This is a genomic window from Sphingopyxis sp. H115 (assembly GCF_001468465.1).
Lineage (GTDB): Bacteria > Pseudomonadota > Alphaproteobacteria > Sphingomonadales > Sphingomonadaceae > Sphingopyxis.
Genome location: NZ_LNSA01000021.1, coordinates 1 through 56,249 on the forward strand (window position 1 = coordinate 1; position 56,249 = coordinate 56,249).

Annotated in this window: 56 protein-coding genes and 1 tRNA gene (1 of these 57 running past the window's edge); 20 read left to right on the forward strand and 37 right to left on the reverse strand. The window is 63.0% G+C overall.

Translation table 11 applies throughout. The features are described 5' to 3' along the window. The coding region (locus ATE71_RS14665) for an MFS transporter (RefSeq protein WP_152998796.1) at positions 1-896 on the forward strand (896 nt) is incomplete at its 5' end. A gap of 125 nt (positions 897-1,021) precedes the next feature. Here the strand turns inward: ATE71_RS14665 and ATE71_RS22220 are convergent. The 4 genes from ATE71_RS22220 to ATE71_RS14675 form a co-directional block, all read right to left on the reverse strand. Beyond that, the gene (locus tag ATE71_RS22220) at positions 1,022-1,501 is read right to left on the reverse strand and encodes a hypothetical protein (protein ID WP_152998797.1); all 480 of its coding nucleotides are present in this window, start codon (positions 1,499-1,501) and stop codon (positions 1,022-1,024) included. A 202-nt stretch (positions 1,502-1,703) separates the two neighbouring features. Then, the gene (locus ATE71_RS22225) at positions 1,704-2,153 is read right to left on the reverse strand and encodes a hypothetical protein (protein WP_152998798.1); all 450 of its coding nucleotides are present in this window, start codon (positions 2,151-2,153) and stop codon (positions 1,704-1,706) included. 234 nt (positions 2,154-2,387) lie between these two features. Continuing rightward, positions 2,388-3,854 carry a hypothetical protein gene (locus tag ATE71_RS14670; protein WP_058804119.1) on the reverse strand — a complete coding sequence of 489 codons (1,467 nt, stop codon included), beginning with the start codon at positions 3,852-3,854 and terminating at the stop codon, positions 2,388-2,390. Beyond that, positions 3,823-4,875 (reverse strand): hypothetical protein, encoded by a 1,053-nt coding sequence (locus ATE71_RS14675; RefSeq protein WP_058804120.1) that lies wholly within the window; start codon positions 4,873-4,875, stop codon positions 3,823-3,825. The genes ATE71_RS14670 and ATE71_RS14675 overlap by 32 nt, the downstream gene beginning before the upstream one ends. A 127-nt stretch (positions 4,876-5,002) precedes the next feature. Here ATE71_RS14675 and ATE71_RS22230 point away from each other — a divergent pair, with 127 nt between their 5' ends. Next, positions 5,003-5,617 (forward strand): hypothetical protein, encoded by a 615-nt coding sequence (locus tag ATE71_RS22230; protein ID WP_152998799.1) that lies wholly within the window; start codon positions 5,003-5,005, stop codon positions 5,615-5,617. Between the two features lie 229 nt (positions 5,618-5,846). On the opposite strand, the gene ATE71_RS14685 is transcribed toward ATE71_RS22230, so the two are convergent. The 6 genes from ATE71_RS14685 to ATE71_RS14705 all read right to left on the reverse strand — a co-directional run bounded on the left by ATE71_RS14685 (position 5,847) and on the right by ATE71_RS14705 (position 11,177). Beyond that, positions 5,847-6,788 carry a NotI family restriction endonuclease gene (locus ATE71_RS14685; RefSeq protein ID WP_235588033.1) on the reverse strand — a complete coding sequence of 314 codons (942 nt, stop codon included), beginning with the start codon at positions 6,786-6,788 and terminating at the stop codon, positions 5,847-5,849. Further along, positions 6,778-7,941, reverse strand: a complete 1,164-nt coding sequence (locus tag ATE71_RS14690; RefSeq protein ID WP_058804123.1) for a DNA cytosine methyltransferase — start codon at positions 7,939-7,941, stop codon at positions 6,778-6,780. The genes ATE71_RS14685 and ATE71_RS14690 overlap by 11 nt, the downstream gene beginning before the upstream one ends. After that, complete coding sequence (locus ATE71_RS23170; protein WP_152998800.1) at positions 7,938-8,249, reverse strand: CopG family transcriptional regulator; 312 nt, start codon at positions 8,247-8,249, stop codon at positions 7,938-7,940. Before ATE71_RS23170 ends, ATE71_RS14690 begins: the two co-directional genes overlap by 4 nt. A gap of 336 nt (positions 8,250-8,585) precedes the next feature. Then, positions 8,586-9,434, reverse strand: a complete 849-nt coding sequence (locus ATE71_RS14695) for a hypothetical protein (protein WP_058804124.1) — start codon at positions 9,432-9,434, stop codon at positions 8,586-8,588. 87 nt (positions 9,435-9,521) lie between these two features. Beyond that, positions 9,522-10,022, reverse strand: a complete 501-nt coding sequence (locus tag ATE71_RS14700; RefSeq protein ID WP_058804125.1) for a hypothetical protein — start codon at positions 10,020-10,022, stop codon at positions 9,522-9,524. A gap of 273 nt (positions 10,023-10,295) precedes the next feature. Then, complete coding sequence (locus ATE71_RS14705) at positions 10,296-11,177, reverse strand: 3'-5' exonuclease (protein ID WP_058804126.1); 882 nt, start codon at positions 11,175-11,177, stop codon at positions 10,296-10,298. 191 nt (positions 11,178-11,368) lie between these two features. On the opposite strand from ATE71_RS14705, the gene ATE71_RS22240 reads away from it, so the two are divergent. Both ATE71_RS22240 and ATE71_RS21775 read left to right on the forward strand, forming a co-directional pair. Then, positions 11,369-11,677 carry a hypothetical protein gene (locus ATE71_RS22240; RefSeq protein ID WP_152998801.1) on the forward strand — a complete coding sequence of 103 codons (309 nt, stop codon included), beginning with the start codon at positions 11,369-11,371 and terminating at the stop codon, positions 11,675-11,677. Between the two features lie 114 nt (positions 11,678-11,791). Then, a complete protein-coding gene (locus ATE71_RS21775) occupies positions 11,792-12,544 on the forward strand; it encodes a GGDEF domain-containing protein (RefSeq protein ID WP_082665223.1) in 753 nt (250 codons plus the stop codon). 90 nt (positions 12,545-12,634) lie between these two features. On the opposite strand, the gene ATE71_RS14715 is transcribed toward ATE71_RS21775, so the two are convergent. Then, entirely contained in the window at positions 12,635-15,130 is a 2,496-nt protein-coding gene (locus ATE71_RS14715) for a MobA/MobL family protein (protein WP_160328045.1), read from the reverse strand. Positions 15,131-15,397: 267 nt separating this feature from the next. On the opposite strand from ATE71_RS14715, the gene ATE71_RS14720 reads away from it, so the two are divergent. From ATE71_RS14720 to ATE71_RS14730, 3 genes are all read left to right on the forward strand, one after another. Then, positions 15,398-16,012, forward strand: a complete 615-nt coding sequence (locus ATE71_RS14720; RefSeq protein WP_082665224.1) for a hypothetical protein — start codon at positions 15,398-15,400, stop codon at positions 16,010-16,012. Then, complete coding sequence (locus ATE71_RS14725) at positions 16,009-16,293, forward strand: hypothetical protein (protein ID WP_058804129.1); 285 nt, start codon at positions 16,009-16,011, stop codon at positions 16,291-16,293. Before ATE71_RS14720 ends, ATE71_RS14725 begins: the two co-directional genes overlap by 4 nt. A gap of 121 nt (positions 16,294-16,414) precedes the next feature. Further along, entirely contained in the window at positions 16,415-18,112 is a 1,698-nt protein-coding gene (locus ATE71_RS14730; protein ID WP_160328046.1) for a hypothetical protein, read from the forward strand. Positions 18,113-18,447: 335 nt separating this feature from the next. On the opposite strand, the gene ATE71_RS14735 is transcribed toward ATE71_RS14730, so the two are convergent. Next, the gene (locus tag ATE71_RS14735; RefSeq protein ID WP_058804131.1) at positions 18,448-18,687 is read right to left on the reverse strand and encodes a hypothetical protein; all 240 of its coding nucleotides are present in this window, start codon (positions 18,685-18,687) and stop codon (positions 18,448-18,450) included. 601 nt (positions 18,688-19,288) lie between these two features. Here ATE71_RS14735 and ATE71_RS23175 point away from each other — a divergent pair. Beyond that, positions 19,289-20,932, forward strand: a complete 1,644-nt coding sequence (locus ATE71_RS23175; RefSeq protein WP_414892972.1) for a recombinase family protein — start codon at positions 19,289-19,291, stop codon at positions 20,930-20,932. On the opposite strand, the gene ATE71_RS14740 is transcribed toward ATE71_RS23175, so the two are convergent. The 4 genes from ATE71_RS14740 to ATE71_RS14755 all read right to left on the reverse strand — a co-directional run bounded on the left by ATE71_RS14740 (position 20,891) and on the right by ATE71_RS14755 (position 22,757). Further along, a tRNA-Arg gene (locus tag ATE71_RS14740) sits at positions 20,891-20,967 on the reverse strand. The two genes, ATE71_RS23175 and ATE71_RS14740, sit on opposite strands and share 42 nt — an antisense overlap. 189 nt (positions 20,968-21,156) lie before the next feature. Further along, a complete protein-coding gene (locus ATE71_RS14745) occupies positions 21,157-21,627 on the reverse strand; it encodes a DUF1178 family protein (RefSeq protein ID WP_058804132.1) in 471 nt (156 codons plus the stop codon). Position 21,628: 1 nt separating this feature from the next. Beyond that, positions 21,629-21,889 carry a glutaredoxin 3 gene (grxC, locus tag ATE71_RS14750; RefSeq protein ID WP_058804133.1) on the reverse strand — a complete coding sequence of 87 codons (261 nt, stop codon included), beginning with the start codon at positions 21,887-21,889 and terminating at the stop codon, positions 21,629-21,631. A gap of 4 nt (positions 21,890-21,893) precedes the next feature. Then, positions 21,894-22,757, reverse strand: coding sequence for a double zinc ribbon domain-containing protein (locus ATE71_RS14755; RefSeq protein WP_414892953.1), 864 nt, complete (start codon positions 22,755-22,757; stop codon positions 21,894-21,896). A gap of 102 nt (positions 22,758-22,859) precedes the next feature. Here ATE71_RS14755 and ATE71_RS14760 point away from each other — a divergent pair, with 102 nt between their 5' ends. Continuing rightward, complete coding sequence (locus ATE71_RS14760) at positions 22,860-23,651, forward strand: class I SAM-dependent methyltransferase (protein ID WP_235588035.1); 792 nt, start codon at positions 22,860-22,862, stop codon at positions 23,649-23,651. On the opposite strand, the gene ATE71_RS14765 is transcribed toward ATE71_RS14760, so the two are convergent. Beyond that, positions 23,648-24,076, reverse strand: a complete 429-nt coding sequence (locus ATE71_RS14765; RefSeq protein ID WP_058804134.1) for a (deoxy)nucleoside triphosphate pyrophosphohydrolase — start codon at positions 24,074-24,076, stop codon at positions 23,648-23,650. The two genes, ATE71_RS14760 and ATE71_RS14765, sit on opposite strands and share 4 nt — an antisense overlap. Positions 24,077-24,142: 66 nt before the next feature. Between ATE71_RS14765 and ATE71_RS21790 the strand changes: the two genes are divergently transcribed. Both ATE71_RS21790 and ATE71_RS14770 read left to right on the forward strand, forming a co-directional pair. Then, on the forward strand, positions 24,143-24,313 hold the full coding sequence (locus tag ATE71_RS21790; protein ID WP_082665225.1) for a Flp family type IVb pilin: 171 nt from the start codon (positions 24,143-24,145) through the stop codon (positions 24,311-24,313). Between the two features lie 147 nt (positions 24,314-24,460). Continuing rightward, positions 24,461-24,628, forward strand: a complete 168-nt coding sequence (locus ATE71_RS14770) for a Flp family type IVb pilin (RefSeq protein ID WP_058804135.1) — start codon at positions 24,461-24,463, stop codon at positions 24,626-24,628. An 84-nt stretch (positions 24,629-24,712) separates the two neighbouring features. Here ATE71_RS14770 and ATE71_RS14775 read toward each other — a convergent pair whose 3' ends face one another. From ATE71_RS14775 to ATE71_RS14795, 5 genes are all read right to left on the reverse strand, one after another. Further along, positions 24,713-26,212 carry a M48 family metalloprotease gene (locus ATE71_RS14775; protein WP_152998803.1) on the reverse strand — a complete coding sequence of 500 codons (1,500 nt, stop codon included), beginning with the start codon at positions 26,210-26,212 and terminating at the stop codon, positions 24,713-24,715. 134 nt (positions 26,213-26,346) lie between these two features. Continuing rightward, on the reverse strand, positions 26,347-27,294 hold the full coding sequence (locus ATE71_RS14780; RefSeq protein WP_058804136.1) for an acetyl-CoA carboxylase carboxyltransferase subunit alpha: 948 nt from the start codon (positions 27,292-27,294) through the stop codon (positions 26,347-26,349). A gap of 9 nt (positions 27,295-27,303) precedes the next feature. Continuing rightward, complete coding sequence (locus tag ATE71_RS14785) at positions 27,304-28,215, reverse strand: tyrosine recombinase (protein WP_058804184.1); 912 nt, start codon at positions 28,213-28,215, stop codon at positions 27,304-27,306. Beyond that, positions 28,208-30,028: a hypothetical protein gene (locus ATE71_RS14790; RefSeq protein WP_058804137.1), complete on the reverse strand. Its 1,821-nt coding sequence runs from the start codon at positions 30,026-30,028 to the stop codon at positions 28,208-28,210. The genes ATE71_RS14785 and ATE71_RS14790 overlap by 8 nt, the downstream gene beginning before the upstream one ends. After that, positions 30,025-30,252, reverse strand: a complete 228-nt coding sequence (locus ATE71_RS14795; RefSeq protein WP_152998804.1) for a hypothetical protein — start codon at positions 30,250-30,252, stop codon at positions 30,025-30,027. Before ATE71_RS14795 ends, ATE71_RS14790 begins: the two co-directional genes overlap by 4 nt. A 43-nt stretch (positions 30,253-30,295) precedes the next feature. Between ATE71_RS14795 and ATE71_RS14800 the strand changes: the two genes are divergently transcribed. Further along, positions 30,296-30,874, forward strand: coding sequence for a shikimate kinase (locus tag ATE71_RS14800; protein WP_058804139.1), 579 nt, complete (start codon positions 30,296-30,298; stop codon positions 30,872-30,874). Continuing rightward, positions 30,862-31,956 (forward strand): 3-dehydroquinate synthase, encoded by a 1,095-nt coding sequence (gene aroB / locus ATE71_RS14805; RefSeq protein WP_058804140.1) that lies wholly within the window; start codon positions 30,862-30,864, stop codon positions 31,954-31,956. Before ATE71_RS14800 ends, aroB begins: the two co-directional genes overlap by 13 nt. A 15-nt stretch (positions 31,957-31,971) precedes the next feature. Here aroB and ATE71_RS14810 read toward each other — a convergent pair whose 3' ends face one another. Genes ATE71_RS14810 through radA form a run of 4 tightly spaced genes read right to left on the reverse strand, consistent with a single transcriptional unit; the run spans position 31,972 to position 36,224 of the window. Beyond that, positions 31,972-33,870 (reverse strand): cation:proton antiporter, encoded by a 1,899-nt coding sequence (locus ATE71_RS14810; protein WP_058804141.1) that lies wholly within the window; start codon positions 33,868-33,870, stop codon positions 31,972-31,974. Further along, the gene (locus ATE71_RS14815) at positions 33,867-34,295 is read right to left on the reverse strand and encodes an iron-sulfur cluster assembly scaffold protein (RefSeq protein ID WP_058804142.1); all 429 of its coding nucleotides are present in this window, start codon (positions 34,293-34,295) and stop codon (positions 33,867-33,869) included. Before ATE71_RS14815 ends, ATE71_RS14810 begins: the two co-directional genes overlap by 4 nt. Then, the gene (locus tag ATE71_RS14820) at positions 34,292-34,852 is read right to left on the reverse strand and encodes a CvpA family protein (protein WP_082665226.1); all 561 of its coding nucleotides are present in this window, start codon (positions 34,850-34,852) and stop codon (positions 34,292-34,294) included. The genes ATE71_RS14815 and ATE71_RS14820 overlap by 4 nt, the downstream gene beginning before the upstream one ends. A gap of 10 nt (positions 34,853-34,862) precedes the next feature. Further along, positions 34,863-36,224: a DNA repair protein RadA gene (radA, locus tag ATE71_RS14825; protein ID WP_058804143.1), complete on the reverse strand. Its 1,362-nt coding sequence runs from the start codon at positions 36,222-36,224 to the stop codon at positions 34,863-34,865. Between the two features lie 236 nt (positions 36,225-36,460). Here radA and fsa point away from each other — a divergent pair, with 236 nt between their 5' ends. The 3 genes from fsa (at position 36,461) to ATE71_RS14840 (ending at position 39,603) form a co-directional block, all read left to right on the forward strand. Then, a complete protein-coding gene (fsa, locus tag ATE71_RS14830; protein WP_058804144.1) occupies positions 36,461-37,111 on the forward strand; it encodes a fructose-6-phosphate aldolase in 651 nt (216 codons plus the stop codon). Positions 37,112-37,307: 196 nt separating this feature from the next. Continuing rightward, a complete protein-coding gene (locus ATE71_RS14835; RefSeq protein ID WP_058804145.1) occupies positions 37,308-38,102 on the forward strand; it encodes a crotonase/enoyl-CoA hydratase family protein in 795 nt (264 codons plus the stop codon). Between the two features lies 1 nt (position 38,103). Then, the gene (locus tag ATE71_RS14840; RefSeq protein WP_058804146.1) at positions 38,104-39,603 is read left to right on the forward strand and encodes an acetyl-CoA acetyltransferase; all 1,500 of its coding nucleotides are present in this window, start codon (positions 38,104-38,106) and stop codon (positions 39,601-39,603) included. A 10-nt stretch (positions 39,604-39,613) separates the two neighbouring features. Here ATE71_RS14840 and ATE71_RS14845 read toward each other — a convergent pair whose 3' ends face one another. After that, positions 39,614-40,501 carry a LysR substrate-binding domain-containing protein gene (locus tag ATE71_RS14845; protein WP_058804147.1) on the reverse strand — a complete coding sequence of 296 codons (888 nt, stop codon included), beginning with the start codon at positions 40,499-40,501 and terminating at the stop codon, positions 39,614-39,616. 131 nt (positions 40,502-40,632) lie between these two features. Here ATE71_RS14845 and ATE71_RS14850 point away from each other — a divergent pair, with 131 nt between their 5' ends. Together ATE71_RS14850 and ATE71_RS14855 are read left to right on the forward strand one after the other, a co-directional pair. Further along, positions 40,633-41,031, forward strand: a complete 399-nt coding sequence (locus tag ATE71_RS14850) for a RidA family protein (protein ID WP_058804186.1) — start codon at positions 40,633-40,635, stop codon at positions 41,029-41,031. A 1-nt stretch (position 41,032) separates the two neighbouring features. Then, the gene (locus ATE71_RS14855; protein WP_058804148.1) at positions 41,033-42,175 is read left to right on the forward strand and encodes an NADH:flavin oxidoreductase; all 1,143 of its coding nucleotides are present in this window, start codon (positions 41,033-41,035) and stop codon (positions 42,173-42,175) included. A 101-nt stretch (positions 42,176-42,276) separates the two neighbouring features. On the opposite strand, the gene ATE71_RS14860 is transcribed toward ATE71_RS14855, so the two are convergent. Continuing rightward, positions 42,277-43,776: an aldehyde dehydrogenase family protein gene (locus tag ATE71_RS14860; protein WP_201022962.1), complete on the reverse strand. Its 1,500-nt coding sequence runs from the start codon at positions 43,774-43,776 to the stop codon at positions 42,277-42,279. Between the two features lie 194 nt (positions 43,777-43,970). On the opposite strand from ATE71_RS14860, the gene acs reads away from it, so the two are divergent. Continuing rightward, positions 43,971-45,935, forward strand: a complete 1,965-nt coding sequence (gene acs, locus ATE71_RS14865) for an acetate--CoA ligase (RefSeq protein WP_058804150.1) — start codon at positions 43,971-43,973, stop codon at positions 45,933-45,935. 190 nt (positions 45,936-46,125) lie between these two features. Here the strand turns inward: acs and ATE71_RS14870 are convergent, their stop codons facing one another. From ATE71_RS14870 to ATE71_RS14905, 8 genes are all read right to left on the reverse strand, one after another. Continuing rightward, positions 46,126-46,857: a peptidase gene (locus ATE71_RS14870; RefSeq protein ID WP_058804151.1), complete on the reverse strand. Its 732-nt coding sequence runs from the start codon at positions 46,855-46,857 to the stop codon at positions 46,126-46,128. A gap of 45 nt (positions 46,858-46,902) precedes the next feature. Continuing rightward, positions 46,903-47,712, reverse strand: coding sequence for a transglutaminase family protein (locus tag ATE71_RS14875; protein WP_321164283.1), 810 nt, complete (start codon positions 47,710-47,712; stop codon positions 46,903-46,905). Then, positions 47,709-48,653: an alpha-E domain-containing protein gene (locus tag ATE71_RS14880; protein ID WP_058804153.1), complete on the reverse strand. Its 945-nt coding sequence runs from the start codon at positions 48,651-48,653 to the stop codon at positions 47,709-47,711. Before ATE71_RS14880 ends, ATE71_RS14875 begins: the two co-directional genes overlap by 4 nt. A 5-nt stretch (positions 48,654-48,658) precedes the next feature. Further along, positions 48,659-50,098, reverse strand: a complete 1,440-nt coding sequence (locus ATE71_RS14885) for a circularly permuted type 2 ATP-grasp protein (protein ID WP_058804187.1) — start codon at positions 50,096-50,098, stop codon at positions 48,659-48,661. A 270-nt stretch (positions 50,099-50,368) separates the two neighbouring features. Then, positions 50,369-53,104, reverse strand: a complete 2,736-nt coding sequence (gene secA / locus ATE71_RS14890; RefSeq protein ID WP_058804154.1) for a preprotein translocase subunit SecA — start codon at positions 53,102-53,104, stop codon at positions 50,369-50,371. 107 nt (positions 53,105-53,211) lie between these two features. After that, positions 53,212-53,451, reverse strand: a complete 240-nt coding sequence (locus ATE71_RS14895; protein WP_235588036.1) for a hypothetical protein — start codon at positions 53,449-53,451, stop codon at positions 53,212-53,214. A 116-nt stretch (positions 53,452-53,567) separates the two neighbouring features. After that, positions 53,568-54,608 (reverse strand): TonB family protein, encoded by a 1,041-nt coding sequence (locus ATE71_RS14900; protein WP_058804156.1) that lies wholly within the window; start codon positions 54,606-54,608, stop codon positions 53,568-53,570. Positions 54,609-54,617: 9 nt separating this feature from the next. Continuing rightward, positions 54,618-55,133 (reverse strand): hypothetical protein, encoded by a 516-nt coding sequence (locus tag ATE71_RS14905; protein WP_058804157.1) that lies wholly within the window; start codon positions 55,131-55,133, stop codon positions 54,618-54,620. 110 nt (positions 55,134-55,243) lie between these two features. Between ATE71_RS14905 and ATE71_RS14910 the strand changes: the two genes are divergently transcribed. Then, the gene (locus ATE71_RS14910) at positions 55,244-56,047 is read left to right on the forward strand and encodes an SDR family oxidoreductase (RefSeq protein ID WP_058804158.1); all 804 of its coding nucleotides are present in this window, start codon (positions 55,244-55,246) and stop codon (positions 56,045-56,047) included. Between the two features lie 10 nt (positions 56,048-56,057). Here ATE71_RS14910 and ATE71_RS14915 read toward each other — a convergent pair whose 3' ends face one another. Beyond that, on the reverse strand, positions 56,058-56,249 hold the 3' end of the coding sequence (locus ATE71_RS14915) for a head GIN domain-containing protein (RefSeq protein WP_235588037.1). Its footprint extends 495 nt past the window's final position; 192 of the gene's 687 nt are visible here — the last part of the coding sequence; its start codon lies beyond the right edge, outside the window — the gene reads right to left on this strand; the stop codon is at positions 56,058-56,060.

The following is a 56,249-nucleotide window of genomic DNA, read 5'->3' on the forward strand; positions in this document are numbered from 1 at the left end:
TCTATGGCAGCTTCCTCGAATTCGGAACGCTCGCGGGCTTTTCGTTCGGCGCGGCGCTGATGCTCGGCTATTCCTTGTACCTCGGCGATCAGGCGATGCACGAATGGGGCTGGCGCATTCCCTTCCTGATCGCGGGTCCGATCGGCCTCATCGGCATGTATGTGCGCTCCAAAATGGAGGATACGCCGATTTTCCGCGAGGAAATGGCCTCGGCGGAACGGCGCGAACCGCCGGGCCTTGTCGCCCTGGTGCGCGACCATTGGCGCCCGCTGCTCGTCGTCGGCGGCCTCGTCGTCGCATTGAACGTCGTCAATTATTCGCTGCTCAGCTATATGCCGACCTATCTCCAGCGGCGCATCGGCCTGTCGAACGAAGAGGCACTACTCGTGCCGATCGTCGGCATGCTCTTCATGATGGTCTTCCTGCCCTTCGCGGGCGCGTTGTCCGACCGCGTCGGCCGCCGCGCGATGTGGCGCTGGTCGCTGATCGGCCTGCTGCTCGGCGTCGTGCCGCTCTATATGCTGATGGGGACGGGGTTCGCCGGCGCGCTGATCGCCTTCATGGCGCTCGGCCTGCTCTATGTGCCCCAGCTCGCGACGATCTCGGCCACCTTTCCGGCGATGTTCCCGACCGCGGTGCGCTTCGCGGGCTTCGCTATCGCCTATAATATCTCGACGTCGATTTTCGGCGGCACCGCGCCGATGATCGGAAGCGGCCTGATCAGCCTGACCGGCGACCCACTGATGCCCGCTTATTATATGATGCTGGCCTGCCTCGTCGGGCTCGTCGCGCTCCGGTACATGCCCGAAACGGCAGGACGTTCGTTGCGGGAAGATCCTTTTGCTTCGAATAGCCGAGCCTCGCCCGACAGGCACGGGGCGCCCTCGCCGCCATGATGATCAGCTTCGTTCCGAAGTGGTGCGCCGCGACCGGCGAAAATGAACAATACCGTTTCGCTATTGCTCTCTAGACTGCGCCTAGCGCTCAAGCGCCGCCATCCGGAATCTGCAACGGGTGGTGGTTAGCGGACATACGGCACACCACATTCCATGCAGTCACCCCACTGTCGGCTCTTTGGTGGACGAGTTTGGAAACGCCCCTTCAACTCGGATTCTTCAATAAGGAGGTCGAGTGCTTTCCCCATAGTGACGTTGCCACCCCAAAACTCGACCGACCATCTGTCAGTGACCTCTCCACCATTATCGCCGACTGCGGGTACGAGGACGAGCCGATCAAAAGACTCCCCTAAGTTATAAGTTCGTGGTTCGGGACATGAAGGTAGGCGCCAATTGGCGCCCTGTTTTCCATCGCGTCGGCTTCTCGCCCGTTCAAAGAACGATGGCGAACGATAGATCACGAAATCTCTCGGGCGTCCTTCACCAATAAATATTTGATCGGCGCGGATAATTTCTGGTCGATTCTTGTCCGGGTCAAACGACTGAATAACCTGCCCGCTGATCAGCAATCCTCGACTAGCAACTTTGACTATCGTTTCAGTCACAGGAGGGCCTATAAGTGAGCAAGCTTCCGCTGGCATCGATAACGACGCGCCTAAGGCAACGGCCAAGACTGCAAAACAATTAGCCATTGAGAGAACCTCGTTTGGGTGCCTGCATCAGATGATCGCTGAAAGTCGAGACGTTCCGCAATTGGTCGTGTGTGGACATCATCTCCGAGTTGGATGGGATGGCCACAACCGACCGCTAGCGAACCTGTACGCTGGACGGAAAATCTCTAACCTCCAGCATCAGGGCTCCGAAAGAAGCGCGTCGGGGATCGAGATATTCCATCGATAGGCGCTCGGCATTTTCATCAATCCAAATAACACGACAGCGCCATCCAGAAAACCACGTGGCCACGTGGTTTTCCTGATCGGGTAGCACACAGATCTGTTCGCGGTGGATTTTCCAACGCCCGGAAAAGGGCACCGGTCCCCGCCCCAGAAGGGTTCCGGTCCAAGTGCCATCTGCTTCAAACCCTTCCCATATTTCCGTGTCGGCCCATCCTGGCAGCGAGTAACCGACAAATTTTCCCGATAGCAAAGCACGTATCGTGGAAGCTTCCGTCAATTGTCGTGGAGCAGACGTTTGCCCCGATGCTGGGAAGGCGGTCAAAGCCAAAAGTAGCGACGTCAACAGCGCGTGCAGTTTCACATGCTCTCCAAATCGCCGAAGGTCGTTACGATAGAGCCGGTAGGTTAATGGCCGATTTCTAACCCAACGCACCGCAAGATGGGCCCGGCCCAAGGAATTTCGTAGCGTACTGCTCGCGGCAATATCGCGCCCAAGCGGACAATGGAGGATGGTGCACCCGAAGTGAAAGTAATGGGCACTCAAGTCGCTGGGAAATTTCTGTAGTGCGGAGTTAATCATACCGTGACAGCAATCCTATTTGGCAACCTTCGGCGGCACCCTTCCATCCTGGTCGCGCTGCGCGGGAGCGGCTAGAGGCGCCGCTGGCTCGGGCTCCTCGTCCTTTTCTGCAGTTGTTGCATCGCCAGACTTCGTGACGGACTGAGCGCTTCCTGCAGGAAGCTTGGGCGAGTCAGCGGACGGCACGAATAAAATCGCGGTCGCGGTTAACATCACCGCGAGCCCGCCGAGTTTAGCCGACATCTTTAACATATCTTCCGCTTTGCCGGTCGGATCGCTGACGAGTGCCTTATAGTCGTGTTTAGAGAGGAAACGATACAGCCGCGGCTGCCACTGCAACCGCACCTCTCGCTGGAGTTGCATGAAAGAAATGCCGGAGTGAATCGTGATCGCGACATAGATGCCCGCGATCGCCATGACGATGGCGATGAGCCACGGACTCGTCGTGGTTGTGATGCGCGCAGCAATGAGGCCAACGCCAACCGCGAGGGCCCCTGCGACGGCGCCAATGATTTGCCTCGTCGCTTCGATGACCTTTGCGGTTTCGTCGGTGACACTTTTTCGAAGTTCGGCCAGCACCTTGAGCGTGTCACTGCTAAGACCGGCAAGCTGGATCTGATAAGCCGTTCGTGCACCGTCAAACGCGGCGCTAAGATTTTCGCGCAAGAACGAGGAAGCTTCCTCACCGCTGCCGCCGCAACGTGCGATTTCAGTGGCCAATAGGATATGGCGCATCTCGGTTTCACGCTCGACTTCGAACACCCACTGCAGCGCCGTTTGCAACATTGCGAAGCCCTTGGCTTCTAGGGCGGTGATGAGGTCGTGATCGGCGGGCAATTGGAGATCGAGACGCGGAGGGCCCTTGAAGCGCAGCATCTGCCGTTCGGAATCATATTCGTCAGGCAGAGCAAGTATGAGGTTGCGAGCAGCGACCCGACTCCAGACGGAAGCGCTCGCATCTTCCAGCGTGATCGTCTCCCCTTCGCGCAGCAACCAGCGCCCCAGCGACTGGGGCACTCCACGCTGTCCCTGATACTCCCTGACCAGCGTTCGAGGGCTGCGCTGTGCGACATCGACGAGCGGTTCGACGACATCGACATCCCAAGCCGTTACGCAAAGCCCTTGCGCGAAGATCGAGCGGGTGAGCCGCGCGACCTGCCAATGATTACGCGCATCATCGCGCGCGAGCCACTCGCTAAACCCGACATTGGTTAGTAGTCGTAGGTCATTTTTTGGCCCCGTCGGCTTGTCGATGATGACCTGAAAGGGACCGTAATCCTCATGAATCGTCTCAGCAGTCCATTCGCTGTTGGCTGCATCGAAGATATGCGCTGGCCAATCGAGTCCTTCGGCCAAATTGAGCACTTCGACGGCGACCGCGGCTTCAAGGCGAGAGACGGCGACCGAGTGCTCGGCCTCGGCGACGACCGCCCCTTCCGCATCCAGAACGTCAAGCCGCGCTGCGAGGTTCTCTATGGACAATGCTATCCTCCTCGACATGACGCGTTGTGATCGTGATAACTTCGCCCCCATTGGCAGTGGAGATACGCTCGACGTTGGTTGTGCCTACCCGGTCGGGATAAAACAGGAGAACGCCTTCGGTCGTCCGAACACGACGTATGGCGGGGTTGCGCAATTGCTGCCGATCAGGTGGAAACTCGAGACCTTCAAGTTTCGCTGACCGCATCTTGCGCCGCACGGCGCCTTGGATGCGGGATCGCGCATCCTCGTCTTCCGGATTTCCAGCGGCGGCGAGAATGGCATCTTGGATCGCAGCCTCGTCGATGCGCTGCCGTCCGGCGAGCGCGGTCTTGGCTTCGCGAAATGCTAACGGCACATTCTGGTCCGGAAGCAGTTCCCTGATATCCTTCAGCACTTTGCTCACCGCTTCGATCATTTTCTGCGTGAGTTGCTCGTCGGTCCTCGTCCGGACGACGTGAAGGTAATTGGCGAAATAGTCTCCGATGTCCGGTGCGGATTTCATCCGATCGCGCGCACAAATTGCCGCTTCCGCTGTGCCATTTACGACGCGAACTAGTGCGGCCTTCTGGATCGCGCGTTTGTCGGCAACGAACGCTTGAACGATCAATCGGAGGAGATTGGCGCCCTCCTCCTCTTGCCGTTCGATGACCTCCTGATAGTCATATTTTATAAGGCTGTAGATGCGGACCGCCGGATCCGCGGTGCGTAGTTCGAAAATGAAAAACGCGCCGTCTCGGCTACCGCCGTGATGGAAACGCGCAAATTCCCGAGACAGAGCCTGCCCGCCGATCTCGAATGCATCGTCACCTCGAGCCATCCGCTCAAGTTGTACCTTAGTGCGCGAGTCAGGATGAAGTTCAAAAACAGGTGCGACATCGGTATCGCGAATGCGCTCAATAAAAAAAGCCGAATGTTCGACGCCGCGGGCCGCCTGAGGTTGAAACTCTTCATCCCCTACGACATGAAGGATCATATTCTCGATACGAAGCTGCGCGAGTTCGTCTTCCCGAATAAATGCCAATATGTCCTCCCTACAATATTCGGGATATCTAGTGATGCGGCGGTCCCCGCGCAAATCAATCGTCCACTGCGGAGCAATCTTTGTGCAAATCGCTGACTTTCTGCTCTCCGAGGTCTAACTCAGTCAAATGTCGAGACGCACGAAAGCCCATGAATGGGAAATGCACCCGGAGCTTCTGACATCCATTCGCTCACCTTGGGAAAAGTATCGAAAGGTCGATTGGAACTTTGCACGGTATGAAGACGCCGTTTTCACCCGACCCTGCGATCCCGAGGCGGTAGTTTATTCAGCTCTCGACTTCTGTGTCGCCGTGGTAGCGTTACGCGATTGGACGAGAAAAACCCTCACACGCGATTTGCGCACCGGCGGGAAAGCCCTGCCATCGGTTCTGGCATCTGTTAGTGAGTTTCCTGCGCTCGTGGCACAGCGGGTCCGATGGCAAGCAGCAATAGAGGCGATAGCCAACACTACAAAACATGCGGAATACCGCGACACGGGCTGGCCGATGGGGTTGGCCCGCCCCAGCAGCTTCTACCCTCCGTTTCTCCAGGCCGAACATGAAGCTTGCAAAGACGGACTCGAGCTGTTCGCGTTCATGCACAAATACAAGGACGTGACGTGGTGGGACATCTCGTTGCGCCAGCATCCGTCTGAAGAGGCGGAACCAGGCTATGTTGCATTTGGAGATGTGCTCGACCAATGGGCTGGAATCTTGAAAGATTTGGGTTATCAGGATGACTAGTCAATAAAATCGGACATGACGGCTACGAAAGATAATCCGCTGTCGCGGTCCATTTCCACCCGGCGAGCTTTCGGCCTGCAGATTGGGAACTTGTGGCGGTCCCGATCGGGACCCTTCGTCAACGTAGCAGCTCCACTCTCTGGATCGAAGCCAAGCAGCTTCGCAATGGCACATGGTAGGCGGCGCCGAAGTGGTCGGGACGTGGAAAGCAATCGTGGTCCAAATACCGCTATTCTCTAACCTCCACTTCGGCTCCAGAATCGTCGCTCTCTGTCAGCGCCTCGCCGTCATCTGCGCCGACTTCGCCTTGTGCGATTAGATCGGCAAGGTTTACCGCGCGGACCAGCGAACGCTTAATCTGCGAGGTGAAAGCGTTCTTTGCCGGCGCGTCTTGATACAAGATCGCGTTCTGCAGGCTGGAATGGCTTGTGCCTTCGACCGTCACCAGTGTCGGGCGGAATTCGCCGGGGCGGGCTGGATCGGCTTCCAGCCGATAGGTCATGAAGACGATATTCACTTGCGCGTTCTTCACATCCGCCGAACGGATGAAGTCCGCGCGCGCGACGATATAGCGATATACCTGTTCCGGGATCACCGCGACGATCTTGGACTTCCAATGATGGTGGAAGTAGCCCTTCCGGATCAGTTGCGTAATGTAACGCTTATATACGTTATCCCAATTTAGCCCATAAGTTGGGCGTTTGGGCAGGTCCGTCCCGGCGCGGATTGCCTGATAGGCTGGGAAGATTGAGCCGGTAATGTCGATCGCCTGAAGCTCCACGGAGAGGAACCGGTCCACTTCACCGTCATCTTGAACGTCGGCAATGACGAAATCGACATTGCCGAACCCGGCCATTTTCACCTCCGGCGCGACCATGGGGTTCTTGGGCGCGTCGCCGGGCCAGCAATGCGCGACAACTTCCGTCAGAAAGTCGACTGCATAAAAGCGTTTTGGGCAAACGAAGATCAGGTCTTCCGCCGGATCAGGCTCGCCGTCGGACCGCCGCCAGAGTGTGCAGACAGGATAGGGTTCGTTGGGAAGCTGGGTGCTACGTTTCGGGCAGCGGGTTTTGATGTAGGGGCAAATGAAACCCGTCGCGGAAGGATCAGCCCCCTTCCGCGCCGTTTGTCCCAAAATTTCGCCGACTATTGTTTCCGGATCACACGGCAACCGCCACCCCCTCGTGTCCATGAGCAGCGCGCCCCGGCGCCAGCGTCATGGTATCGGAGAGGATAAGCGATTCCGCAACCCTTCGACCGAGCAATGGGGGAACCGCATTGCCGACCTGAACATACTGCTCGGTCCGACTTCCCTGAAAATCGAAGAAGTCCGGGAAGGACTGAAGTCGTGCTGCTTCGCGAACCGTGAACGAACGGTCCTGGACAGGATGGATATATGCACCCCAGTGAATGTCACACTTTGTCAGGACTGTGCACGACAGGTCCGTCTTGCGGGGGCGACCATAACGCTTTGTATGATCGCTGCGCTTCGCCTTCTGCATCCCGGACGGAAGCAGTTCGCGGGGGATGTCTCGCCACGATCCGCCCGGCGGAATGTGTTTCATGCGGTCTTCATTGATCCGCGCCAGCCGACCCGGTGCGTGATTGAACAGTTCCCGGCAATCACCACGCAGGATCGCTTGGTAGCCGTTCTTCGGACTCGAAGCATAGTCGCGCGGAACAATCGCGTCGCCATTACGGATGACGGGAAGGTCGGAAATGGCATCCCAGACGGTAACGAAGGGTTCAAGGTCGGGACCGTGCGTCGCATTCGGAAAAAGGATCGGCGCACCCGTCCGCGTGGCAATGAAGAACACGCGGCGGCGCTCTTGCGGGACGCCGTATTCTTCAGCCTTCAATACGCGCATTTCAACCCGATAGCCGAGGGCTTCAATTTCCGCGAAAATCTGACGGACGATCGCGCCACCAGCAATTGATGTGATCCCGGTCACGTTTTCCATGACCAGCCAGCGCGGCATGATCCCTTCGACTATCCTCAGATATTCCCTGAAAAGACCCGCGCGCGGATCTTGTGCGCCACGATGATGGTTATAGACTGAATACCCTTGGCAGGGCGGACCGCCTACAATTACATCAAGTTCGCCCTTCGCAATCCCAGCTACATCCAGAAGCTGTTCCGGCGTAATTTTCTGAATCGGCCCACCAATAAACGTGGCTTCCCGGTGAGTCGCCGCGAAGGTTCGCCCAGCAATGTCGTCAAAGTCTTGTCCGGCCAGCACATGGAACCCGGCTTGCCTAAACCCTTCCGACAGGCCGCCCGCGCCACAAAAGAGGTCGATTGCCGTCAATTCGCGCCTGTTCATCGCTTTCCCCCTCTACCGGCGACTAAGGTGAGCGATTGCTCTTGATCTTCGTTTCCTGCACGTTGAAGAAGGTCGCAGATCGCACGGCGGCCTAGCCAAGCTTTCGAAGCCTTTTCCCGTTTTGCTAAGGCAGAAAGCTGGACGGCTTCGTCATCTGACAGGTTCACCGTGACCCGATTCTTCGACGCCATTACATCCCTCGCAAAGCCGCAAGGTGCAGCACTGTGCATCACCGTATGCAATGAAATGGCCCAGGGCAAGGAACAATGTCTCCAATTTGATGTTTGATATTGATGAGAACATATCATGAACGTGCGTATACCGTCAAACCGGCAAAAGACAAGAACCGCTCATCATGACCGGCAGACTGAAGGTAAGATAAATCCCGTCGCCCGCGTCTTTCACCGGCTGGGGATAGCCGGATGCCGACCGACGTCCGATCCGTCGTGTGTGGATCGAAGGATAAGCTAGGTCAGCCCATAAAGCCCTTATGATGTGTGCAACGGGCGCCATTCCGGGCAGCGATCGAGCGGCCTACTCTTCGAACCGTCTTCAGAAGATAGGAGCTAAGACCTTTACGTTCGTCATCAAGCGCGAAGCGGACCAGCAATCGGTCCGCTTCGCGTTATTAAGACAGGGCGATATCAGGCCGCCATCGCCCGGCGACCTGCCTCGACAAGAAATCGTCGTCGCCGCGCTTGCAGTTCGGCGACGTAGCCGCGCCCCTCGCGTAGCTCGATTATCCGTCGAAGGAGGCGATCCGTCGCGACATCGACATCAGCGCGCCCGTCGTGGGACCGCCGCCAGCGTGCCAGCAGCCATGCGACGCCAATCGTATCGCTTTCGCATGCTTCCTGCACGGCATCCCACTCGCCCGCGTAGATGAGCCCAGTAACTGCGAACGCCGGTGCGGTCATCTTGGCCGGGATATCGAGCGCAGCCAAGACCTCGGCCAGATGGATTGGCTTCATCTTGAACCCACCGGTCACGATGCGCGCGAAGTCGAGATGGCGAGCAGGATCGTTGCCGCCGAACGACAGCCAGCGCCAGCCGCGGGGAAGGGTCAGGCCATGCTTGTAGGCCGCCATCATGATCAGCGGAATGTCGTGGACCATCCCCGCCCACGTCACGAGCTCGGCGTCTGGCCAGGCCTGCAGCAGCTGAAACAGGCCGGCCACGATTGCCCGTTCGTCATGGTCCGGCTGGCTCAACGTCACGAACTGCGCGATATCCAGATTACCGTCGTCATGCTCGGTCAGGACCATGACAGAGGCGGTGACGATGGTCTGGAACACCCAGCGCGGACAGGTCAACGGATCTTCGCTGCGGGTATAACCGCGGCGCGTAGGCTGGTTGTTGTCGTTACCGGGGCTATACCGTTCCGTGGCTTGGTAACGGCGATGGCCGCTTTCATCGATAACGGCGGACTCGACGTCGAGCACGATATAGGAGCGCGGTCGGCGTTCAACGCCGATACGGGGTTCGTATTTCATAGATATTTCCTTTGGAATGCGTGGCAGGCTCGGCCCGCCGCGGTGTTCAGTGGTTCTGAGAATGATGGGTGCCGACACCGGCCCCGATTATTTGTCGCTGGCGCGCGGCTGAGACATGTGCGTCTTGATACGCGTGCGCGTCTCGGCGGCGACGCGTTCTATGCGGGCCAAGGCTCTACAATGCCCGCCCGCGATGTCGAAGGGCGCTCCCGCCAGACATTCGAACGCGCCATCGCTGCCCAGCCGAACCGCAACTTTCCCGCATTCCGACACCAATATGACCGGCGCATTGCTGTCGTCCGACCAGGGTCGGCATCGAAAGATGTGGATCAAATGCTGGTTGCGCATAACTGCCAGATATTCATGGGGCTCGGACATGCCGGCATGTGCCTGACCCGCATAAATGATGTCCTGGTCCCGCTCCATCGCGCGGAGAACCAGTTCGCGCACGATGCCGCCGTCGATCGCGCCACCGGTGCCGAATTCGATTGACGGGGTAAGCTTGTGGTCTGCCGGAAAGCCCATTTCGTGGCGCAGAGCCCAGGCGTGTTTCTGGTGCTGCAGCGACTGCATCATGGTGTCGTTCATTCTATCTTCCTTACTCTTGGGTGACGGCCGCTTTGGCCGGAGCCTTTTTCCGCTCTCTCACGGTGCTCAATTCCCCCGCATTGGCGGTGGCTTGCGCCTGAAGGCGCCATTCGATGGCCGGAGGCCGTCGATTTACCGGATGTTCAAAATTTGAGGCTAAGCCGATCCCTGAAGGAAGAGATTGCGACCTCCCCTTCATGCGAAGCGTTGTGGGATATGGACGCTCGCAGGCCTCGCTGCTGAGGGGGACCGGAGCAGCGAGGCCCTCCCCCTTTATCGATAACGGGTGTGCCAGCTGAGCCGGGTCACGCGCGGTGTGGCGCGAAGCTCGGCATCGCGCGCGAGCCACATGGCTTCCGTCTCATGCGCCGCTTCGGCGATCTCGCGCCACCAGACCTTCTCGCGCGCATCCCAGCGATAGCCGCGCGCCTTGAGGAGATGGCGTTTGTCGAACGGCGCACCCGTCGCCTCGATCCGCAGCGACGGCTGCGCGGCCCGCGCAACCAGCTCCGCCATAAGCGGGCGCACGCCGTCCGGACGATGGGTCAGCAGATGTGCGAGACTGATCACATCGGCGTCCGCCCGATGCCCGGTGGTGAAGTAGCCAATCTGCATCAGGAGGTGACCGAGTTTGGCGCCATCGAACCCATGCGCCGCCCAATCGATTTCGCGCATCGAACAGGCCCAAGCATGCGCCTTGATCCCCGGCAACAGGCGTTCAACGATTGGGGCATCATAGGCAGAATTGTGCGCGACAATCAGGTCAGAGCCGCCGAGCAGCGCTTCCCAGCGCGGCACGTTCAGCGCCCTTCCCGCCACGTCGTCGTCCGATATTCCGGTCAGCCGCTGCACCTCGGCCGGGATCGGAATGCCGGGATCGCGGAGGCCGCGCCGGGTTTCTTCGACAGCACGCATTTCTCCGGCGTCGTCGACCAGCACTACCGCGGCGGCGATTTCGATGACCTCGGCGGTCTGGACATCGACCGAGGTCGTTTCCGTATCGACGATGGCAATGCGCCGTGTCGGCCCGATTGGCGGCCCGTCGTTCGCAAGTTCGGAAATCGGCCGCACGCGGCGGAGGATGCGGACATCCTCGCGCGACGCGCAGAGACGTAACGCCGCCTCGAACGAGGCGGCGTCGTTATGGATGGTCATGGATTTTCTCCTGTTTGCTTACCGCCGAGCGGAGGCGAGGCTTTTCCTCCCCTCTTCACCCGGCTGCAGGAGACGCGGTCGCGGCAGCTTTTCCATCCCGGGCACATGCGCAGGCCGTCAGATGGAGAAACGGACTTTTAAGGTAGGCCGCCGATAAAGGTCCTCAGGAATCAACCTGTTGGATGATAGTCATGGCATTTGAACAAACGCCGATTGCAGCGCCTTCCGGCGCTTACGAAAGTCCAACATTAAAAACTCTCGAGGCCGACAGGAACAGCGCAAACCCTCGCTTTTCGGTCGATGAGCCGGATGCCGCCTGCACCAGTTGCCCCATCGCCATGTGGTATGTTGCGGGCGAGGATCTGGAGTGCTTCTGCTCTGCCCTTCATCAGGTCGTCTGGAGCCTGAAAAGTACAGCGATTAAACTATGCGATGCCCGTGAGCAGGAAATCGCCCGGCTTCGAATCTCAGGACATACAAAATCATCACCGGCGGCGTGACCGGGTAAGAGCGCAGTCCGCCACATGATGATTGCAACATTTCCGGATTTTGTTAAGCCGTTCGCTAGCGACAAAGCGTAATGTTGGTTCCCGCCAGATGGGAGACCGAGAACGATGCCCGTTCACAGCAAAACATTGATCTTCAATCTCGCAGTCCGAGGTCTGATCATCATGATAATTGCGATGACGGCTTCGGTGGCCATCGTTTCCTGGATAAGTAGCGATCTCCCACCTGACCTCTATCACCGCTCGATCGTCGCGGCACTATTGATCCCTATGTTAATTTCGCCGCCGATATCATTATGGGTAGGTTGGCAAAATTTCCGATATTTCAAGTTGCACCGCAAAGTCGAGTGGCTGGCCGACCATGACGAAATGACAGGTCTATTGAACCGTCGTGCACTCCAAGCAGCCGCAGCGAAAATTAGGGATCAGCCCAGCAACACCCGGATGGCCCAGCCCGTCCTGCTCTTGCTCGCCGACATCGACCACTTCAAAAGCGTCAACGATAATTTGGGCCATGACGCGGGCGATGAGGCGATCAAGCACGTTTCGAACATACTCATGGAGCTCAGCCCTGGAGGGGCGGCCGTCGCGCGGCTGGGCGGAGATGAGTTTGCGATACTGACCGACTGGACAAGCCTGGCGGACGCCCGCAGCCTGGCGGCATCAATCTGCAGCACGGTCGAACAATTGCCCTGTGTCTATCAAGGCCATTCGATCCCATTGACGGTGAGCCTCGGCGTTGCCATCGGCAGCCGCGCGGAAAAGATAGATTTCATCCTGCGGCGCGCCGACGAACAGCTCTACAATTGCAAACGTGAGGGACGAAACTCCTATTCAGTCGCAGCAGGCGCTGCAGCATAAAGCCCGTCTCGTCCGCGAGTGCGCCCAAACTGCGAAAATCAGAATTCCCCGATTTGGTCGTTTTCTGGAACGGATCGATGCATGCTGACTCTAATGTCCAAGGCCCGGCCCTTTCGGGAACGGGCGGGTGACCACTTGCGGCGGACTCTCTTCCAGACCTTTCCTGATTGATTCTGGCGTGACGGACATCTCGACATTGATATCGATCCGCCGCGTCTTGAGCCAACGCGCGTCGCGGCGTCGGCGCGCTTCGGCTGCCGCGACAAGCATTTCTTCATACCGGGTGACCGGCATCTCGGACGACGCGGGCCTCCGTCCCGCTGCGCTCGTCGGCGAATCTCCCAAGGCAGGGATCTCAGCGTCCCTCTTGATCGTTACCGGCGCGGTCTGCCGGCCATCTGGAATCGAAGGCGACGGGTCAGCCGATCCGGAGGAGCCGGTAACATATGCGCGCGCGCCGCCGGACCGAGCCTCGCGCTCCCAGACCGATTGCATGCGCGGTTCATTACTCCATGCTTGGACAAGTCGCTTAATATCGGCAGGCGCGTGCTCCGGCGCCGACCACTTACCGTCGACATTGTGGATGCTTCCCGGAGCTGTTTTGGAAAACTCCGCAATCTGCGAAATCTCGGCGTGCTGCCGCTGCAGAATTTCCTGAACATCGCGCTCGAGTTCCGCCGGCAGGATTGCGGAGGGTGCAAGTCCATGACGGCCAAGCGTTGATGGACGCCACACCGGCTTTCCGTCCTTGATCGCAATGTAGCGCCGCTTAATGCGGAGCTCCTCCACGAAATCAATCCAAGCACGCTGGTGCTGCGCCTGTTGGGCCTCCGCCGCCGCTGCTGCTGCAATATCTGCAGCAGTTCGGCGATCATTGCGATGGCGCTCGGAGAGAGCAGCGCGGCGCGCATGCTCGTCCATAGCCTGCACACGCGCGGCCTCAGCGCCATCGAGCCGCGATATATCCAACTCAAGTCCGAGCCTGCCCGTCAGGTATGGCGCCACTTTCGCCCCGAGCAAAACCGAGCGACCCGCTTCATTGACGGCAGCGGCGGCGGCAGTGGCAGTGGCAGTGGCAGTGGCAGTGGCCAGCCGATTCTGATCCAGCCGCTGGCGTATAGCCCCAAGCTGGGTCACCGCCTGATCAATGCCTGTGCGGCGCGCTTCCAATAATATCCGTTGCGCCATCATCCGTCGGACGGTGGCCGCGATGCTCTGCACGTCGGCGCTGCGGTTCATTGGCACGTTATGAGCGGCCCGTGCCTCGATCACCGTTCGGACACTGGCAGCGCCCGACGCAATGTCGCGGACGATTGCGACGTCCGGTAAGGGGCGGCGACGCGAGGAAATAGCGACCGCGCGAATACGTCTTGTGAATTCGGCGAGCGTATCGCGCTGCGCGGCAAGATTGCGCCGTCTCGCCGCGATCTCGACGCTACTCGCCAGCAGCGCGGTTTCACGCTCGGCTAGGACAAGTTTTTTGGCGGTGCTGTCGGTCGCGACACTCAATTCATTGAGCGTCACGATGTGGGCGTTGTTTTCGATCACCGCGACTGTTTCGCCGCGGTCAAATGCCGCCATGCGTTGCGGCCCCACCCGCTCCTGGCGCTGGGCATTCAAACCGCGCGCCTGATAGCTAAGATGCGTGAAGCGTGTTGCTAGGCCCGCGTGGCGACAGGCTTGATTCATATGCGCCGCGCAGAGTGCGCGCAGCCGGAACAGGCCCGCCTTGTCGGTGAGACCGTTGACCTTCTCCTCCGCGAGGTCCCACTGATAGGATGCGGTGCGTTCGCAGGGCCGGGTCGAAAACACGATATGGGCGTGAACATTGCGCTGATCGCTCAATTCGTCCGGCACATGGAGAGCGGCAGCATAGGGCAAACCGAGCCGACCAAAAGTCCGTTCGCAGAACTCGTATACGAACGAACGGCGCTGCCCGGCACTCAGTTCATGCGGCAAGTTCAGCACCACGCGATACTGGACTTTGGCGTTGGCCCGATAGCCTTCCTCGACGGCCTCCAGCATGCGCCAGGCCGCTTCGATTTCTTCGACGCTCTCGCCCATGTTGCTGATCGGATGGGCCAGCTGAACATCGCCCTCTTCGAGCGACCCATCGCGAAAAATATACTCAATGTGGGCTGCGGCAAGGCCGGAACGCCAACCCTTCGAGTTGAAGCCCTTGTAGGTGACGTTCATATAAAGCGCGACACGGCCGCGAGCATCGATCAGCGGGGTCTGATATCGACGTAGCGGGCGAGCAGCGGAAGGCGCCATTTTCGATCTGCTGATTTTACGGTCGGATGCCGATCTGAATGGCGGGCTTTGCATCTTTACCCGAAACGTGCGCCCCCATCCCGGTGCAATGCTTTCGGCAAGCTCGCGCTGCAACGCTCGGTCGGCGATGGCGTAAGCTTTTTCGGCCCCGGCCTCGCGCCTGCGGCGCATCGTTGCAACGCGGTTGATCGCGCCTGCGATCGTGCGGTCCGCTGCCTGCAATCGGCGCGCGGTGCGGTTTGGCGCCATGAGAATTGCGAAGGCCCGCGCATCGGCCTGCGCCATTACGCCATCTTCGCCGATCAACTGCATGCTTTGCGCCATTTTACTCGCTTGAAAGAGGGGGGTGGGACGAAAGCCATGGGCCTGTTGACCCCGGTCAACGTTTCTTTCGCACTCCCACCCCCCTCTTCCCTTCCTGCCTATCAGTTTGGGATTTTGCTTCGGATTCAAGCTTACAACTTCGCTCACGCTCAAATGCGGAGGGTCACCGATCTGCTACTTGCCTCGCGAAGTGACCCTCCGCTCGGTACGCGCGCCGCTGCACTAATTGGACTGCCCCACTGAAGGAGGCAGACAATGTTCGACAAAGACGAAGTGAGCCGGCGCCGCAAACTCGCGGACGCCAAAGCCAGGGAAGCGAAACTCCGCGAGGAACTCGCGGCCATTCAAAAAGCCAAGCGTTCCGCCCGAAGCGGCATTGACCAAATAACCCGCCACGAAAACTGGCACGCCAGAACCCTCGCCGCGGCTGATCGTCGCGCTGGTTATACAGGCGAGATGGCGTCAGCCCGCCTTTATCTCCGCAGTCTGCCGGTGGACAGATACACCGCGGTACTCGCGCAATATGCCGTGGGGTCAAGCGACGCCGACAATCTCTCGGTCGAGGTCGCCGCGGTTCGCGCGAACTTCGATCAATGGCACCGCAAAGGCGAAGCGATCATTCTTGATCGTGAACGCCGTGCCTATGCCGAAGAATGTGCACGATGGGCCGATCGTGAGGCGTCACAACCGACGCAAAGCTGGCGCGCCAAACCAATGACCCGCGGACAATATTTCCTGATTGCGCGCACTGCCGAATATCTGAATGTCGCGGAGCCAACCGGAAAGATTACACGCGGCGCAGCGCACGATTGGCTGAAGACGCACGATGCAAATCTTCGGCTTCGTCCGGGCGGGGTCGAAGGATCATGAGCGGTCAACGCAGTGTCAAGCTGACGCTCGGCTCGGACGAGCGCGTGTTTGGCTCTTATCGCGAACTTGAGGATTATGCGGCGCAGCTGACTGGCGAAATGCGAACGTGCGAGTCCCAGTTACAGCACGATCCACGCAACATAACTTTATGGCAGCAATTCGAAAAGACGGCGGAATATCTCGGCCTCGTCATCGAGGAAATGCACTTATGGATCGATGCCGACGATCACAGACTAACGGAAGATTTGGAAAAAATATCCCGATTGCTTGCCGACCTATAGGTGGAAATCCTAGAATAGGAGACTTTTGTCAAAGGAGTCTTTTAGGATGCCAATGTTATCGTCTATTGAGTGGGTAGCCCGCCACCGCCAAATTTACAAGACTATCTGTGCCGGTGAGTCCGTGAGCGAGCGACGCATAGTTGCCCTGCTTCGCGAGGGATGGGATTATTCTTCCGAAGTGGCCGGCGCATTCGACGAGTGGGGAATGTTTCGCGCCCCTCACCTCGGCATCCTCGCCGGACTGCCTCGCGAAGCGTATCCCGGATCGCCCCTGCTCCACCCGGACATGAGCATATCGGAAATCGAGTCCGGTCTTTATCGCCAATGCAGGATCATGCCGGACGAGCCTGAGGAGCGGTCAATTCCATCATCGGCTGACTATGCCATCGACGACGATCCTGATAATGAGCCTGACAGGGAATGGATCTTTGAGGTTCTCATCGGTCACACGCCGCGAGATCTGGCGAGGCTCCTCCACTTTTATAATGGCGAGCAGCCACTTGTCGGCAAACTTCTGCTCGCCAAGGATTTCCGCGCCGCCTTCGCATTAGCGCCAGAATTGCGCACCCGAGCAGGGTGGCCCGACGAAGTCACCCGCTTCTGGCGGAAGCGCGACATGCGTCGTGTTCTGGCGCCAGCCAACGCACTCTCGGCTCATGCCGAACTCGCCCGACTGTCGATGAACGACAGAGCGATGTGTGCGATGTCCTATCGCGACGACGGCACTTTTATGACCATGCATCAGGGCATCGACAGCATCACGGTTGGACCAAATTCGGAGGCCTTCACGGCAAACGATGTTCAGACTGACCGATTGCTCGAAATGATGCCTCTACAGACAACGGTCCTACTTCCGCCGACTCGCGTCTTCGCAGAGCGAGATTCCCTCATGGGCGGGGCCTGGTCGCTCGCCGCGGCGTCGCACCTGCCTCAAATCCTCCTCGAATGTGGAAATGAGCTGCCAGATATATTTCGGGGGACGAGTAAATTCGAGACCCGACTGACACAAGATAATCTGCGAGCCCATCCAGCGGCATGGATCGAGAAGCATGGTAGCGAGGCGGCATGGGCCCAAAAACGACCTGCCGTGACGCTCTGGTCGCTCGACCGGCAACAAAATGTGGCCGTCAATCTCATCGAAATAAGCCGCTTCTGCGAAGCTGCGTCGCTTCCGCTCTCCGGCGCACGAAATACGTCCTTTAGCTACAGAACTTCGAAAAAGGATCTCGCAAACCTTATTAGAGCTTTGGCCCTGATGTGGCTGGTTGACGCCAAACCTGCAGCAGCGGTCCCAATCACCGAGGAACTTCTGACGGGGCTTAAGGATCGAAATGGCCTCAAGACGGTCTTCGACGACGACATGTTGGACGATATTTGGAGGCGCAAGGACTTCGGGCGGCGCGCTTGCAAAACTGGACAGGAAAAGGCCGACAAGCGCCGAAGCCCCGGACAGCGCGGGTTCTCGGCCCAAGGGCATCCGCATCTATGGTATAGGGACGATGGTGATGACGTCGGTCAGTATCGGAAACTTCAGCTGCAGGCGGTTGCCGAGAATCTGGGGCTCCAAAGCGGGCGCAGGGCATTTCCTCTCGGTTCCCCGGCTAGTGTAATCGGGCGTAGCCCATGGGAGCCCCATTTATCCGGGCGCCCAAATTTCAGCACAGGTCCTCGGCGACAAGGATGCTCCATGACGCTGGATATTGAGGCAGCCTATTGCGGTCGCGACCACGCCATGATGGTCACGGCGCACGCTACCGATCCGATGCATGAGTTTCTGACACGACCTTTGGCGTTCATCGATCATGCGGCACGTCGCTGACTGCTGCATGATGTCGCACAGGTCGTTGTCCGCGCTGATGAATGAGCCCAATGATCGCTCGCGCCGCGGTAATTTTAAAAAACGGCGCTGAACACTCCGCTTGCCCGCGATCAAGAAAGGCCTCGCTTTTGAGCGAGGCCTTTCTGTTCTTTTGGTATGGCTACGCAAAAGAAGCTTGACCAGCCGGGAGGTCGCGGGCCGGTCATGCATTGATACGCATTTGGTTTTGGAAGTCAATACAGCTGATTTCGACCGCGTCGAACCTACGCCAACCGATCGAAGATGAATTCAGCGGTTAAGCCATAAAGTCAATTTGATTATCAGCGACTTGGTCGCTAACACCCGTTCGCTTGCGGCTTTATTTCCTCGGAAAACGAAATAGGTGAAAAATTGGTTTTAATCGATTGCACACCGCTTAACTGATTTGCAACCGCAGACCAAAATCCTGCTTCAACATATTCTCTAAGTTTCAGGCACTCGATCATCCGCACGGTGATCATCTTGACAGCGTCGTCGCCGTAGCGTCTTTCCGCCGCAAGCGCCTGTTCCCCAACATCCTCCAGATTCGGCTCCATCGTGCTCACTCCGATGTGTCACCCGCAGTTCGCGTCTCATACTGCAAAATAGTAAACTTTCGTAGTCTTTTTGCGATCTGTAGGAGGGGCGAAGCTAAAAATGAGAGGGCGACCGCACTAGCCTAGTGGTTACGCTTGCAACGTAGCTCAGCACTTTAAGAGAGTGGTCATGGTCTTATTTTCCATGGCGGTTACGGCAAATCGTTCGCGAAACAGCTTGCCTGATCATCACTCTAATTCGATTTTTCGGCTGCACCCGTTGCACATTGCGTCTCACCGAAACCGAACATGAATTTCAATCCCGATGCTGACGTTCGCTGATGATGACGTAGGTGACACACAGCGATCACATCACCGCTTGCGCACCTGACGCCAGTGACCCTCCGCTTACGCGATTCCTAGCCGGGCCAAAAACTGGGGATGCAGACAAAGCCATCCCGAGCGCGTCCCAGAACGCGACAGCACATCAAGACGAACGACGCGGTCCTTCCTCTTGTCAGTTACCACTTCGATGATTCATGGTCGTCGATTCCGGCCGAGGCCGAACTCATTGATCGATGGTTCGGCATCGCGATCGCAGAGCTGTTTGGAGTAAGCCCGCATGAGTAAAGATCATCAGGGAAAGCGGGTGGCTATCTATGCCCGTGTTTCCACGCGCAAGCAGGCGGACAATGAGCTGTCGATCACAGATCAGATCGATTGGGCCGAACGCTGGATCGCCGAACATGGTGCCTGCAAAGCCGCAACCTTCATCGACGCGGGCGCAAGCGCCACCAAGGATGGGCGAACCGAGTTTCAGGCGATGATAGCCCTCGCCATGGGCGACGACAGACCCGTCGATATCATCCTCGTTCATTCCTTATCGCGGCTATTCCGTAACGCGCTTCACTTCATGCAATACAAAGAGAAGCTTCGGCGACACAAAGTGCGGATCATTTCCATCACCCAGGCCTTCGGCGATGATCCCGCTGCGGATTTGTCCGTCGGCATGCTCGCGCTGTTCGATGAATATCATAGCGCAGAAAACTCTAAGCACGTGAAGCGCACGATGCTGGCTAATGCTGTGAATGGCTTTTGGAACGGTCAGACACCGCCAATCGGCTACAAAACTGTCGCTGTCCCTCAAGCCAAGGGCAAAGACCGTAGAAGGCTCGTGATTGATCCCGAGACCCAGCATATCCCTCCCCTTGTCTTCGTGACTTACGTGCAGGGATACAGGGGCCGACCAATTGGCATCACCAAGCTAGCCCAGCTCTTGAACGAAAGAGGTGAGCGTCTTCGGGGCAAGCCGTTTAACGTGTCCAACGTCCACGCCATTCTGTCCAACACCGCTTACATCGGCGTCGCATTCTATAATCAGCGCGACTCCCGCACGGGCGAAGCGCGTCCTGAGGACGAATGGGTGCCGATCCCGGTTCCTGCGCTGATCAGCGAAGAGCTGTTCTATGCCGCCAAGGCGCAGATGACTGCGCGCGATCCAAAGATGGGAGTTGCTGCGGTCAAGACCAACGGCAACCTTCTGACAGGCTCCGTCATCTGCGGGTGCGGGGGCGACGGCTGCGGGGGCGGCATGACGACGTCAACTGGCAAGAGTGGCCGATACCGCTACTATGCCTGCCATAAGCGCGCCGCGAGCGGCGCAACGGAATGTGCCGGTCGGCGCATTCGAATGGATACGCTCGACGGTCTGGTCGTGGACGCTGTTGCTGAACATGTTCTCGGCCCCGACCGGCTCAAAGCGCTGTTATCCGCTTGGATCGATCGCAGCGAAGAAATTCAGGTCGGTCGCCGCGAAGGTCTGAAGCAGCTTCGTGCTCGCTTGACATTGCTAGACGGCGAAAGCGCCAACGTGATCAAGCTGGTTCGCTCCGGCCTTTACGCCCCCGACGATCCGCAAATCGCCGCCGAAATTGCCAACATAGCGGCGCAGAAGCGGGCGATCACCGTCGACATCAAAACCTTGGAACGGCAAATTGATGATGGTGAGCGTCGCATCACCCCCGAGATCGTGGAGAAATTCGGTTCCTTGATGCGGAATAAGCTGCGCGGCCAGGCCTCAGCAGCGCGAAGGGATTATATCCGTCTGCTCGTTGATCGCGTCGAAGTCGGACATAGGGAAATCCGTATCTCCGGATCAAAAGCCGCTCTGTCGCGAGCTGCAATCGGCACTCCGCCGCACTTGGTGCCCAAAGCTGAACGGAAATGGTGCACCCGACTGGATTCGAACCAGTGGCCCCCAGATTAGGAATCTGATGCTCTATCCTGCTGAGCTACGGGTGCGCCGCGGTTCGTGTAGCGGCGGGCGACGCACAGCGTCAATCGGCTCGATCAATTTACGGACCGGCACGTCGGCGCGCGGCACGCACGGTCGCGCGCGCTCGGTTCTCGCGCTGCGCCAGCTCTTCGTATCGGCAAAGCGGAACGGGCTCGGGCACTGCGGGCTTCGGCGCCGGGGGTTCGTCCCGGCGGTCAGTTGATCGCATCGGGGGGCGCGATCGGCACCAGCAGCGGCATCGCCGCGATCCCGTCGTCGCGCAATCCCTGCGCTTCTTCGGGCGATGCCTGCCCATGGATCAGATCCTCGGCGACGCGGCCTTCGTGCATCGCCCTCGCGGCATCGGCAAAATCGCGGCCGACCCAGCGCGACCGCGGCAACATTTCGGCCTGTTTTGCCGCAATCTCGGCGATCACCTTGCGAACCAGTTCGGGCGACGCCTCGCTGGCGGAGGGCGCCGCCGCCGGCGGGGTGGGAACGGCGGAGAGCTGGTTCGACTTGGCACCCACGCGCGGCGCCACCACCGCTTTGCGAACCTCGTCGTCGCCGCATACCGGGCAGGCGATCAGCCCGCGCCCCTGCTGTTCCGCAAAGCTGTCGCTGCTTGCAAACCAGGCTTCGAACCGGTGGCCGCCGGCGGCGCAGCAAAGGTCGAAGACGATCAATTCAGCTGATTCCGAGCAGAGGATCGAGCCCGCCGCGCGCGTCGAGCGCCGCCATGTCGTCGCTGCCGCCGATATGTTTGTCGTCGATGAAAATCTGCGGAACGGTTCGCGAACCGCCGGCGCGTTCGACCATCGCGGCGAACCCGGCGCGGTCCATCGTCACGTCGATCTCGCGATATTCGACCCCCTTGCGGTCGAGCAGCGCCTTCGCGCGCGTGCAATATGGGCAAAGGAATTTGGTAAAAACTTCAATCTTGGCCATCTGGCTATCCTGTCATCGCTTGATCTCTCATATCGGAATCCAACGTCGCAAAGTCAAATATGTTGCCCGTCATCAGCGCGTCGGGAACGACCCGCGCCCAGGTCAGGGCCGAGACTCGCGCCGCGCCGCTGCGCCGCAAAACCCGCGCCGCCGCGCGCAAGGTCGCGCCGCTGGCATGGACATCGTCGATCAGCACGACATGTCTTCCTGCCGCACGCAATTTCGCGTCAGGCGCGAGCGCGAACGCCCCGGCCACAACGCGCTCGCGTTCCTTGCGGCCCTTCCCGCGCAGCGGCACCGTCGCGCGCGTGCGCAGGAGCAAATGATGGTCACGCGGCGTGTCCGCGATCCGCGCCAATTCATCGGCCATCAAGGCGGCCTGATTGAACCCGCGCGACCAGAGCCGCCAGCGATGGAGCGGGATCGGCACCAGCAGCATCTCCGCATCGTCGGCCAACGCCGCGAGGTGCCGGGCCATCAGCTGCGCCATCAACCGGGCGTGTCCGGTCCGCCGGCCGTATTTGAGCCGCAGCGCAACCGTCCGCGCAACCGCGCCATAGGCGACCGCCGCCGGGGCGCCCTCGAACGGCGGCGGGCTGGCAAGACATGCGCCGCACGCCATCGGGGCGCCGGGTAGCGCCGTGGGCAGCGGGATCGAGCAATGGGTGCAGGCGGGTCCGCCCATGAAATCGAGCGACGACCAGCACGCCAGGCAAAATTGCCGGTCCTCGCCGACGATCAGGCCGCAACCCGGACAGCGCGGCGGCAAGGCATAGTCGACGATCGCGCGCAACGCGCCGCGCGCACCATGAAGCAGCGGCCCCGCGGCCGCGGCGTTTTCTTCGGCTTCCCCCGTTGCCATCGCCATCACCCGCTTGTGAAGCATCGCCGGGGACGGCACAAGCGGCGCATGTCGCAGCCTCCCCGCCCGCTTTTTTCTTCCGCACGCCATCGCGCCCAGCGCGACCGTATGGCGCGCTTGTCCCCGTCGGCGAACTTCCTTGCGCCGATCGTCGCCGAAACCCTGCTCGACCGCCTGACGATGGTGACGCGCGAATTTCCCCGCACCCTGTTGATCGGAGCGCATGACGCGGCGCTCGCCGACCATCTGCGCGGCACCGGCACCACCTTGACGATGATCGAGGCGGGTCCGCGCCTTGCCGCAACCCAGGGCGCGATGGCGGTCGAGGCCGACGCCCTCGACCTGCCCTTCGCCAGCTTCGACCTGATCGTCTGGCCCGGCGGACTCGACGGCATCAACGACGTGCCGGGCGCGCTCGTGCGCCTCCGCGCATTGCTGGCACCCGACGGGTTGCTCCTCGGGACGTTCGTCGGGGACGGAAGCCTTTCGAAACTGCGCCGCGCGGTCATGTCCGACGGGGTGCGGCCGGTCGCCCGCCTGCATCCCCAAATCGACCTTGCGGCGATGGGCAATCTGCTCCAGCGCGTCGGCTTTGCGCTGCCCGTCGTCGATGTCGAGGCGTTGACGGTGCGATATGGCGACTGGTTCGCGCTGGTCCGCGACCTCCGCGCGACGGGGCTATCGAGCCGGCTCGATCCCGCGCCCCCGCCGCTGACCCGCGAAGAAGTCGCGCGCATCGCGGTCGCCTTCGGCGCGCAGGCCGATCCCGACGGGCGCACCGCCGAGATCTTTCGCCTCGTGCATTTCAGCGGCTGGGCGCCGCATCCCGACCAGCCGCAACCGGCTCGCCGCGGCAGCGGGTCGGCATCGCTCGCCGATGCATTAAAGCCGAAGAGCTAGACCAGCGCCTCGAGGAGGCCAATCAGCGGCTTGTCGGCGGGCGGCATGGCAAGCCCGTGCAGTTCCACCGGGCGCACCCAGCGCAGCGCGCTTGCATGTTGTGCGACTGGGGTTCCACGCCATTTGCGGCAAACATAGAGCAGCAGCAGCAGGTGCCGGTCGCCGAGCATGTCGCTCGCGAAGCAGGCGGGCGCAAGGCAGGCCTGGTCGACGTCGATCGCCAGTTCCTCGGCCAGTTCGCGGATCAGCGCCGCTTCGGGCGTCTCGTCCGCCTCGACCTTGCCGCCCGGAAACTCCCACAGCCCCGCCATCGACAGGCCCGCGGGACGCTGTTGCACAAGTAATCGTCCATCGCGGTCGACGAGCGCGGCGGCGACGACGACAAGGCTATTTTTTGGCGGTTTTCCGGGGCTGGACACGGACAAATTGTTAACCTTCCTATGCGAATATGGGAACCCTCGGGAACTATAAATTCAGTCAGGGGTGGAACAATGCGCAACATTTACAGGCTGATGCGGTCGACCAGGGCCGCCACAGCCGTCGAATATGGGCTGATACTGGCCCTCGTCTTTCTGGCGGCTGTGACCGCTGTCGGCAATGTGGCGAGTTCGACCGGCGGCATGTGGAACGATGTTTCGGACGCGGCCCAGAAGAATATGTAGCGCGGCGGCGAGCGTCCCTTTTTTGGACAATCGGCGCTTCGCGACATCCTCCGCACATTAAGATTTTCAAAACCTATTCGCCCTAGAACCGCAGATGTTGACCCAGACCAGACCGTCAACAGGGTAAGTGAAATCAGGAGACCAGTCATGAAGTTCATCAAGAAATTCGCTCGCGACACCAAGGCCGCGACCGCCATCGAATACGGCCTGATCGCCGCTCTCATCGCCGTCGCCGGCATCACCGCGATGGGCGCCGTTGGCGACAGCGTCGAAAACACCTTCAACAAGGTCGATAGCGGCCTGAAGAAGACCTAAGCTTCTGACGTTCGGCCCGCTTCGCCGGGCCAACCGAAAAGAAAGGGCGGTGGCTTTGCCATCGCCCTTTTTTTGTCCGCGCGCCTATCGGCTGGCGTAAACGACGATCTTGACCCGTTGCCCCGGGGTCAGCCGGGTCGACGCGGTCATCCGGTTGAGGACCTGGAAGCGTTCGGCCTGATAATCGCTGTACGCCATGCGGCGTGCAAGGCTTGCCACCGTGTCGCCGCGACCCACCGTTACCACGTCGATCCGCCGCGGCTTGATCGCCGCCGCTTCGGCGGTGCTCAGGCGCCGGACGCTGCCGAACATCGAATTGAACGCGCCGCCGCCGCCCGCCTTGGTCAGCGTGACGAAATGAAAGGCGCTGCTGCGCGAAAATTCATAGGCAAAGACCGTCACATCGACCTGCCCCGACTGGCTGTTCACGCGCGCGGTCGAATAGGAGGCGGGAATGCCGTTCACCGTCGTCCGCTGGATTGCGCCGGGACTGATCGCGGTGTTGCCCGCAACCGCCTTGAACGCGGCGGCGATATAGGCGTTCATGTCGCCGCTATAGGCGCCGGTCGTGAATTGCGCCTGCCCGCCATTGCCGCTGATCGACACGGCGGTGGAGCCATTCTGCATGCCATATCCGCTCGGCACGGTGAAACGCAGCCGAAGGTCGGGGTGAAGAAAGTCGCGTCCCTCGACGACGCCCTGCGCCGGATCGTCGCCATAAAGCACGCCATCGACCGACGCGAAAAAGGCATCGGCATTGCGGTTGCCGCCGCTGCCGCCGACGCGGCGCGCCAGCGTCTGCGCGTTGCGCACGCGCGACGCGGGATCGGGGTGAGTACTCGCCCATTCGGGCAGCGAGCGCGCATCGCCGCCCGCCAGTCGCGCATCGAGGCTGGTCTGCGCGGCAAGGCTGGCGAGCATCGTCGACAGTGCGAGCGGATCATAACCCGCGCTACGCAAATATTGGACGCCGAGCTGGTCGGCCTGCAATTCCTGGCTGCGCGAAAAGCCCAGCGTCGCCAGTTGTGCGACCTTCATGGAATTATTCTGGAGCAGCCCGCCAAGCCCGCCGAGGAGCCCGCCATTGTCGCCGATCGCGCCGCCGAGCACCGCGCCCAGCACGCCGAGGATGGTGTGGCGCGTTGCCGCCGACTGGCGCTTCTTGCTGTGCTGCGCCGCGACATGGCCGACTTCGTGGCCGAGCACCCCTGCCAGTTCGGCCTCGTCGTTCATCAATGCCATCAGCTGGCGCGTGACATAGACATAGCCGCCGGGGATCGCGAAGGCGTTGTTCACCGGCGAATTGAGCAAGGTCACCGTGAAATCGCTCGGGCTGCGCGAAAGACCGGACTGCACCGCGATATTCTGTCCGATGCGGTTCACATAGGAGGCCTGCGGACCGCTATAGGCACCGCCGAACTCCTCAAGCAGCTGCGGATGCGCCTCGTCGCCCTGCTTGCGTTCGGCGGCCGAGATATTCGTCTGCGTCTTGATCGCCTTCAGCTGCGCATCGGCCGCGCCGGTGATCGCGACACCCCCCATCGCCAGCGCCGCCGCCAGCGTCTTTCCGGTCGTCCAGCTCATCGAAATGCCTCCCACTCGATCGTTCGCGCGGGACTATTCCCCTTGCGCGACAAGACAAGCCGCCGATGGACCGCAGCCTGCCGATTCCGCAAAAATAACGCCATGACCCGTGATCGGGTTCCGCCGGAACGCGGCTAAGCGCGCCCCATCGCAAGGAATTTTTCCTCACGTGCGGCGAGCAACGTGTCGCGCGGCAGGCCCGACAGCGCGCCCAGTTCCTGTTCGATCGCATCGCCGAGCGCGGCGATGGCGACGTCGGGCGCACGGTGGGCGCCGCCGACGGGTTCGGGAACGATACGGTCGATGACCTTCAGCCCCAGCAGGTCCTGCGCCGACATCTTCATCGCCGCGGCGGCGTCGGCCGCCTTGTCCGACGTGCGCCACAGGATCGACGCGCAACCTTCAGGCGAAATCACCGAATAGACGGCATGTTCGAACATCAACACACGGTTTGCGGCGGCAAGCGCGATCGCTCCGCCCGATCCGCCCTCGCCGACAACTGCGGCAACCATCGGCACGCCGAGCGCGAGGCATTGTTCGGTCGAGCGGGCGATCGCTTCGGCCTGCCCGCGCTCTTCGGCCTGGATGCCCGGAAAGGCGCCCGACGTGTCGACCAGCGTGACGACCGGCAGGCCGAAGCGGTCGGCGAGCTGCATCAGGCGGATCGCCTTGCGATAGCCCTCGGGCTTCGCCATCCCGAAATTATGCTTCATCCGCGACGGGATATCGTCGCCCTTTTCATGGCCGATCACCATGACGCGGCGGCCGCGAAAACGTGCGAGCCCGCCCAAAATCGCCTGGTCGTCCGCGAAATTGCGGTCGCCTGCGAGCGGCATCCAGTCATCGAACAGGCCCGCGACATAGTGTTTGAAATGCGGGCGATCGGGGTGCCGCGCGACCTGCGTCTTTTGCCAAGGCGTCAGTTTGGAATAGATTTCGCGCAACAATTTCGAGGACTTGTCCTCCAATCGTGCGATGTCGTTGTCGATATTGAGCGTGGGGTCGTCCCCCATCTCGCGCAGTTCGGCAATCTGGCGATCGAGCGCCGCGACCTGTTTTTCGAAGTCCAGAAAGGCTGTCATGCGAAGTCGCTAGGACGAAGGCGGCTTGAGGTCAACGCCATCGAACCGCGCGAGCGGATGACGCCGGTTGACCAGCTCGACGAGCCGGCGGCTATCGACATGCGTGTAGATTTCGGTGGTCGCGATATCGGCATGGCCGAGCATCAGTTGCAGCGCGCGCAGGTCAGCCCCGCCCTCGAGCAGATGCGTGGCAAAGGCGTGGCGCAGGACGTGCGGGCTGATCGTGGCCGGGTCGATGCCCGCGCGCGCCGCGAGGTCGCGTAGCATCTGGAACAGCCGCACGCGCGAGATATGCGCCTTGCCCGACGGGAACAGCCAGGGCGAACCGTCGGCCAGCAGCGGCAGCCAGCGGTCGAACGCCGCCCGCGCGCGATCGGACAGGGGCACCAGCCGCTCCTTGTCGCCCTTGCCGCGGACGATCAGATATTCGCGTTCGCCCGCCACCGCGCGGCGCGGCAGCGCAACGAGTTCGCTCGCGCGCAGGCCCGATCCGTATAGCAGCTCGAGCAGCAACAGCATCCGGACCGCGTTCGCCGGCGGCACGTCGCCCGCCGCCTCCGCGCCCGCCTGTTCGAACAGCCGCTCGACATCGGCGTGTGTCAGAATGCGCGGCAGCGGGCGCCGCGTTGCCGGGCGCGCGATATCTAGCGCAGGATTGTCCGCCCGCTCCCCCTCGTCGAGCAAGAAAGCGAAAAACTGGCGCAGCGCGGACAATTTGCGCGCCGCGCTGCTCGCCGCCAGCGACTGGTAATCGGCCATCAGCTTGCGAAGATCGGCGGCGCTCGCGTCGGCCAGCGAGCCCCGGACCCATTCGTCCGCCTGGTCGAGATCGCGGCGATAGGCCGCCAGCGTATTGCGCGAGGCACCGCGCTCGGCCGCCATCATCTCCAGAAAGCGGCCGATCAACGCGCCGTCAGACACGCACCAGCGCTTCGGCGGCAATCATCCGCGCTTCGGCGGGCAACCCGACTTCGCGCAGCGCCCGGACGATATGATAGAGGTGATAGGGTGGCACTTTGGACCATTCGCCCTGCATCCCCGCCGCCGCGAGCAGCGCGACCATCCCTGGCTCGCGCCGCTCTGCCGCGGCCATGATCGCCCGCGTCCAGCGCGTCTGCTTGCCAAGGTCGAGGTCGAGATCGCTCGCCGCCGATGCCGCCGCACCCGCGTCGATCCGCCCGAGACCGGCGAGGCCCGCAAGCAGGAATTTCGACCGCAGCATGTCGGCGCTGTCGTCGTCGCCCGCGAATTGCCCGACCGCGCCCGCGCTCATGCCATTCAGCGGTCGCGGCGAACCGACGGCAAGGACGCCCCATGCTCGGCTGCCGACCGAAACCGTCGGCACCCATGCGATCGCATTCGCGTCGTAACCGCCGGCGAGCATCGACCCGAGCAGTTGCCAGGGATCGCCGCCAACGTCGGTTCCGGGGGGCAAGGCCGCCGCGGCGCGAGCCGTCGCGACCATCGCGGCATAGCGCTGCGTCGGGGTCGATCCGGCGCTCCACAGGCCTTCCATCGCGGCGTAGCGATCGACGCCGTTGGCAAGGTTGAACGAACCGCGAAGCGCGTCGGTCTGGCTGGCAAGCGCCTCGGCCGGCTCTTCTTCGCTCGCGGCCGCGCTCAGCAGCGACACATAGGCCTCGCTCGACAGAACGCCGCGCGCCGCCGCCTCGGGCGCCGCCGCAACACGGTTCGCCATGTCGGTCATCGGCGCCAGCACCGTCCAGCCCTTCATATAATAGGGCGCCGCAGTACGCAGCGCCTCGGGGACCGGGATCGCCGTCGCGGTCGCCATGCCGAAGCGCCAGCTGGTCAGCCGGTCGATATTGTCCCACTCGATCGTGGTCGAGCGGCGCCCGCCACCCGTTGCGCCGAGCACGCGCTCGGCAAGCAGGATGTCGAAATTGGAAATCTTGCCGCTCGACCGCACGCGGCCGATCGCCCAGCCCGCGGGTCCCGCCTCGCCCGACAGCCCGGAACAGATGGCGGCCGACAGTCGCCACGCCTGTTCGTCGCCATGCGCAAGGCCCGCCGGGACATAGGGGCACATGCCCGCGGGATCGGCATTGGCCAGATAGGTTTGCTGGACGGCCGCGATCAGGCGCGGGCTCGCGCGGTCGTAATCGACCGACTGGACGATCCGGCGCGCCGTGATCGATTCACCCATCCGCAGCAGCAGCGACGCACGTTCGGCGGCTAGGTCGGCGCCGTTGATCGTATCCGGCGTGTCGATCGCCGACGCAAGCGCCCGGCGGAGGAGGATCTGCGCCCAGCGCGAGGCCAGCTGGCCGTTGGTGCGGCGCATGATCGCCGCGGCATATTGGCCGCGCACGCCAAAGGCGTCGGGCGCCAGCCCGCCCGTTTCGGGGGTCAACGGCCCGATACGGGTCAGCAGGCGGCGCGCGCCGGGCGGCAGGTCATATTTGAGCCCGCCCGATTCGACCGCCTCGCCGTCCTCCGCATCCTCGGCGTCCGCGCCCTCTTCGGCGGCGCCGCTGGCCGTCGTACCGCTCAGCGTCGGGGCGACGGGCGGCGGCGTCGCGCCACTTTTCGGCGCCGGACCCGGCGCCGGCGTCGCGGTCGGCGCGGGGGTCGGGCGCGGGGCGGGCGTGTCGGCGGGATTGCCGAAGCCTTCGGGCAACAACGATTCCTGGGCAAGCGCGGGGAGGACCAGCGCCGCGGCCATCGCCGTAGCCGAGAGGCCCAGCACCAGCGATAATGTCGTCTTCTTCATCGCGCGTCTCGTGTGGATGGCAGGCTTTCGGCAATCTTGTCGGTCACATCCACCTCAATCATTCGCGGCTCGATCGGCCGGCCCAGGAACAGCAGGAACAGGAACAATATCGCCAGCACCAAAATCAGCACGACCAGTCGTGCGATCCACCGCCCCTTTCCCGATCTGCCCTTGGCGCGCAATATCCAATGCCTGTCGTTCGTCTCATGGCGCAGGTGCAGCAAAACCATTGTCCCGCGCGCGCCGGTCGGTATAGCCGCGCGCACCATGTCGCGAAACCCGAAAAGCCCGGCAACTGCCATTCCCGCGTCGATCCGCGACCGGTCGGTCGTACTCGTCGGGCTGATGGGATCGGGAAAATCGACGATCGGCCGCCGCCTTGCGCAACGGCTCGGCATGCGCTTCGCCGACGCGGACGACGAAATCGAGCGCGCCGCCGACATGACCATTTCCGATATATTCGCGCGTTTCGGCGAGGCGCACTTCCGCGACGGCGAACGCCGCGTGATCGCGCGGCTGCTCGCCGGCAAGCCGATGGTCCTCGCCACCGGCGGCGGCGCCTTCATCAACGACGAGACGCGCAAGCTGATCCTCGCGGACAGTCTTTGCATCTGGCTCGACGCCGACATCCCGACGCTCGTCGAGCGCGTCGGCCGCCGCAGCCATCGCCCGCTCCTCAAGAATCGCGACCCCGGCGAGGTGCTTCGCGAGCTGGCGGCGGTCCGCAACCCCATCTATGCCGAGGCGCACCTGCGTGTCAGTTCGGCAAGCACGCCGCACGACCATACCGTGCGCGCGATCATGGAAGCCTTGTCGAAATGGGAGGATCCGCAATGGAAAAGCTGACCGTAGAGCTCGGCAGCCGCAGCTATCCCATCCTGATCGGCGACGGGCTGCTCGAAGAGATCGGCCGCCATGTCGCGCCGCTTCTCAAACGTCCGCGCACGATGATCGTGACCGACTCCCATGTTGCCGACCATTATTTGCGGCGCGTCGGAACCGCGCTCGGCAACGAAGGCATTTCCTTTTCCTCCTTCGTACTCGAACCCGGCGAAAGCACGAAAAGCTGGGCCGGTCTCGCCCGGCTCACCGAATGGCTGATCGGCGAAGGTGTCGAACGCAGCGATCATGTCATCGCGCTCGGCGGCGGCGTCATCGGCGACCTCGTCGGCTTCGCCTGCTCGATCGTCAAACGCGGCTGCCATTTCATCCAAGTGCCGACAACGTTGCTCGCCCAGGTCGACAGCAGCGTCGGCGGCAAGACCGCGATCAACGTGCCCGCGGGCAAGAATCTGATCGGCGCCTTTCACCAGCCCGCGCTCGTCGTCATCGATCCGGCGACGCTCGAAACCCTGCCCCGCCGCGAACTCGGCGCGGGCTATGCCGAAGTGGTAAAATATGGCCTGATCGACGATGCGGACTTTTTTGCCTGGTGCGAGGCCAATGGCGCGGCCTTGCTCGCGGGCGACAGCGCGGCTCGTCGCAAGGCAATTGCCCATAGCGTTGCCGCAAAGGCGCGCATCGTCGCCGCCGACGAACGCGAGACGCAGGATATCCGCGCGCTGCTCAATCTCGGCCACAGCTTCGGCCACGCGCTTGAGGCCGAAACCGGCTATTCGGACCGCCTGCTCCACGGCGAGGCGGTCGCGGCGGGCATGGTACTCGCGCATCGTTTCTCCGCGGCGAACGGGATCTGCCCGGCCGGGGACGCCGAACGCGTCCGCGCGCACCTCGCCAGCGTCGACCTGCCGCACAGCCTCGCCAGCGCGGGCGTCAACAGCGATGGGAAGGCGCTTGCCGCGCATATGGCGCACGACAAGAAGGTGCGCGGCGGGAAGCTGCCGCTGATCCTGACCCGCGGCATCGGGCAGAGCTTTGTGACCGAGGATTATGGCCTGGACGCGGTCGCGGCGTTTCTGGATGGCTGAAGCGTCAGGCCTGCCTCAGCTTCCGCTTTCCAGTCCCATCGTCTCATTCTCTTCGCGCGCGGCTTTCGCTGCCAGACGCTTGCGCCGGTATTTCTCGAGTATGCTGTCGGCCTCGCGACCGCCGCCCGGTTTGAATCGATGGTCCATTCCCGCCGAAAGGTCGCCCTCATCGAGCTGCGCCCGCAGCCGCGTTTCGTCGAGATGGCGCAGCGTCGCCTCGACGTCGTCCATCTCCGCCGGATCGACATCGAGATGGCGGAGCGCCGTCAGGCCCAGCGCGACCGAACTTTCGAACACCTCACGAATGACGCCATCGACACCCGATCCGTCGACCGCGAGCATCTGACGGCGATCAAACACCCGCATCAATATCTTCGCATTGGGAAATGCCTCGACGATGGGCTTCAGCACGGCCGCATCGACCGATGCATCGTCGATGCAAAAGATGATCAGTCGCGCCTCCTCCGCGCCCGCCCGGCGGAGCAGGTCGACGCGCAACCCGTCGCCGAAATAGACCTTGGTATCGAAACGGCTCGACAGCTCGATCTGGCTCGGCTTCTTGTCGATCAGCGTTACCGAACAGGCGACGCCGTGCAGCATCTGCGATACGATCTGCCCGAAACGGCCATAGCCGACGACGATCGCCGACCCGCGCGGCGCGCCTTCGGGGTCGTCGAGATCGGGTTCGTCCGACCCGGGGGCAAATTCCAAATTGCGCGCAAACAGCATCAGAAACGGCGTCGTGACCATCGACAGCGTCACCACCGCGCTGAACAGGCTTGCCGCCTCGGGCTCGATCAGCAGCGCGTCGGCGGCTTGCGCAAAGAGCAGGAAGCCGAATTCACCGCCCTGGCTCAGAAGCAAACCGAGACCCAGCGCAGCCTGCCAGCTCTTGCCGAACGCCTTGACGATCAGCGTCAGCACGACGACCTTCACCGCGACCAGTCCCAGCGCAAGCGCGACGACCAGCAAGGGGCGTTCCATCACCGCGCCGACGTCGAGCACCATACCGACGGCGAGGAAGAAAAGGCCGAGCAGGATGAGGCGGAACGGTTCGACGTCCGATTCGATTTCGTGGCGATAGGGCGAATCGGCCAGCATCACGCCCGCGATGAACGCCCCGAGCGCGGTCGACAGGTGCAGGCTGTGCATCAGCGCTGCGCTGGCGAGGATGGTCAGCAGCCCGACGACGACGAACAATTCGCGTTCGCCATAGCGGCCCACGATGCGCAGCAGCGGATTGACGACGAAGCGGCCGGCAAGGACGAGCACGATGATCGCCCAGACCGTGAAAAATGCCATCTGCCATCCGGGGGGCGCCGAAGGGTTGGCGGGCGCGCGCGACAGGACCGCGACGATCGTAATCATCGGCACGATCGCCAGATCCTGGAACAGCAGGATCGAAAAGGCCTTTTCGCCAAAGGGCGAATTGATCCGGCCCGAACTTTTGAGGCCGGGCAGCACCTGTGCGGTCGACGATAGCGCAAGCGGCAGGCCCAGCGCGAGGGAAGCTGCGGGGCTGAATCCGAGCGTCAGGTGGATCAGCGCGGTCAAGATCAGCCCCGTGATGACGACCTGCGCCAGACCGAGCCCGAAGATCGCGCGGCGCATGTCCCACAGGCGGCGCGGCGACAGCTCGAGCCCGACGAGGAATAGTAGGAAGGCGATGCCCAGTTCGGCAAAGGCCAGCTTCGATTCGCCGCCGCCGACCAGCCCGAAACCGTGCGGCCCGACGAGCGCCCCGGCGATCAGATAACCGAGCACGGCGCCAAGGCCGAGCCGGCGGAATATCAGTACGAACAGCGTCGCGACGCCCAGCAGGATCGCGCCTTCGACAAGCGCGGTGTCGGTCGCGGTTTCAGCGACCTTCTCGGCCGCTTCGGATGCCGCCGCGGTGAAGATCGGCAAATTCATGCTACCGCTTCCCGCGCTTCAAGCGCCGCGATCGCGGCATCGAAGGGCAGCAGGATCGCGCCATGGCGCGCAGGATAATCGCGCGCTGCGGCGAGCAGGTCGAACCCCGGCCAAAGCGGGACGTCGCCCGTACCGCCGAACCAGGCCGCGATCGCAGCGCGCGCGGCGCGGATGTCGGCAAGGCTGCGCCCGGGCGCGTGGCGGGCGAGCAAGGTCGCGGCCGCCTGGCCCAGCGCGCACGCTTCGACATGCATTCCGACGCCGGTCACGCGGCCCGCATCGTCGGCATCGATATCGACGATGATCCGGCTTCCGCACAGCGGCGCGCGCGCGGTCGCATGGTGTCGCGCCTCGGGATTGGGGAGATGGTCGGACGTTGCGACCGCCAGCGACAATATATCGCGGCTATACAGCGGCGCGCTCATGATTCCGGCGCGTCGGACGCGTCCGGCGTGTCGCCCTCCGCATCGGCTTCGCGCGCTTCGGCCCGGCGTTCGGCAATCACCTTGCTCAGCGCGCCGCTCGTCGCAGCGAGCGCGGGATAGGTCCGGCTATCCGTCACCCAGGCGGGGCGCTGCGCGTTACCGTAACCGATATCGTACAGCAGGGTCACGACCATGAAGCCGATGGTGGCGATGAGCAGTCCTTTCAGCGCGCCGAACCCGGCGCCGAGACCGCGATCGAATCCGCCGACCAGCGAGGCACGGCTGCGTTGCCCCATCGCCCGCGACCCCCATTTGGCGAAGGCGAAGACCCCGCCGAACAGGATCACGAACGCCAGCATCGCCGCACCGCCGCCCGGCCCCATCCAGCCGCCCAGCAGGTCGGTCGCGAGCGGGTGGAAAAAGCGCACCGCGGCGATCGCGAGAACCCAGGCGAGAAGGCTCGTCACCTCCTGCACCAGCCCTCGCGTGAAGCCAAGCACCGCGCTGCCGCCGACGAGCGTCAGCACGATGATATCCAGAGCCGTCAGACTTCCCATGGGGCGAGCGCTAGTCGCGCCCGAGCATCAGGTCAACGAGTTCGCCGAGGCGCGCGAAACCCGTAACCGAAATTCCGCCGACGCCCTTCATCCCCGTGGGGCCCCAGCCGCGCGAGAAACCGAGCTTCGCGGCTTCGCGCAGACGGAGGGCGTCGTGCGAAACCTGCCGCACCTCACCCGACAGCGACAGTTCGCCGAAAACGATCGCATCGGCAGGCACCGGCCGCTCGCTGAAAGCCGAGATCAGCGCCGCGGCCACCGCAAGATCGGCGGCGGGATCGGTCAGGCGATAGCCGCCCGCGATGTTAAGATAGACTTCGGCGGCGCCCATATGTAGCCCGCAGCGCGCCTCGAGGACCGCAAGCACCATCGCGAGCCGCCCGCTGTCCCAGCCGACGACGGCGCGCCGCGGAGTTGCCCCGCTCGCCAGCCGCACGGTCAGCGCCTGCACCTCGACCAGCACCGGCCTCGTGCCCTCCAACGCCGGGAACACCACCGATCCCGGCACGTCGCGGCTGCGATCGGTCAGGAACAGGCTCGACGGGTTGGCGACCTCGCCCAGCCCCTCCTCGCCCATTGCGAACACGCCGATCTCGTCGGTGCCGCCAAAGCGATTCTTCACAGCGCGCAGGATGCGATATTGGTGGCTGCGCTCGCCCTCGAACGCCAGCACGGTATCGACCATATGCTCGAGCACGCGCGGGCCCGCGATCGTCCCGTCCTTGGTGACGTGGCCGACGAGCACGATCGCCGCGCCGCCGTCCTTGGCATAGCGGATCAATTCCTGCGCGCTGGCGCGGACCTGGCTCACCGTGCCGGGCGCGCTGTCGATCAGGTCGCTGTGCATCGTCTGGATCGAATCGATCACAACGAAATCGGCGTCGCGACTGTCGAGCGTCGCCAATATATCGCGCACCGACGTCGCGCTCGCGAGCGCGACCGGCGCATTACCGAGCCCCAGCCGCTGCGCGCGCAGGCGTACCTGCGCCGCCGCTTCCTCGCCGCTGATATAGACGACCGACTTGCCCGCTTTCGCGAGCCGCCCAGCGGCTTGTAATAACAGGGTCGACTTGCCGATCCCCGGATCGCCGCCGATCAGCGTCGCCGATCCCGCGACGAAGCCGCCGCCGAGCGCGCGGTCGAATTCGGCGATCCCGCACAGCATCCGCTCGGGCATCTTGCTGTCGGCGTCGAGCGTTTCGAGCGCGAGCGTGCGCCCACCCTTGCTGAGGTCGTGCTTTGCCGAAAAGGCGGTCTCGCTCGCCTCCTCGACCAAGGTATTCCACTCGTTGCAGTCGGCGCACTGGCCCTGCCAGCGGTACGAGACCGACCCGCAATTCTGGCAGACATATTGACGTTTCGCTTTGGCCATGATGCCCCGCTTAATGGGAACAAAGAAGGAACTCCAGCGCTTTCCTCATTCGTCTTGCCGGACGTGATCCGGCATCCGTAACCGCCCGGCCGTTATGGACCCCGGATCAAGTCGAACGCACCACGTGTCTCGTTCGAGGGTGACGAAAGAGGGGGTGAGAATGGTTCAGTTTTCCTCATCGTTGTTCTAGGGCGATGGCCAACCCGAATCACCTTCCCGCAGGAAAGCCCCGAGCCATGAAATTCTTCGCCGACACCGCCGAAATCGCCGACATCCAGGAACTCGCCGCGACCGGCCTGCTCGACGGCGTCACCACCAACCCGTCGCTGATCGCCAAGTCGGGCCGCGACTTCAAAGAAGTGACCAAGGAAATCTGCGCAATCGTCGATGGCCCCGTCTCGGCAGAGGTCGTCGCGCTCGACCATGAAACGATGATGAAGGAGGCCGAAATCCTCCGCAAGATCGCCGACAATGTCTGCATCAAGGTGCCGCTGACGATCGACGGGCTCAAGACCTGCAAGGCGCTGACCGGCGACGGTACGATGGTCAATGTCACCCTCTGCTTCTCGGCGGCGCAAGCGCTGCTTGCCGCCAAGGCCGGCGCGACCTTCGTCTCGCCCTTTGTGGGTCGCCACGACGACAATGGTTTCGACGGCATGCAACTGATCGCCGATATCCGGCTGATCTACGATAACTATGCCTATGAAACCGAAATCCTGGTCGCAAGCGTGCGCCACGGCATCCACGTGCTCGAAGCCGCCAAGATCGGCGCCGACGTGATGACCGCGCCGCCGTCGGTCATCAAGGGGCTGTTCAAGCATATCCTGACCGAAAAGGGCATCGAAGGCTTCCTCGCCGATTGGGCGAAGACCGGCCAGTCAATCTGACGAAAATCCTCCCTGTCGCGCAGCGATGGGGAGGTGGCAGCAGCGCAGCCGCCGACGGAGGGGCCATGACGCGACGTCGCCGCCCCTCCGCCATCCTTCGGATGGTCCCCCTCCCCATGGCTTCGCCACAGGGTGGATTACAGTTGACGTAAACGTCAACTGACCGCGATACTCGCCCGAAAGGGAGAGATTCGCGATGACCGACACCACCATCCTCACGACACGCCAAGGCCACATCCTGATCGTCACGATCAACCGGCCCGAGGCGCGCAATGCGGTCAACGCCGCGGTCCATGTCGGCATCGGCGGCGCGTTGGATGAGGCCGAAAACGACCCCGAAATCCGCGCCGTCGTTATCACCGGCGCGGGCGACAAGAGCTTTTGCGCGGGCGCCGACCTCGTCGCGCTGTCGCGCGGCGAAAGCCTCTATCCCGACGATCCGGCGCAACAGGCGTGGGGGTTTGCGGGCATGGTGTCGCACCCGATCTCGAAGCCGATCATCGCCGCGGTGAATGGATTCGCGTTCGGCGGCGGGTGCGAGATCGCGCTGATGAGCGACATCATCGTCGCCGCCGATCACGCGCAATTCGGCCTGCCCGAGGTCAAGGTCGGGCTGTTCGCCGCGGCGGGCGGCGCCTTCCGCCTCGCGCAGCAGCTGCCGCGCAAACTGGCGATGGAATATATGCTGACCGGCGATCCGATCCCCGCCGCGCGCGCCGCCGAATTCGGCCTGGTCAACCACGTCGTGCCGCTCGCCGACCTGATGCCTACCGCGCTCGCGCTCGCCGAGAAGATCGCGGGAAATGCGCCGCTGTCGGTACAGGCGTCGAAGCGCGTCGCGCTGGGCATCCAGGACGGCCGCATAGCCGCGGACGCCGCTTATTGGGAGCATAACACTCTCGAACGCAGCGCGTTGATGCGCAGCGAGGACGCACGCGAAGGCCCGCGCGCCTTTGCCGAGAAGCGCAAGCCCGAGTGGAAGGCGCGCTAGAATGTCGATGACCGATCCCGAGCGCATTCCCGTCATCGTCGGCGTCGGGCAGGTGAGCGACCGCCCCGCCGATCCCGACGAGGGGCTCGACTCGCTCGGGCTGATGGTCGCGGCGCTGAACCTCGCCGCCGACGACGCGGGCGTCGCACTTGCCGAGATCGACAGCCTCGCGATCGTCGACCAGATCAGCTTTCACAGCCTCGGCAAGCTCTGCGAACCGCTCGCCGCCGCGATCGGCGCGAGCCCGGCAATCAACTATCAATCGGCCGCGCCGCACGGCGACACGCCCGTGCGCCTGCTCAACGAAGCCGCCAACCGGATCGGCGCGGGCGAGGTCAAACTCGCCGCGATCGTCGGCGCCGAGGCATTGCGTACCGCCGCCGGCCGCGCCGCAAAAGCCGCCACCGGCGAGGACAAAAGCTATAATGCGATCCGCAAGGTCGCGACCCGGCGCGAACCCAATTATGCCCAGAAACACGGGCTGGCTGCCCCGGTCGATGTCTACCCGCTGTACGAGAACGCCACCCGCGCGGCGTGGGGCCAGAGCCTCGCGGAAGCGCAGTTCGAAAGTGCGGAAATCTGGTCACGCTTTTCCGAAGTCGCGGCAGAAAACGAGGGGGCATGGATCCGCAATCCCGCGACGCCCGAGGACATCTTGCGCATCGACGAGCGCAACCGCCCGATCGCCTTTCCCTATTCGAAGCTGATGGTCGCCAACTCGTCGGTCAACCAGGGCGCGGGTTTCATCGTCGCCAGCCTCGCCGAAGCAAGGCGGCGCGGCATCGCCGAGGATCGGCTGATCTATGTCGGCATGGGCGCCGCGGCGAAGGAACCCGCGAGCATCCTGCACCGCGACCGCTTCGATCATAGCGTCAGCATGGAAACCTCGATCACGCGCACGCTGGACCTCAACGGCATGACGGCGGACGACTTCGACTGCGTCGAGCTCTACAGTTGCTTCCCCTGCGTGCCGAAGATGGCGCGCCGCATTCTCGGCTGGCCGTGGGACCGGCCCGCCACCGTATTCGGCGGCCTCACCTTCGGTGGCGGCCCGATCGCCAATTATATGAGCCATGCGATCGTCTCGATGGTCGACAGGTTGCGCAACGAAGGCCGCTACGGCTTCCTCTTTGCCAATGGCGGTTTTGCGACCGACAATCATTGCATCGTGCTGGGCAGCGAGCCGATCCCCGCCGCCTGCTTCCCGCAGGAGTTCGACTATCAGGCCGAAGCCGAAGCGAAGCGCGGGGCAGTTCCCGAGCTGGTCGAGGATTATGCCGGACCGGCGACGATCGAAAGTTACACGATCTTCTACGGCCGCGACGGCGCACCCAAGGCCGGCGTGGTGGTGGCGCGGACACCTCAAGCGCAGCGCACACTGGCGCATGTCGACGTAAGCGACGCGGCGATGCTCGCCTTCCTGACCGACGGCGCGGCAGAGCCGGTCGGCACCGCCGGGCAGGTCGTCGCAATCGACGACGGGTTCGGGTGGCGCGCCTGATCGCTTGCTGTCACGCTCCCGCACTTGCGGGTGAAGCTTCGGCAAGCAGCCAGTCCCTGGCCGCGCTGATCTCGGCGCTGACGTCACCCTTCCTGACCAGCAAGTGATGGCGAAAGGCTGAAATGGTCGGGCCGAATGGCTGGACCAGCTGGCCCGCAGCAAGCTCCGCCTCTACGAGCGCCAGGCTGACCAGCGCGATCCCCTGCCCGGCCACCGCGGCCTGGATCGCATGGCTTTCGTCGGAAAAGCGAAGCTGCGCGGGTTCGGCCGGTTCGGGCAAACCGGCTTCGGCGAACCAGCGTGACCAGGTCGGATTGTCGGGGTGCCGTCGCCGCCATTCGAAATCGATGCGCGGCCCGTCGGCGACGGCCGCGATTCGCAGCATCGGATTGAGTACGGGTGCAAAGCGATCGGCGAACAAGGGCGTGACCGAAAAATCGGGATAGGGACCGGCGCCGTAGCGGATCGCGATGTCCACCCCCGCGCGCTCCAGATCGACGAGCTGGTCGGACGCCTGAAGCTGCAGGTCGATGTCGGGGTGCAGCGCGCGGAACGCATTGACGCGCGGCACGAGCCAGCGCGCCGTAAAGGCGGTCGTGGCGGAAATCGTCACATGCCGGCGTCCCCGGCGGCGTGTCAGCCGCTCTATCGCCTCGGCAAAGGCGTCGAAGCCGTCGCGGAGCACGGGATAGAGCCGGGCGCCCGCGTCGGTCAGCACCACCTGCCGCGTCCGGCGTTCGAACAGCGCAAGGTCGACATGCGCCTCCAGCGAGCGGATCTGGTGGCTGACCGCGGTGGGCGTAACGGCAAGTTCGGCCGCGGCCTCCTTGAAACTGCCATAGCGCGCCGCCGCTTCGAAGGCGCGAAGGGCGGACAGGGGCGGAAGACGTCGGTTCATAGATGAATCAATCTTATGTATCGAATGACAATTCGACGTTTGTCTACGCTGATAAACAAGAGGATATTCCAGACGTCGGCCGGACACCAATGAATTTTCTTTCCCCAAACCCCGGCCCGAAGGAATTGAAGATGAAACTGGAACGCGTCGTCACCACCCCGGACAATTATGCCCCCTTCCTGCTGTCGCAGGGGATCAAGTTCGGCAATCTGCTCTTTGTCTCCGGCCAGGCGGGCGCCGGCGAGGACGGTCAAATCGTCGCGGGCGGTTTCCGTGCGCAGGGCGAACAGGCCTTTGCCAATCTGCGCCGCGCGCTGGAAGCAGGCGGATCGAGCCTGGAGGACGTCATCAAGGTGACGATTTTCGTCACCGACATGGGCAATTTCAAGGATGTGGTCGAACTGCGCCGCCAGTTTTTCACCGCGCCCTATCCCGCCGACACGATCGCCGAAGTCAAAGCGCTGTATAACGCCGACGTGATGATCGAGATCGAAGCGATCGCGGCCGTCCGCACCGCCGGGGACGCGTAACATGACCGCAACCGCAATCGCGGCGCCGGACACCGCCACCGATCCCCTCTTCGCCCCGTTCAAAGTCGGCGCGATGGACCTCCCCAACCGCCTCGCCGTCGCGCCGATGACGCGCGTGAGCGCGACCGAAACGGGATACGCAACGCCCCGGATGCACGACTATTATGGACGCTTTGCCGACGGCGGCTTTGGCCTGATCATCACCGAAGGACTGTATACCGATCAGGCCTTTTCCCAAGGCTATCTTTTCCAGCCGGGCCTGTCGGACGCGGCGCAGCGCGATGCATGGAAACCGCTGGTCGAGCGCGTTCACGCGGGCGGCGCGCGGTTCATCGCCCAGCTGATGCACGCCGGCGCGCTGTCGCAGGGCAACCGGTTCCGCGGCGATACGCGCGGTCCGTCGGCGGTGCGCCCGGCCGGCCGGCAAATGGTTTTTTATCGCGGATCGGGTGAATATCCGGTGCCGACCGCCATGACCAAGAGCGAGATTGACGAAGCGATCGCGGGTTTTGCCGCGTCGGCGTACCGGGCGCGCGAGGCCGGCTTCGACGGTGTCGAGATTCATGCCGCGAACGGCTATCTGCTCGACCAGTTTCTGAGTGAAGGCGTCAATCTTCGCACCGACGCCTATGGCGGCGATGCGGCCGCGCGCCTGCAAATCACGATCGAGGTGGCAGAGGCGGTCCGCACCGCGGCCGGCCCCGACTTCGTCGTCGGCGTGCGCAGTTCGCAGGGCAAGGTGAATGATTTCCACCACAAATGGCGCGGCGAAGAGGAGGCGGCACGGATTTATGCTTTGCTGGGCCAGCTTCCGATCGACTATCTGCACACGACCGAGTTCGAGGCGTGGCAGCCCGCGTTCGACGAGGGTGCAAGCCTCGCCAGCCTTGCGAAGCGTCATAGCGGCCTGCCGGTGCTGGCGAACGGGTCACTCCACGATCCGGACCGCGCAGCCGACATGCTGGCGCGGCACAACGCCGACGTCGTCACGCTCGGTCGCGGCGCGCTGACGCACGCCGACTGGCCGCGGCGCGTGCAGGCGGGCGCGGCGACCGAAGCGTTCGACCAGACGATCCTCGCGCCATTGGCGGACCTTGCCAACGCCGACCGCGTCCACGCCGCGAAGCAGGCCATCGGCGCATAGCGCGCGCCTTGCTTCGCGCGGTTCCCGAGCCTTCCCCGCAGGAGCGATCCGGACGGGGAAGGTTTCGCGCGATGGGAAATGGGCGCGACCTTGCGATCCGCTCAGATCTCGAACGAAACCCCCTGCGCCAGCGGCAGCGCATCCGAATAATTCACCGTATTCGTCGCGCGCCGCATATATTGGCGCCAGCTGTCCGAACCGCTTTCGCGCCCGCCGCCCGTCTCCTTTTCGCCGCCGAACGCTCCGCCGATCTCGGCGCCGCTGGTGCCGAGGTTGACGTTCGCGATGCCGCAGTCGCTCGCGACGAGGAAGCGCTCGGCCTCGCGCATGTCGGTGGTGAAGATCGCCGACGACAGGCCCGCCGCGACATCGTTGTGCAGCTCGATCACGGCATCGAGGTCATAATAGCGCATGACATAGAGGATCGGCGCGAAGGTCTCTTCGAGTACAGGGCCGACCTGACCCGGCATCTCGACAAGCGCGGGCTTCACGTAGAAGCTCGCGCCCATGCCGACGCGCTCGCCGCCATGCACGACGCCACCGGCGGTTTTGGCCGCCGCTAGTGCCTCCTGCATCATCTCGAACGCCGCGCGGTCGATTAGCGGGCCGACGAGCACCTCGCCCTCCAGCGGATTGCCCACCCCGACGCTGGCATAGGCCGCCTTCAGCTTGGCGACGAAGCCGTCGTAAATGCTGTCATGCAGGAACAACCGCCGCGTCGTTGTGCAGCGCTGCCCTGCGGTCCCCATCGCGCCGAACGCAACACCGCGCAGCGCCAAGTCGAGATCGGCCGAGGGCGCGACGATTACGCCATTATTGCCGCCAAGCTCGAGGATCGCGCGCGCAAAGCGCTGCGCCAGCCGCGGCGCCACCGCGCGGCCCATGCGCGTCGAACCGGTGGCCGACACCAAGGCAACACGGCTGTCATCGACCAGCGCCTCGCCTGCCTCGCGTCCGCCGATCAACAATTGCGCCAATCCTTCGGGCGCATCGCCGAAGCGCGTCAGCGCTCGCTGGAAGATCGCCTGCGTCGCCAACGCGGTGAGCGGCGTCTTTTCCGATGGCTTCCAGACTACGCTGTTGCCGCAGACGAGCGCGAGGGCAGCGTTCCACGCCCATACCGCGACCGGAAAGTTGAACGCCGAGATCACACCCACCACACCGAGCGGATGCCAGACTTCCATCATCCGGTGCCCCGGCCGCTCGGTCGCGATGGTGAGACCGTATAATTGCCGGGAGAGGCCGACGGCGAAGTCGCAGATGTCGATCATCTCCTGCACTTCGCCCGCGCCCTCGGACCGGATCTTGCCCGCCTCGATCGTCACCAGCTTCGCCAGATCATCCTTGGCGGCACGCAATTCCTCGCCGAACAACCGCACCAGCTCGCCGCGGCGCGGCGCCGGCACCTTGCGCCACACGCGGAACGCTGCGGTTGCGCTATCGAGCGTCTCGTCGATCGTGCGGGCGTCGGCGGTGATGAGCCGCGCCATCCGTTCGCCGGTGATCGGCGTGAATGACGACATCGCGCCTTCGGTCCAGACGCGGCGCTCGACGCCCAGCTTTTCCAGAAGCCGTCCGACCTCATCACCGATATCGACCATGGATACTCCTTTCGCGCCGCTATACCGCCCGCGCATAGTCGCCCCTCCCCGTTCGTGTCGAGCGAAGTCGAGACACCCCGAAGTCGTATGCGGCCGACGGGCATCTCGACTTCGCTCGATGCGAACGGATAAGGAGGAGCCGAAGAAGATTCGCGGCAATCGCGACAGGCGTGAAAAAAGCGGGAGAAGCAGACGTGTCCGACCTACCCCCCTCCGAACCTTTGGTCCCTGTGCCCGCCGACGCTGCCGCCAACACCCATTGCACGGCCGCCGACTACGACCGCCTCTACGCGCAGAGCGTCGAGGATCCCGACGGATTCTGGGCCGAGCAGGCGCTGCGACTCGACTGGATTACGCCCCCGACGAAGATCGCCAACTGGTCGTACGACCCGGTCGCGATCAAATGGTATGAGGACGGCGTCCTCAACCTCTGCCACAACGCGGTCGACCGCCATGTCGCCGCGGGCCATGGCGAGCGCACCGCCATCATCTTCGAGCCCGACGCCCCCGACGGCGAGACGCGGCACATCAGCTACAATGCACTCCTCGCCGACGTCATCCGCTTCGCCAACACGCTCAAGAAAATGGGCGTCCAGAAGGGCGACCGCGTCACCATCTATATGCCGATGATCCCCGAAGGCGCGGTCGCGATGCTTGCCTGCGCGCGCATTGGCGCGGTGCACAGCGTCGTTTTTGGCGGCTTCTCGCCCGAGGCGATCCACGGCCGCATCGAGGATTGCGCGAGCGACTGGGTAATCTGCGCCGACGAAGGGCTGCGCGGCGGCAAGGTCGTTCCCTTGAAGGCCAATGTCGACAAAGCCCTTGAACGTATCAACGTCAAGGCGGTGCTCGTCATCGCGCACACCGGCGGCGACGTTGCGATGAAGGAAGGGCGCGATCATTGGTATGATGCGCTGTCGGCCGATGTCGGCGACGAATGCCCGTGCGAGCCGATGAATGCCGAGGACCCGCTGTTCATCCTCTATACCTCGGGTTCGACCGGCAAGCCCAAGGGCGTGCTGCATACGGTCGGCGGCTACAGCGTGTGGACCGCGACGACCTTCTGGTACGGTTTCGACTATCGGCCGGGCGAAATATTCTGGTGCACCGCCGACATTGGCTGGGTCACGGGACACAGCTACGTCGTCTATGGCCCGCTTCAGAATGGCGCGACGACCCTGATGTTCGAGGGTGTGCCCAATTACCCCGATCATGACCGTTTCTGGCAGGTTGTCGACAAGCATCGGGTCAACATCCTCTACACTGCGCCAACCGCGATACGCGCGCTGATGCGCGAAGGCGACGACTATGTGACGCGCCACGATCTGTCGTCGATTCGACTGCTCGGCAGCGTCGGCGAACCGATCAATCCCGAAGCATGGCGCTGGTATCACCAGGTCGTCGGCAAGGGCCGCGTCCCCGTCATCGACACCTGGTGGCAGACCGAGACCGGCGGCATCATGATCACCACGCTGCCCGGCGCGCATCCGATGCAGCCGGGGAGCGCGGGCAAACCCTTCTTCGGCATCCGCCCCGAACTCGTCGATGCCGAGGGCAAGACGCTCGTCTGCGAGCAGACCGGCGGCGCGGCGGAGGGCAACCTCTGCATCACGCACAGCTGGCCCGGGCAGGCACGGACGATCTATGGCGATCACGGGCGTTTCGCCGAAACCTATTTCTCGACCTACAGGGGCAAATATTTCACCGGCGACGGCTGCCGCCGCGACGCAGACGGCTATTGGCGGATCACCGGGCGCGTCGACGATGTCATCAACGTGTCGGGTCACCGCATGGGCACCGCCGAGGTCGAAAGCGCGCTCGTCCTCCACGACCTCGTCGCCGAAGCGGCGGTCGTCGGCTTCCCGCACGATATCAAGGGCCAGGGCATCTATGCCTATGTCACGCTGAACGCCGGGGTTGAGCCGACCGACGAGGTGGCCGCGGCCTTGAAACAGCAGGTCCGTACCGAAATCGGCCCGATCGCGACCCCCGACCATATCCATCTGACCCCCGGCCTGCCCAAGACGCGCTCGGGCAAGATCATGCGGCGGATTTTGCGCAAGATCGCCGAAAATGATTTCGGATCGCTCGGCGACACCTCGACGCTCGCCGATCCGAGCCTGGTCGACGGATTGATCGAAGGGCGAAAGAACCGCTGAGGCCGGGCGCGCGGCGCGTCTGGGATAGGGGCCCCACGCTTTCGGATGATTGAGCGGAGGGTCGGCGGCCGCCACAGAGGGGACGACCCTGGTTCCGGCCGCTCCTCCACCCTCCCTGACGGCCGGAGCAACAAGGCCCGGAAGGTTTCTTACCTTCCGGGCCTTCCTTTTTTCCATCCGGCCGAAGTCGTCAGAAATGAAAGTCGGGAAGTTCCGCCAGTGCGATGCCCAGCGCCTCGGCCCAGCCGTTGGCGACGCTTTCGAAATAGGGATCGTTGCGTTCGAACCGCCGCTCGCGGACGGTGGTGAAATCGTCGCGTTCGTGGACCTTGAGGTCGATCGGCAGATCGACCCCGGCATTGGCGCGGATCGTCGAATCGAACGACACGCAAAGCAATTTCACCGCATCCTCGAACGACATGGCAGGGTCATAGGATCGGACGATGATCGGGCGGCCATATTTCGTCTCGCCGATCTGGAAAAAGGGGTTGTCCTCGCCCGCTTCGATGAAATTCCCTTCGGGATAGACCAGAAACAGCCGCGGCTCGGCGCCCTTGATCTGCCCGCCGACGATCAGCGACGCGCGGAACAGCGATTCGGCCGCCGGGCCTTCGGCATTGTGCCGCATCACGATGCTGCGCAGCGTCTCGCCGACGATATTGGCGACCGCGAACATCGACGGCGCGGCAAGGATCGACGGATGACGCTCCTCGGGCGCCTTGGTGCGCTCGTCGAGCAGGCTGACCACCGCCTGCGTCGTCGCAAGGTTGCCCGCCGACATCAAAGTGATCACGCGCTCGCCCGGCAGATGCCAGCTGCGCATCTTGCGAACCTGCGAGATGTCATCGACGCCAGCGTTGGTCCGGGTGTCCGACATGAACACCAGTCCCTTGTTCAAACGCATGCCAACGCAATAAGTCATCTGATCCTGTTTTCCCCGCCCGGAAAATTCTGGTCCTGGGTCCGCTTATTGCTGGACCTGCAATTGGACAACCAGATTTTCTTGCGCTGCACCATAGCGCATTCCGCGAACCGGCGCGGCGCCCTGATAATCGAGCCCGGTTGCAACGCGGATATAGCGCTGGTCGGGCGAGTGACCGTTGCTGACATCGAAGCCGATCCAGCCGATATGGTCGAAATGCGCCTCGGCCCAGCCGTGCGTGGCGTCCTGATGGGTGCGGTCGTTCATCATCAAATAGCCCGAGACATAACGCGCCGGGTGGCCGAGGTGGCGCATCGCGGCAACGAAGATGTGCGCATGGTCCTGGCACACCCCACCCTCGCCGGCGAGCGCCTGTTCGGCGGTCGTTTCGGCATCGGTCACCCCGATCCGATAGGGCAGCTTGTCGATGATCAGCGCGGACAGCGCGTGCGCGCGCTCGATATCGTTCACGAAATCGCGCCCCAGTTCGGCGGTCAGCGAACGCACCCCGCGCCCCGCACGCGTCAGCGGCGTCGGACGCAGAAAGGTCCATAACGGCATCGCGCCCCGATGCGGTCCGATCACCCCGTCCCAGGTGACCAGCTCGACCTCGCCGGTGCAGCGGATCACCAGTTCGCTCGTCCCGCTGTCGACCGATATCAGGTCGACGCCATTGCCGAGGTGATCGGTATAGTGAAGCTGGCGCGAACCGCCCTCGATCGCGACCGTCCAATCATGGATCAGTTGCTGCCCCGGACGTTCCTTGGGGGTCAGCCTGACCTGCTGGAGCGCATAGCGCACCGGGCTGTCATATTGATAATGGGTGATATGTTCGACGCGCAGCTTCATCGTCATTCCACAAAGCGATAGTCGCGCTCGATCTGCCGCGCGAGCGCGGCGTTGGCGCGAAGAAAATCGGTAATGAACTCGTGCAGCCCGTTGTCGAAGATCGACGCGATCGGGCGCGAGAGCCGGTCGTTGCAGATCGACGCGCCCAACCGCACCGCCTCGGTCTCCTCCCCATAGGCGCGGGCGAGCCAGCCGAGATTGTCGTTCATCTTGTCGCAGCAAAAGGCCAGGCTGCGCGGCATCTGTTTGTAGAGGATCAGGAATTCGGCGATCTTGAGCGCGCTGATCTCCGCGCCATACAGCCAGTGATAGGCGCGGTGCGCCGACACCGAACGCAAGATCGTCTCCCACTGCACATTGTCGATCGAACTGCCGATATGCGCGACCGAGGGCAGCAACAGATAATATTTGACGTCGAGGATGCGCGCCGTGTTGTCGGCGCGTTCGAGGAAGGTGCCGAGCCGCGAGAAATTATAGCCGTCGTTGCGCAGCATCGTCCCCGCAAAGGCGCCGCGCACGAGACCGCTTTGCTGGCGGATCGCGGCGAGCACGTCGGGCAGATCGTCCTCGCGGACCTGCCGTTTCAGCAGCGCACCGAGCGTCATCCAGCTCGTATTCACCGCCTCCCACGCCTCGCGCGTCAGATAGGTGCGCGCGGTGCGGGCATTGTCGCGCGCCTGCTTGATCACCGACATGATGCTCGACGGGTTGGCGGGATCGCGCAGCATGAAATCGACGACGCGCTGCGAGCTATAATCCGCGCCATGCGCTTGCCGGAAATAATAATCCTGTCCCGCCGTGACGAGGACCGAGCGCCATTCGGCCGCGGCGGTGTTCGATCGCGTCAGCGCGATACGGAAACCGGCGTCGATCAGCCGCGCATTATTCTCGCTGCGTTCGAGATAGCGCGCCATCCAATAGAGGCTGCCGGCGGTTTTTCCTAGCATCGCCGTCAGTCCTCCAACACCCACGTATCCTTCGTCCCGCCGCCCTGGCTCGAATTGACCACCAGCGACCCCTTGCTCATCGCGACGCGCGTCAGCCCGCCCGGCGTGATCCTGATCCCCTGCGGCGACATCAGCACGAAGGGGCGCAGGTCGACGTGCCGCGGCGCCAGCCCCGCCTTGGTAAAGATCGGCACCGTCGAGAGCGACAGGGTCGGCTGCGCGATATAATTGCGCGGATTGGCTTCCAGCTTGGCGCGGAAGGCCGCGATCGCCTTCTTGCTCGCCGCCGGTCCGACGAGCATCCCGTATCCGCCCGACCCGTGCACTTCCTTCACCACCAGTTCGGGCAGGCGGTCGAGCACTTCGCGCAGATGCTCGGGCTCGCCGCACCGCCAGGTCGGCACATTGGGGAGCAGCGCCTTTTCGCCCGTATAGAATTCGATGATGTCGGGCATATAGCTGTACAGCGCCTTATCGTCGGCGATCCCCGTCCCCGGCGCATTGGCAATCGTGATCCCGCCCGCGCGATAGACGTCCCAGATCCCCGGCACCCCCAGCACCGAGTCGGGTCGGAAATTGAGCGGATCGAGGAAATCGTCGTCGACGCGGCGATAGAGGACGTCGATCGGCGTGTAGCCCTGCGTCGTGCGCATCGCCACACGCCCGTCGACGACGCGCAAATCATGCCCCTCGACCAGTTCGGCGCCCATCTGGTCGGCAAGGAAACTATGTTCGAAATAGGCGCTGTTGTGGATGCCCGGCGTCAGCACCGCGACCGTCGGCGTACCGCCGCACGCGGGCGGCGCGCAGGCCGCAAGCGATTTCAGGAGGTTGAGCGGATAATCGCTCACCTCGCGCACCGAAATCTTCGCGAACAGCTCGGGGAACATCTGGAGCATCGTCTCGCGGTTCTCGAGCATATAGGACACGCCCGACGGTGTCCGCGCATTATCCTCGAGCACATAGAATTCGTCGGCGCCGGTGCGCACGATGTCGATACCGCTGATATGCGTATAGATGCCGCCCGGCGGATCCATGCCCATCATCATCGGCAGGAAGGCCTCGTTGCGCGAAATCAATTCGATCGGGACTCGCCCCGCGCGCAATATCTCCTGCCGGTGGTAAATATCGTGCAGAAAGGCGTTCAGGGCGCGCACGCGCTGTTCGATGCCGCGCGACAGGCGCCGCCATTCGCTCGCCGAAATGATACGCGGGACGACATCGAAGGGGATCAGCCGCTCGTCGGCCTCATCCTGCCCATAGACGTTGAAGGTGATGCCCGTGGTGCGGAAAAATGCCTCGGCCTGCTGCGCCTTGCGCTGGATGCGCGCCGCATCCTCGCGGCCGAACCAGTCCGAATATTCGCGATAGGGCGACCGGACCTCGCCCTCCTGTCCTGTCATCTCGTCGAAAAAGGAAATGCGCCAGCCCTTTCCACGCAGCATGCCATCGTCGGCCGCGCCCGATCGCTCGGGCAAACGGCCCCATATTCCTGCCTGCTGCGTTGCTTGTCTGGCTACGCGGCCGCCAAGCTTGTGAAGGCGATGCTAATCGCGCCCGCGCGCCTTGGCAAGCGGGCTCGTACGAGCGCTTTGTTACCGTAACTTATAGAGTTGACACGGTATTCGTTCGTCACCCCGGACTTGATCCGGGGTCCACCGCTACGCCGTAGCCATGGATGCCGTATCGAGTCCGGCATGACGAGGATGAACCGGTCAGATCGCCCCGTGGCAATGCTTGTACTTGCGCCCCGAACCGCACGGGCACGGCGCGTTGCGGCTGATGTCGAGCGCCGCATAGGGATTCTCGCCCTGGGGCAGATCGGGCTTGGGCACCTGCATCGGCGGCAGGGTATTCGCGATCACGCCCAGCGATCCCGCGTCGATATCGCCGCTGTTATCCTCGCCCGTGAAGGGGTCGATGTGCGTCGTCAGGAAATCGGGCAGGTCGGGCAGCGGCATCGGCTCGGGCTCTTCGAAGCGCAGGTCGATGCGCGCGACGGTGCGCGTCACATCCTCGCGAATGTTCGACAACATGCGCTCGAACAGTGCGAAGGCTTCCTGCTTATATTCGTTGATCGGCTGCTTCTGCGCATAGGCGCGCAGGAACACGACCTGCCGCAACGCGTCGAGCGTCGCGAGATGCTCTTTCCAGTGATGGTCGAGCGTCTGGAGCAGCACCGACTTTTCGATGCCCTTCCACGTTTCGGCATCGACCAGCGCCGCCTTTTCGGCCGCGACCGCATCGGCCTGCGCCTGGATGCGCTCCTCGAACATTTCGGGATCGACCGCGTCTTCCTGCATCCACGCGTCGATCGGCGGTTCGAGGTCGAGAATGTTTGCGACGCGCTCCTTCATCTGCTCGATGTTCCACTGTTCGGGATAGCTGCCCGGCGGGCACGCATCGGCGACGATGGCGTTCACCGTCTCGGCGCGCATCGCGAGCATGACGTCGTCGACGGTCTCGCTGTCGATGATCTCGCCGCGCTGCTCATAGATGACCTTGCGCTGGTCGTTCATGACGTTGTCATATTCGACCACCTGTTTGCGGATGTCGTAATTGCGCGCCTCGACCTTCTTCTGCGCGGTCTCGATCGCCTTCGACAGCCACTTCGACCCGATCGCCTCGCCATCCTCCAGATTCTTGTTCATCATCTTGGAAAACAGCGTGTCGGGGCCGAAGATGCGCAGCAGGTCGTCGTCGAGGCAGAGGTAGAATTTCGACAGACCGGGGTCGCCCTGACGCCCCGAACGGCCGCGCAGCTGGTTGTCGATGCGGCGGCTTTCGTGGCGCTCGGTCGCGAGCACGAACAGCCCGCCCGCGGCCTTCACCGCCTCGCGCTCGGCGGCGACTTCGGCCTTGATCCGTTCGATCGCGGCATCGCGCTCGGGGCCTTCGGGCAGGTCCTTTAGCTCGTCGTCGATGCGGAATTCTTCGTTGCCGCCCAACTTGATGTCGGTGCCGCGGCCCGCCATGTTCGTCGCGATCGTGACCGCGCCGGTGCGGCCGGCCTGCGCAACGATATGCGCTTCGCTTTCGTGAAAACGCGCGTTGAGGACGCTGTGCGGCACGCCTTCCTTTTCAAGATAGGAAGAAAGGAGCTCCGATTTTTCGATCGACACCGTGCCGACGAGCACCGGTTGGCCACGCTCGTTCGCCTCGCGAATCGTGCGGGCGATCGCGCCGAACTTGTCGGTGATATTCTTGTAGAACTCGTCTTCCTCGTCGATGCGCGCGATCGGCCGGTTCGTCGGAATGGTGACGACGTTCATCTTGTAGATGTCGAAGAATTCGGCCGCCTCGGTCGCTGCGGTGCCGGTCATGCCCGAAAGCTTCGGGTACATGCGGAAATAATTCTGGAAGGTGATCGACGCCAGCGTCTGGTTCTCGGGCTCGATCTGCACGCCTTCCTTGGCCTCGACCGCCTGGTGCAGACCGTCGGACCAGCGGCGGCCGTCCATCATGCGGCCGGTGAATTCGTCGATGATCACGACCTTGCCGTCCTTGACGATATAGTCGGTGTCGATGCGGAACATCTGGATCGCCTTCAACGCCTGGTTGACGTGATGGACGACCTGGGTGTTCTCGATGTCATACAGATTGTTGCCCTGGAGCAGCCCCGCGGCTTCGAGCAGACGCTCGACATGCTCGGTGCCTTCCTCGGTCAGGCTGATCGACTTGGACTTTTCATCCTTTTCATAATCCTCGTCGACCAGCTGGAGCACGACCTCGTTGACGCGGATGTAAAGCTCCGACTTGTCATCGGTCGGGCCCGAGATGATCAGCGGGGTACGCGCTTCGTCGATCAGGATCGAATCGACCTCGTCGACGATGCCGAAATTGAAGGTGCGGTGGACCATCTGCTGACGGTCGAATTTCATATTGTCGCGCAGGTAATCGAACCCCAGCTCGTTGTTCGTCGCATAGGTGATGTCGCTGTTATACGCGTCGCGGCGCTGCGTTTCGTTGAGGTTGGGAACGATGACCCCGGTGGTCAGGCCCAGGAAACCGTAAACGGTGCCCATCCATTCGGCGTCGCGCGTGGCGAGATAGTCGTTCACCGTCACGACATGCACGCCCTTGCCTTCGAGCGCGTTCAAATAGCAGGGCAGGGTCGCCATCAGCGTCTTGCCCTCGCCCGTCGCCATTTCGGCGATCTCGCCGCGATGCAGCACGACCCCGCCGACCATCTGGACGTCGAAATGGCGCATGCCGAGCGTACGGACGGCGGCCTCGCGCACCGTCGCAAAGGCTTCGGGCAGGATGTCGTCGAGCGTCTCGCCGGCAGCCAGGCGGTCGCGGAACTTCTGCGTCTGGGCCTGCAATTCGGCGTCGCCCAGCGCCTGCATCGCGGGCTCGAAGGCGTTGATCTTGTCGACGATCTTGCGGATCGAGGCGACATAACGGTCGTTGGACGAACCGAACAAGCTCTTGGCGAGGCCAGCAAACATTGTATTTTCCTTGGAATTAGAATGAGATGGCGGCACTGCGGCCGCTGTATATGGTCAAAGCCCCAGTATGCAGGGCGGCGCCTCTATAGGGACGCTGGAACCTGGCTCTATTCGAGCGCGCGGTCGCTGCCGGTCAGCAGGCCGGGAAGGTGCGGCGGCGCGGCCTTGCGCGGCTTGCCGCTGCCGCTCGTTGTGCGCCGCGTCGGCGCGGTGGTCGCCGGGCGACGCGCATTTTCGCTGGTCTCGGCCTTGCCCGCCGTTTCGGCGAGCATGACGAGGGCCCCCATCGCCGCCGGTGTGGCAGGCGCGGCAACCGCGCGGTCGGCTGTGGCCAGACCGGTCAGCAATGCCAAAAGGGTCAGCAGTAACCGCAAGAATCGCCCCTCTACACGTCCGGAGCGATAAATATTGCGCCCCGTTCGCTGAACATAGGGTGAAAGCGGCGCCGCGTCCAGACCCGTCGCTATTTGGCCGACGCTGGTTTGACGGGTGCCGACTTGGCCTCCGCCGACGGTGGTGCGTCCTCGATAACCAGTTCGGTGCGCATGGTGACGCGTTTCGCGGCGGGCTTGCCGTCGCTGCCGACGAACGGCGCGTAACGCGCCTGTGCGGGAAACATGTCGCACGGCGTCATCCCGTTCGGCATCGAACCGATTCCCCCTGTTGTGGAAAAACGACAATCGGCGACGCGGCCATCGGCACCCAACAGCAGCGTCACCGTCGCACTCCCCGGCTTGCCCATCGGGAAGCTGCGCTCGCGCTGGACCGCCACGCCGCCGGGGCCTTCCTCGGCCGCTTCCGGCAGCGTCCACCGGAATGTCGTCGCGACGATCGAGCGGACGGGCCTTCCGTCGCTGTCGAGCGCGGGCGAGAATTTGCCATTGCTACGCATCAGCGCGCAGGCCGCCTCGTCGAGCGCGAACGAAAGGCTGCTCTCGTTGACCTTGCAGCCCGTGACTTGCCCGGCGGCGTCGATGCCCAGCTCCATATGGACAACACCCTCCTCGCCTGCAGCGCGTGCGGCGGCCGGATAATGGGCGGCGGGGTCGATCCGCATCAGCGCATCATCAGGCGTCGGCCCGCGCGGCCAGCTTTCCTGCGCCGCATCGAGCGCGAAGCCCGCCACCGCGACCGATTCGTCATATTTGGGTATCTGCCAGCGAATGCGGTTGCTGTATGTCCCGCCCGTCGGCTTGCCGCTCTCGTCGCGGCCGGGCGTAAAACGCGCACGCGCCATGATCAGCTCGCACGTCGTGGTATCGAGATCGTCATGACCGCTCGACGATAGGATTTCGCAATGGGTGGGCAGGCCGTCGGGCGCGATCCTCAGGCGAAAGACCGTCGTCCCCTCGCGCTCGTCGTGCATCGCCGCAGGCGGGTAATCGTCGTTGGTCGCCCAGCTGGCCGGATCGGTTGCCGGCATCATCGGCTCGACCGGCTCCGCAACGACGACCTGCGTCACAAGCTCGCCCGGCGCGGCCAGCGCCAAAAATATCGCAAACACCGAAGCCCCCTACTCCAATTGCGGATTCAATTCCTTCACTTCCATAAGGAAACTTTTTGGCTTCTTGAACAACTTACTCTTGCGATTGACCGCCAGCCCGACGATTTCGGCAAGCTCCATCACGAAATGCACGCAATTACGCTTGTTCAGACTGTAACTCGGCTGGTCACGCGTCCGCCATTCGTCGACCTTTGCCAGCAGCCGCGCATAGGTCGCGTCGTCGACGGTCACCTCGAACTGGCGGTCGCTCTTTGCGATATAATCGGGCTTCGACGATTCGACCTTCCCTTTGACCGATCCGAACAGGATCGCGGGGCTGACCGATGTTGCGGTAAAGCCGTAATTGGCGTCGACCATTTCCCCCGTCGCGTCGACCGTGCCCTTCAGCACGACAAAGGCGTGCGGAAAGCGATCGCCGAAATCATGGCTGTAGAAACTCACGACGACCTCCGCCCTCGCCGGCGCGGAAAACCCCGCGCAAAACAGCAGCATCGGCAGGAAGATCAGGCGGAGGCCGCGGGTCATCCCCGCCCTCTTAGCCAGCGGCGCCGTCGATTGCCAAGCCGCGATTGCCGCTTGACGGACCCGTCAACTTCGCATCTTGTCGCACTGACAACGATGTAAGGAGGGGCGCTATGACACGGAAGGCGATTTTCATCACCGGTGGCGGATCGGGCATCGGCCGCGCGGTCGCGCGCCATTTTGCCGGGCAGGGCTGGTTCGTCGGCATCGCCGACGTCAACGGCACGGGGATCGACGAAACCGCGGCGCTGCTGCCCAAAGGCGCGACGTCGCGCCATGTAATGGACGTGCGCGACCGCGACCAGTGGAAAGGCGCGCTCAACGCCTTTGCCGCAGCCAGCGGCGGCCGCCTCGACGTGCTGTTCAACAATGCGGGCATCGGGTCGGGCGGGCAGTTCATCGACATGGCCCCCGAAGAAGCCGACCGGCTGATCGCAATCAATTTCGGCGGCGTCGTCAACGGCATCTATGCCGCGCTTCCCCTTCTCCGCGCCACGCCGGGGGCGACGATCCTCAACACCGGATCGGCGTCGGGCTTTTACGGCGTCGCCGGGCTTGCCGTCTATTCGGCGACCAAGTTCGCGGTACGCGGGCTGACCGAGGCGCTCGAAATCGAATTTGCCAAACATGGCATCAAGGTCCGCTCGCTGATGCCCGGCTTCATCGACACCCCCCTGCTCGACCAGGTCAGCGCCGACAGCAACGAACCCGCGCGCAACCGCCTGTCGGACAGCGGGTTCGAGATCGTCCCGGTCGAACGCGTCGCCGAAGCGGCGTGGGATGCCGTCCACGGAAGCGCGATCCACACGACCGTCGGCAAGATGGCGAAACGCCTGTCACGCCTCGCGCGCTGGTTCCCGGGGCTGATCGTGCGCCAGTCGAAGAAGATCGATGCGCTGGGGGCGGCGGGGCACTAGCCCCTTTCGCCTATTTCTTTGCCTTCCCGCACTGCACCGACCCGTTGCCGATGTTGCGGATGGTGCAGACGGGCTTGCCGAGCACGACCGTCTTGCCGATGCCGCGCGTCGTCACCGCAGCGGTCTTGACCGCGTTCAGCCGCGTGTCGCCCGCACCCTCGCTGTCGAGCGTCAGTTCGCCGACCGCGAGCGCGCCGGCGTC

What these genes read in the sequence shown, in the direction of transcription:
- ATE71_RS21790 (WP_082665225.1), top strand. Translation starts at nt 24,143, where the DNA reads ATGCGCAACATTTACAGGCTGATGCGGTCGACCAGGGCCGCCACAGCC.
- ATE71_RS23175 (WP_414892972.1), top strand. Translation starts at nt 19,289, where the DNA reads ATGAGTAAAGATCATCAGGGAAAGCGGGTGGCTATCTATGCCCGTGTT.
- ATE71_RS14855 (WP_058804148.1), top strand. Translation starts at nt 41,033, where the DNA reads ATGACCGCAACCGCAATCGCGGCGCCGGACACCGCCACCGATCCCCTC.
- ATE71_RS14780 (WP_058804136.1), bottom strand. Translation starts at nt 27,294, where the DNA reads ATGACAGCCTTTCTGGACTTCGAAAAACAGGTCGCGGCGCTCGATCGC.
- secA (WP_058804154.1), bottom strand. Translation starts at nt 53,104, where the DNA reads ATGTTTGCTGGCCTCGCCAAGAGCTTGTTCGGTTCGTCCAACGACCGT.
- ATE71_RS14770 (WP_058804135.1), top strand. Translation starts at nt 24,461, where the DNA reads ATGAAGTTCATCAAGAAATTCGCTCGCGACACCAAGGCCGCGACCGCC.
- aroB (WP_058804140.1), top strand. Translation starts at nt 30,862, where the DNA reads ATGGAAAAGCTGACCGTAGAGCTCGGCAGCCGCAGCTATCCCATCCTG.
- ATE71_RS14850 (WP_058804186.1), top strand. Translation starts at nt 40,633, where the DNA reads ATGAAACTGGAACGCGTCGTCACCACCCCGGACAATTATGCCCCCTTC.
- ATE71_RS14690 (WP_058804123.1), bottom strand. Translation starts at nt 7,941, where the DNA reads ATGAACAGGCGCGAATTGACGGCAATCGACCTCTTTTGTGGCGCGGGC.
- radA (WP_058804143.1), bottom strand. Translation starts at nt 36,224, where the DNA reads ATGGCCAAAGCGAAACGTCAATATGTCTGCCAGAATTGCGGGTCGGTC.
- ATE71_RS14800 (WP_058804139.1), top strand. Translation starts at nt 30,296, where the DNA reads ATGTCGCGAAACCCGAAAAGCCCGGCAACTGCCATTCCCGCGTCGATC.
- ATE71_RS14735 (WP_058804131.1), bottom strand. Translation starts at nt 18,687, where the DNA reads ATGGAGCCGAATCTGGAGGATGTTGGGGAACAGGCGCTTGCGGCGGAA.
- ATE71_RS14840 (WP_058804146.1), top strand. Translation starts at nt 38,104, where the DNA reads ATGTCGATGACCGATCCCGAGCGCATTCCCGTCATCGTCGGCGTCGGG.
- ATE71_RS14790 (WP_058804137.1), bottom strand. Translation starts at nt 30,028, where the DNA reads ATGAAGAAGACGACATTATCGCTGGTGCTGGGCCTCTCGGCTACGGCG.
- ATE71_RS14835 (WP_058804145.1), top strand. Translation starts at nt 37,308, where the DNA reads ATGACCGACACCACCATCCTCACGACACGCCAAGGCCACATCCTGATC.
- ATE71_RS14810 (WP_058804141.1), bottom strand. Translation starts at nt 33,870, where the DNA reads ATGAATTTGCCGATCTTCACCGCGGCGGCATCCGAAGCGGCCGAGAAG.
- ATE71_RS14860 (WP_201022962.1), bottom strand. Translation starts at nt 43,776, where the DNA reads ATGGTCGATATCGGTGATGAGGTCGGACGGCTTCTGGAAAAGCTGGGC.
- ATE71_RS14775 (WP_152998803.1), bottom strand. Translation starts at nt 26,212, where the DNA reads ATGAGCTGGACGACCGGAAAGACGCTGGCGGCGGCGCTGGCGATGGGG.
- ATE71_RS14725 (WP_058804129.1), top strand. Translation starts at nt 16,009, where the DNA reads ATGAGCGGTCAACGCAGTGTCAAGCTGACGCTCGGCTCGGACGAGCGC.
- ATE71_RS14715 (WP_160328045.1), bottom strand. Translation starts at nt 15,130, where the DNA reads ATGCAGTTGATCGGCGAAGATGGCGTAATGGCGCAGGCCGATGCGCGG.
- ATE71_RS14905 (WP_058804157.1), bottom strand. Translation starts at nt 55,133, where the DNA reads ATGACCCGCGGCCTCCGCCTGATCTTCCTGCCGATGCTGCTGTTTTGC.
- ATE71_RS14845 (WP_058804147.1), bottom strand. Translation starts at nt 40,501, where the DNA reads ATGAACCGACGTCTTCCGCCCCTGTCCGCCCTTCGCGCCTTCGAAGCG.
- ATE71_RS14820 (WP_082665226.1), bottom strand. Translation starts at nt 34,852, where the DNA reads ATGGGAAGTCTGACGGCTCTGGATATCATCGTGCTGACGCTCGTCGGC.
- ATE71_RS14910 (WP_058804158.1), top strand. Translation starts at nt 55,244, where the DNA reads ATGACACGGAAGGCGATTTTCATCACCGGTGGCGGATCGGGCATCGGC.
- ATE71_RS14760 (WP_235588035.1), top strand. Translation starts at nt 22,860, where the DNA reads ATGGCGCGCTTGTCCCCGTCGGCGAACTTCCTTGCGCCGATCGTCGCC.
- ATE71_RS14870 (WP_058804151.1), bottom strand. Translation starts at nt 46,857, where the DNA reads ATGACTTATTGCGTTGGCATGCGTTTGAACAAGGGACTGGTGTTCATG.
- ATE71_RS14815 (WP_058804142.1), bottom strand. Translation starts at nt 34,295, where the DNA reads ATGAGCGCGCCGCTGTATAGCCGCGATATATTGTCGCTGGCGGTCGCA.
- ATE71_RS22230 (WP_152998799.1), top strand. Translation starts at nt 5,003, where the DNA reads ATGTCGAGACGCACGAAAGCCCATGAATGGGAAATGCACCCGGAGCTT.
- grxC (WP_058804133.1), bottom strand. Translation starts at nt 21,889, where the DNA reads ATGGCCAAGATTGAAGTTTTTACCAAATTCCTTTGCCCATATTGCACG.
- ATE71_RS14885 (WP_058804187.1), bottom strand. Translation starts at nt 50,098, where the DNA reads ATGCTGCGTGGAAAGGGCTGGCGCATTTCCTTTTTCGACGAGATGACA.
- ATE71_RS22240 (WP_152998801.1), top strand. Translation starts at nt 11,369, where the DNA reads ATGGCATTTGAACAAACGCCGATTGCAGCGCCTTCCGGCGCTTACGAA.
- ATE71_RS21775 (WP_082665223.1), top strand. Translation starts at nt 11,792, where the DNA reads ATGCCCGTTCACAGCAAAACATTGATCTTCAATCTCGCAGTCCGAGGT.
- ATE71_RS14700 (WP_058804125.1), bottom strand. Translation starts at nt 10,022, where the DNA reads ATGAACGACACCATGATGCAGTCGCTGCAGCACCAGAAACACGCCTGG.
- ATE71_RS14875 (WP_321164283.1), bottom strand. Translation starts at nt 47,712, where the DNA reads ATGACGATGAAGCTGCGCGTCGAACATATCACCCATTATCAATATGAC.
- ATE71_RS14720 (WP_082665224.1), top strand. Translation starts at nt 15,398, where the DNA reads ATGTTCGACAAAGACGAAGTGAGCCGGCGCCGCAAACTCGCGGACGCC.
- ATE71_RS23170 (WP_152998800.1), bottom strand. Translation starts at nt 8,249, where the DNA reads ATGATATGTTCTCATCAATATCAAACATCAAATTGGAGACATTGTTCC.
- ATE71_RS14695 (WP_058804124.1), bottom strand. Translation starts at nt 9,434, where the DNA reads ATGAAATACGAACCCCGTATCGGCGTTGAACGCCGACCGCGCTCCTAT.
- ATE71_RS14880 (WP_058804153.1), bottom strand. Translation starts at nt 48,653, where the DNA reads ATGCTAGGAAAAACCGCCGGCAGCCTCTATTGGATGGCGCGCTATCTC.
- ATE71_RS14755 (WP_414892953.1), bottom strand. Translation starts at nt 22,757, where the DNA reads ATGGCGATGGCAACGGGGGAAGCCGAAGAAAACGCCGCGGCCGCGGGG.
- ATE71_RS14705 (WP_058804126.1), bottom strand. Translation starts at nt 11,177, where the DNA reads ATGACCATCCATAACGACGCCGCCTCGTTCGAGGCGGCGTTACGTCTC.
- fsa (WP_058804144.1), top strand. Translation starts at nt 36,461, where the DNA reads ATGAAATTCTTCGCCGACACCGCCGAAATCGCCGACATCCAGGAACTC.